Here is a 56,786-nt window from a genome sequence, read left to right on the forward strand (position 1 = left end):
CATTACAAACGATCGATCAATCGATGCCCTTCATCTTAGCGACATCAATTAATTTAATTTCCCCATTCTTATCCACAGCTGTCGCTTTATCAGATCCTGTTTTTGGTCCGGATATGGTTGGAAATATGATGGCTTCCATGTTATCCACTGCTTTATCCACATTACCCTCTAAATCTGCGCATATTCCGACTGTGGATAACTATTTTTTTATTAATTATCCACAGTGCTTAACCTTGGCAAGTATAGGGTGTCCACCAAGTTCTTTAATAGTTAGAGCTTGTTCTTATTTCCGGATCATGCCATACACTGTAAGTAGTGGATTTTTTGATAATTCCTCAATAATAATGCTTTCCAGTTGTTCCGTTAATATGGGGACAATAAAAAAACCGGCTTTGATTATGCCGGTTCATGCGTTGAATAAAAAGTTTGTTAATTAAAACATAGAGGAACTGTGCATAGGCTGAACTTTTGCTTTTGGATCAATATATTGCTTAGCGTGATTAACAGCTGTTGGAGCCTCGCCAAAACCACTTGCAATTAATTTAACTTTGCCGTCATAGGTTGCAATATCTCCTGCAGCATAGATTCCGGGGATGTTTGTTTCCATTCTGGAGTTCACTAAGATGCTATTTTTCTGAATATCAAGTCCCCATTCTTTAATGGGACCCAAAGACGAAACGAAACCGTAGTTTACAATGACTGCATCTACTTCTAAAGTTTCTGTATCTTCACCATTTGTATCCTTAAGGACCACTGTATGGATTTGATTTTTAGTACCAATCAATTCTGCAGGTATGTAAGGGGTTTTTATTTCAACTTTTGAATTTTTAAGGTTTTCTACACTATGTTCGTGAGCACGGAACTTATCTCTTCTGTGAATGATACTTACCTTCTCAGCAATAGGCTCAAGCATTAGTGCCCAGTCGACTGCTGAATCCCCGCCTCCGAAGACTACCACTTTTTTGCCTTCAAAATGATTAAGGTCATCGATGAAATAGTGCAGGTTGTTACTTTCGTATTTTTTTGCATCTTCAATTTCGATGCGGCGCGGTTGAAATGCTCCATTCCCAGCTGTGATAATAATGGTTTTAGAATAATGGATTTCTTTATCAGTCGTTAACTTGAATACGCCATCGGCTTGTTTTTCTACTTCTTGTACGGATTGTTCTAAGACAACAGTTTGTTCAAACTTTGCCATTTGCTCTTTCAGATTATTGACTAATTCCTGAGCGCGGACTTTAGGGAAACCTGCGATATCATAAATGTATTTCTCAGGATAAAGGGCTGACAATTGCCCACCTAATTGTGGGAGACTCTCAATGATTTTCACGGATGCTTGTCTCATGCCACCATAAAATGCAGTAAATAGTCCGACTGGGCCTCCGCCAATGATGGTAATATCATAAACTTTTTCATTTACTTCCAACGTTATCCCTCCGATATACTAGGTTTGCTCAAATTTATTCTCTTATTTTACCATAGATAAAGTTTTAAAAAACGGAGAAAGATTCGAAATGTAAGAAAGTTTCGACAATAAGGAAGGCATGCTAAATAAATTAGAATGTGAAATTACTTCGCTATCCTATGTCAAGTAGGTTAAAGTGCTCTTTCTAGTATAAAAAGGGTAGTAAAATACCGCATAATCGCTAAGTAATTAGTACCATTTTTTATCAGTATTTTAATAAGAAAAAATTCAGATTGTTACTTGAAAAAGGTTGGGAAAAGGACTAAAATTTACATAGACATCATTTTGTAAAAATTTTATGAACTTTTTATGACAATTCTGAAGTAGTACGTGAAAGAAGGCACAAATGTATAAGAGTGCTTTTTATAATGGAAATTAATAAGATAGTGAATAGATTTTAGTTATGGGAAGCATCACAAGAAAATATCGTAAAGGTGGACGAATACTTTTGAAAAAGCCAACTATCGTTGTTTTAGGAGCAGGTTATGGTGGATTAATGACAGTTACTCGCTTACAAAAAGCATTAGGTCAAAATGAAGCAGAAATCGTATTAGTTAACAAAAATGATTACCACTATGAAACAACCTGGCTACATGAAGCATCTGCTGGAACTCTTCACCACGATCGTGTACGTTACCCAATCAAAAGTGTAATCAACAGCAGTAAAGTTAAATTCATCCAAGACTCTGTTATAGAAGTTAAAACCGAAGACAAAAAAGTTATTCTTGAAAACGGCGAAGTTTCTTATGATTTCCTAGTGGTAGGACTTGGACCAGAATCGGAAACTTTCGGAATTCAAGGGTTAAAAGAATATGCTTTCTCTATCTCTAACGTAAACACTGCACGTAAAATCCGTGATCACATTCAATTGCAATTTGCTACTTACAGCTCAGAAGTTGAGAAAAATGAAGATCGCTTGACAATCGTTGTTGGTGGAGCAGGATTTACGGGTATCGAATTCCTTGGAGAATTAGCTAACCGTGTCCCTGAACTTTGTAAAGAATACGATATCGATTTCCAAAAAGTTCGTATGTACTGTGTAGAAGCAGCACCAGCTGTACTTCCAGGTTTCGATCCAGAATTAGTGGACTATGCTGTATCTTACCTTGAGAAAAAAGGTGTGGAATTCAAAATCGGTACTCCGATTAAAGGTGCTACTCCTGAAGGTATTATCGTTGCAAAAGGCGAAGATGAAGTAGAAGAAATCAAAGCAGGAACTGTAGTATGGGCAGCTGGCGTACGTGGTAGCTCAGTTATTGAAGCTTCTGGCTTTGAAGCAATGCGCGGACGTATTAAAGTAAACCTTGATATGCGTGCACCAGGTCATGACGATATCTTCATCGTAGGTGACTGTGCATTAATCATCAACGAAGAAATTAATCGTCCATACCCTCCTACTGCACAGATTGCTATGCAGCAAGGTGAAGTTATTGCGAAAAACCTCACTAAATTAGTACGTAACCAAAGCGACCTTGAGACTTTCACGTTCGAAAACAAAGGAACTGTATGTTCACTTGGTGATAACAATGCGATTGGCGTTGTATTCGGCAAGAAAGTTACAGGTAAAACCGCTTCATTTATGAAGAAAATGGTTGATAATAGAGCATTATTAATGATTGGTGGAGCTTCCCTAGTTGCTAAAAAAGGTAAATTCAACGTCCTTTAATTCTAAAATATATTCTGAAAGCCGTTTGGGGATCTTCCCTGAATGGCTTTTTTTAGTTCTGTTAATTAATAATGAAACATCTGAATCTTTACGCAAGTATGTATCCTGGAAATAATGATACTCACTTTGTGAGAGGTGAGGAGTATATGCCTTTCAGATGGGAATACAATGAAAATCATAAGTATTGGTATTAGATTAGATTGATAAAGTTTTGTGCGTCACAGACATATTATTGATTAGGTCAAACACTTGAATATACGGATAGTATCTGTTTTACTATACGTTCTACTGTAATTCCATGGGAAAAATGGTTTACACTACAAATGGTGGAGATTAAATAGAGGGAAGTGGGATTTGGTGGAACGCTGCAAAAATGTTTGGCTAGCTGTATCTGGTCTTGTGATATCCGATACGGGTGAATGGCTGGTCGTCAACAAACGTTACGGCGGGTTGAAGGGGCAGTGGTCTCTTCCTGCCGGTTTTGTCAAAAATGATGAAACCGTTGATGAAGCTGTCATAAGAGAAGTGTTGGAGGAGACAGGCATTCATACAGAAATTGAAGGTATGGTAGGTGTAAGAAGCGGGGTAATTAAAGGGGAAATAAGTGATAATATGTTAGTGTTTTTACTTAAGCCGCTTAGTTTTGAAGTGACCGCTCAATTGGATGAATTGTATGAAGCTAAATTTTATGATCCTGATTTACTCATACAGGAAGGTAAGCAATCTTTATTATTGGAGCAACTATTAGCTTTTAAAAAGGAAAGGATGCAGACGATGCTTGACGGGCTAAACCCGGGAAATCAATTTGGGTATACATCGTATAAATTATTTATGTGATTTGGTTAATTATCGTTTGTTCGGTATTATTTGGTATTAAGTCGTTGACGTACCAATTAAGTTTTCAGTAAACTAAAAGTGTTGCTTTTAAGGAGGGTCTAGAATAACATGCCATTGCCTGTTTTAATTATCTCAATTCTCTTATTTTTTATATTATTTTTCGGTATAGGCTTTTTGCTTAATATGCTCTTTCGTTCTTCATGGATCATGGTCATCTTATTTCCAATCGTTTTCATCATCATTGTTAATGAAACTAAGTTAATCGAATATTTCAGAAATCCGGGGATATCATTTTCTCAGCTTGGGACTAACCTAACTTCCTTGCATACTGCGGATATCATAATTTTATCAAGTGGGTTACTTGGTGCGGTTTTAGCTGGAGTCGTTATTAAGATTTTAAGAAATAAAGGATATCAAATGTTTTAAATATGAAGGGCTGTCATTTATAGGCAGTCTTTTTTATTTTTTAGGATAAAATTGTTTTTATGTATTATATGAATACTTTCACTAGGAAAAGGGAACAAATATCCTTGTGAGAGGAGTGAAACAAATATACATGAAAATTTTAAAGACATTATTTTTGAGGGTTGCTATCATCATATTATTTATCTTAGCTATTGAATCAACCTTAAATCATGTTTTTGGAGCATCGCCAGAAGTTCATCCTTTAGAGGATGCTATGAGACAAAATCGAATGTTTGGTCTCGAATATAAAGCCGTACATAGAGGGAGTCATGTCGCAACACTATTGGCCTCCGCTTCAATGAGCAAAAGTCCAGCAACTATTGAAGAGGCAATTGAGCTCTCTAAATATCCTAAGCATGAGGTTTTGGCAACAGGATATACAGCAGGGTATGAGTCGACCGGAAAGTACCCGGAAAGCCCATCTTATGGGATTACATATTCAGGGGTGAAGGTGAAGAGGGATCTGTTTTCCACCATTGCCGCTGACCTTACGGTGTTTCCGCTAGGCACCATCCTTTGGATACCTGGTTATGGGTTTGGAGTGGTAGCAGATAAGGGTGGAGCGATAAAAGGGAATCACCTCGATCTATACTACGAAACGGTACAAGATGTATATGAGAACTGGGGAAAGAAAACCCTAGAAGTATATATTGTGCAAAGAGGGAATGGAAATTTATCAGAAGAGCAATTAAACAAATTGAATGAAACCAAAGTTAGGCAGGTCTTTAAGCATAGAATTGCCGAAAAAGCATTAAACAATAAAGTGTCTTCCTTTGCTTTTTAAAAGCTAAGTAGAAAAATACTTTGACTATTAAAATTCAAATTGTAGGAATTGGGAGTTTTAAAAAAGAGCTGACTCAACTTGGAGTCAGCTTTTTCTGACGTAATTTTAGTAATAGCGATGCTTCATTAACTTACCTAATACTGCTGTAGGCCTCAGGGTGAAGAGTCATGGCCAGCTTTGACAATCCATCTAGTAAACGGGGGGAAGGCCTGCAGAATAAAGGTTCCTCCATAATATGGATGTTATTATCTCGGACAGCCTTCATCTCAGCCCACCCATTCCGTTTCCTGACCAATTCAGGTTTTACTTTTCGTAAAGGGACACCGACCCAGGCTAAACAAATATGATCGGGATTCTTTGTTTGGACCTCTTCGGAAGGAACCTGAATACTTGCCATATCTATCTCTTCAAAAAGATTATATCCACCGGCCAGCCGGCTGATCTCCGTTAACCAGTTAACCCCCCCAGGACTGAATATGGGATTGGGCCACCATTCCCAATATAGGGATGGTTTTGTTTCGATTTTGTCGGCGATCGTTTTATATTGCAAAATAGTCGCCCGGAATTTGGCAGCCTGTTCTTCTGCCATATCATTAGCATGAATGGCCTTGCCAAGTGTCAGCAAATCCTGGGCGATATCTTCAAGCGATTGAGGGTTAAAAATAATATAAGGGAGATTTCTTTCTTTTAGTGCTTTAATATTTTTTTCCATGCCAGGTACACTCAGTGAAGCCAGCACCAAATCAGGCTTTAATGATTCTACGAGATCGATATTAATCGACAAATCCGGACCGACTTTTGGCAGATGCTGAATGGATTCAGGCCAATCGGAATAGTCATCAATTGCAATCAGCTGTTCTTCAATACCCAAATATGTGCAGAGCTCTGTATTACTTGGGCAAAGAGAAATTATTTTCATATTAACCACCTACCCTTGAAAGATAAAAAAGTGAAGAACAAGTGCAATGAATACTCCTGTTAAGGCACCGAAAAAGACCTCAATAGGTTTATGGCCTAGCAGTTCCTTTAATTGTTGCTGTTTCTGTTTATCCGCTTTTTTCTGCCAATTCTTTGCTTGTTCGACAAACGTATTGAAGTCTGTTACTAGTTGATTTAAGACGGCCGCCTGTTCTCCTGCCTGCCGTCTTACTCCAGTCGCATCAAACATCGTGATGACGGCAAATATAGTAGCAACGGCAAAGACCGGGGAGTTCATACCGGTTTCTATCCCCACGGCTACGGTAAGGGCGGACACAGCCGCTGAGTGAGAGCTTGGCATACCGCCAGTTGAGTTAAGAAGTGACCAGTCAACTTTACGAAAAGCGATAAAATGAATTGGTACTTTAATGAATTGAGCAAAGAAAATAGCGATTAATGCTGCGATTAAAGGGAAGTTAAAAAATATTTCCAAAAGTATCAGCCTTCTTTCTGATTATAAAATAACGTTGAAATCTATTTAAGTAAATAAGAAATCTTGCTTCTTTCATCGGGTTCTTATTATACTTTCCATCAAATCCTGTCGATTCCCTGCTTGTAAGAGTAAATAAGATCTTTCTTATACTATTTCTCTAAATGCGGGTATTCTAAACTATATCTCTTATTATTATTAACATCGGTCCTTATTCGAAAATTTCGAAAAATTTCGTTATAATAAAGTTAATTAAATGGAGGAGGTATCAGAATGTTTACAGTAAAAAATTCCTTGAATATAGATGTTACCGAAGAATGCCTGATTATAGGCGTTTTTGACCGGCCTATAAAATTCACAGGTATAGGAAAAGAAGCAGATGAGAAATTATCCGGTCAACTTACTGAATTAGTGAAGGCAGGCGAAATCTCTTTCAAGAAAAAATCAGTTGTTAAAATACATACATTAGGACAATTAGGAGTAAAGAGATTAATGTTTGTAGGGTTGGGCAAGGAAAAAGAGCTTACCCTTGAAACGTTGCGTGAAGCTCTGGGGAAATCGCGTAAAACCATTGCTGAATCAAAACTAACGACGCTTTCGATAGCTTTGGATACATTTACGACTGAAAACTTGGATGCACTAGACGCCGCCCATGCCTTTTCTGAGGCATTCGAGTTGGCTTCCTATAAGTTTGCAGGCTACAAACAAAAGTCGAATCAGGCTGAAAAAAATATTGAATCAATTACGGTCTATAGTGAATTTGATAACGAAGAAGTTGGAGCTGCCCTTCATGTTGGCCGTATTTTTGGAAGAGCAACGAATTCAGCCAGAACATTGGTTAACACACCAGGCAATTTGTTGACATCAAAGGATTTGGCTGACTATTCATCTACTTTAGGTGAACGTTATGGTTTTGAAGTAGAAATCCTTGAGAAAGAAGACATGCTCAAGTTAGGTATGGGTGCCTTTCTTGCAGTTAATCAAGGATCGGTCGAACCTCCGAAAATGATTGTCCTTAAGTATCAAGGCAAAGAAGAATGGACAGATGTTATTGGGTTGGTGGGAAAAGGAATCACTTTTGATACTGGTGGTTATTCATTGAAAACAAAGGCTGGAATCGTCGGAATGAAGACGGATATGGGCGGAGCGGCAGCAGTTTTAGGTGCAATGGAAATTATAGGTGAATTAGGACCGGATCAAAATGTCGTAGCTGTCATTCCTTCTACTGATAACATGATCAGCGGCGATGCCTTTAAGCCGGATGATGTGATTACTGCCATGAGCGGCAAAACGATTGAGGTATTGAATACTGATGCGGAAGGACGACTTGTATTGGCGGATGCCCTAACGTACGCTAAACATCATGGTGCAGAATATCTTGTTGACGTTGCAACCTTAACTGGTGGTGTTATAACAGCCCTAGGTATGGATATGACAGGTGCAATGACCAATAACGTGGAATTCTATGAGCAAGTCCTTAAAGCCTCAGAGGAAGCGGGAGAGCCGATGTGGCGTCTGCCTATTACTGAAAAAGACAAAGAACGGGTGCGCAACAGCAAAATAGCGGACTTGAATAATTCACCAGGTGGAGCTGGACATGCGATCATGGGCGGCGCCTTTATTGGTGAATTTGCCGAAGCAACTCCATGGGTGCATCTCGATATTGCCGGAACATCCACGACCTCGAGTAGCTCCGAATTATGCACAGCCGGGGCTACTGGAGTCATGGCACGTACGCTCGCCCTGTTGGTTGAAACTTTCGAATCGTAAACAAAAGAACCGAAGCCGAAAAAAGGGGCTTCGGTTTTTTGAACAGATTTGCATTACCTACATATTCCTCCATTTCAAGCTGACGATGATATGACTATTCTCATCCCCTATTGAATGGAAATGAAAGCGTATTCCATCAGGGTTATACATGATGTCAGGTACGGTTTTGACGCCTGTCTTTCGGATCATATCCATCACGACAGTCTTTTTTGATTCTTGAGCAGCAGTCATTAACCTAGTAGAGAAGGGCATGGATGTGGCTATAGTATCCACGACTTTTTTTACATCTAGTAGTAAAGATTGCGATGTCTTTGCTGATTTAACTAACAGATCTGGATTAGTGGCCGTGAGGGGGCGGAACATTGGTCTTGCTGATTTTCGATACATATTCTCTGGCTTGTCACAAATCGGAAAAAGGTCAGGGTCGTATAAAAAATAAGGGAAATCATCCAATATGTTGCCTTCCTTTCCTTAGTCTATCTATAGACACGTTTTCTTTATACGTTAAAATATGTATTATAGATAGCCGATATGATAATGGTTTGTGAATATCCATTTTTCTAAGTAAAACCTTCTTTTAAAATTAGAAACATGCACACACTATTATTTGTAAACTCCTTCATTTACAGGTATAGTGTATAGTAATATACTTACTTACCTAAAGTAAGGGCTAGGCTCACTAAAAATTATAAAATAGGTGATGGTATTATGAAAATAACTAAGCAAACAAAAGACCTTTTAATAGATAAAATGAATATCCTTAAAACTCCAGGAAAAGATGATTTGTGCCTAGTGGGACCAGTGAATCTTCCAGTTGAACAAGGTGAATTCTCTACTGTTTTTCAATGGTATACATGGCTCCAGTTAGATGGTACTGAGAACGACAAGGAAACAGTGCTTGAGTCGCTTTCAGATGCAAACTTGGCTTTTGGTCAGCAATCTTCTGTATTGGTGTACGGTGATTTCCAGAAGTCGGAGGATGCACTGGTTCGTATGCATAGCATCTGTCATACAGGCGATATTTTTGGCAGTAAACGCTGTGATTGTGGATACCAGCTTCACCAATCGATGAAGATGATAGCTGACCATGGTTGCGGTGCTATTTTTTACCTTGCAGACCATGAAGGAAGAGGGATTGGCTTATTCTCGAAATCCTTGGCATATTTGCTTCAGCAAGAGGGTTATGACACTGTTGAAGCGAATCAGGCTTTAGGATTTGAAGATGACACGCGGTCCTATGAGGGTGCCATTAGAGTGTTGAGTGAACTACGTGAGAATCCAGTGACTTTGATTACGAATAACCCGAAAAAGTTGAATGCTCTTAAAAAGCATGGACTTGCGGCTAAAGACCATATCCCACTTTGGGGAGGTTTGACGGACGATAATAGTTTCTATCTGGATACAAAGGTTAAGAAGTCTGGGCATATTCCGCAAAAGAAGCCTACTTTGATTGTGTAAGGAGAGTTGTGCTATGAATAATGATCAATATTACATGAAATTGGCGCTTGATTTAGCGTCCAGTGCTAAAGGAAAGACGAATCCGAATCCAGTAGTTGGGGCAGTTTTAGTAAAAGACGGTGTCATTGCCGGAACCGGGATACATCGTAAAGCGGGTGAGCCGCATGCGGAGGTTCATGCGTTTAAAATGGCGGGGGATTATGCGAAAGATGCGACTCTTTACGTCACCCTTGAGCCATGTTCCCATTATGGAAAGACACCTCCGTGTGCTAATTTAGTAAAAGAATCAGGTGTACGTCGGGTTGTAGTGGCTACACAAGACCCAAACCCTGAAGTTGCAGGAAGAGGAATTTCAATTCTTCGGAATGCAGGAATTGAAGTGGAAGTCGGCGTTTTGGAAAAGGAAGCCCAAAGACTGAATGAGCGTTTTATTCACAATATGATTACAAATCGTCCATTTGTCCTTTCTAAATATGCGATGACGCTCGATGGCAAGCTTGCGACCCATACAGGCCATTCTAAGTGGATTACAGGAGAAGAGTCTCGCCACTCTGTTCATCTCCTTCGTGATGAAGTTGATGCTATCCTCATTGGCATTGGGACTGTATTGGCTGATAACCCATCCTTAACGACTCGGCTTCCAGAAGGCGGAGGGAAGAATCCAATACGAATCATTTTAGACAGTGAACTCCGGGTTCCATTAGATGCCAATGTTGTTCAGGTATCGGAAGCGAAAACCGTGATAGTGACGCAGGAAAATGCATCTGTAGATAAAATTGCTGCCTTAAGTGAAAAGGGAATTGAATTCATTATTGTTCCAAAAACAGATGCAGGTTTGGATTTGAGGATTCTGATGGAAGAACTATATAAAAAAGGGATAACGGATGTCTTACTTGAGGGCGGAAGCGAAGTAAACGCATCATTCCTAAGAGCAGGACTCATCGACAAGTACTTGATTTATGTCGCACCTAAACTATTAGGCGGGAGAAACTCGCTTACACCATTTAGCGGAATCGATGTAGATACAATGGATGAAGCAATGGATGTTTCCATCTCTAGTGTGGACATGTCTGGAGAGGATATCTGTATCGTTGCTTATCCCAAATAAAAAATAGACAACAGGTGAAAAAGCACATGGTGGTTAAATCAGATGTATGCATTGTCGGATCAGGACCTGGTGGAGCGCTATTAGCCTACCTATTGGCCAAACAAGACATATCAGTCATCTTACTTGAGAGGCATTCAGAAGTAGCAAGAGAGTTTCGGGGTGAGTACTTAAACGATGAAGGAGAAAGCATTCTTAAAAAGCACGGCTTATTCGAGGATGTGGAAGAGCTTGGCTTGCTAAGAATGGAGCAAATTGAATATTGGCAGGACGGCCAAGTGTTTAAGATGGTTTTTCCTGAAGTTACTAAAGATAATCTTGGCATCCATGTCCCTCAAAATCACCTGCTTACGGCTATATTGAATGAAGCAAAAAAGCTCGATTCTTTTCAATTGATGATGAACACGAGGGTGACTGACCTAATTCAGAACGAAGTGGGCCAATATACTGGTGTGGAAGCTCGAAAAGAAGGAAACAACATTAGAGTGGAAAGCTCATTGATTATCGGGGCGGACGGCAGATTTTCTACGGTTAGAAAGAAAGCGGAAATTCCTGTGGTTATTAAAAACCATGGCTATGATTTGCTTTGGGCTAAGATCCCTGCTCCACAGGGATGGAAACCTTCCATCAAGATGGCGTTGGTCAATGATTCCCAGCTTGCCCTCTTCACTCAGGCAGGAGGTTTCATACAAATCGGGTGGAATATTGAACATGGTTCTTATCCTCATCTGCGAAAACAACCATTTGAGCCATTTATTGAAAAATTGATTTTAGCCTTCCCGGAGTTAAAGAGTGTGGTGCGAGAAAATATCCACTCCTGGCAGGATTTTATTTTATTGGATGTTTACAGTAGCTATTGTGAAACGTGGACAAAAGATGGGGTTGCTTTATTGGGCGATGCGGCACATACGATGACACCTACAGGTGCGTTTGGCCTTAATTGTGCAATGAAGGATGCAGATATATTAGCTGATCTTATTCAAGAATGCATCATGCAGCAGGATACCAGCTTTTTTGGTCTGAAAATGGCTGAGCCGAAAAGAAAAGCCGAGATTGAAAAATTACAGGCCGTTCAAGTGGACAAGGAAATTTCCTTCGCATCACAGTTTGCCGTTTATGTTTGAATGAGGAGTGAAGGATATGAAATTTGGTTTTGATATAGACGATACTCTTATTAATTTGAGGGAGTTTGCGTTCCATCTATATAATAAAAAGCTTAATAAGAATGTAGAGTTAACGGAATTCAGGGCATTAAAAACGCTAGAGATCCATGAAGCTTTCGGGTTGGATAAAGAGGCTGGAGGAAAGATGTGGAACAGCCTTGCCGAAGAAGTCTATTATTCATCCTGTCCAGCCTTTGAGGGCGCAGTAGAGACGTTACAGGAGCTTGAACGCGAAGGACACGAGGTATTTTACATTACCGCCAGAAAGTCGGAGCATGGTGAACGGACGAAAAAATGGTTAATCGAAAACGGCTTTCCTGTTAAGGACGAACATTTTTATTGCGGTATGAAGGATCATGAAAAAATTGATACGATTCGCGAATTGGAATTGGATTATTACTTTGATGATAAACCGGCAGTCTTAGAAACATTATTAGATATTCCTACGAAAGTATATGCTATGGATAACTCTTATAATAGGGAAATGAATATTCCAAGATTGACAAGTTGGTTGGAACTGAAAGAGATTCTTTCAAAGTAACGCACTATCATAATAGGATGAAGGATGACTTGATTAGACGTGAGTCATCCTTTTTATATATAATAATAAAAATATTTATGCCTTTTTATTTCTTAATAAAAAGGTAAAATTATCTAGATGATGAAAAATCAAAATGAGTTGGGGGTATAGAGATGGAGATTAATATCGAAAAGTCACTGATCGGTACGCTAGGAATTGAAATGAAGGAAATAAGGGATGGGAAAGTCGTTGCGACGATGCCAGTTGATGAACGAACAAGGCAGCCACTTGGTTTATTACATGGAGGAGCATCCGTAGCCCTTGCAGAAACAGTCGCAAGCGTAGGTGGAATGCAGCTTGTTGATAGCACGAAACAGGCAGTCGTTGGTCTTGAAATCAATGCTAATCATGTAAGAGGCGTGCGTTCTGGTCATGTTATCGCAGAAGGGAACATAATCCATCGCGGGAAGTCAACGATGGTATGGGATGTGAAAATCCGTGATAAAGAAGATCAACTTATCTGTATCTCACGCTGTACATTAGCTATTATTGATTTACCAAAAAAGTGAGTAAAAAATGACAATGAATAAAATTGATCAGTTATGTAAAAATAACTCAGTGTTTTTGTAATCTAGTTCCCTTTTCTTGATTCTACATATCTTGGGTTAATATAGTAATGGTGTATGCCCTTATTGTTTGGAAAGGAGTTTTCTCTTATGCTGGTTGGACATGTACAAGAGATAACGCGTCACCCGGTAAAATCGTTTACTGGTGAGCAGGTACCAAAAACTAAGGTGATGGGATATGGATTATATGGAGATCGCAGCCATGCCTTTAAAGACATGAATGGAAAGTTTTTAACGATTACACAAGTTCCTGAAATGGTCCGTTATCAAGCCGTGTTTTCTGGAGAGGAATCTCTGGACCATTATCCGGAAATTCAAGTGAAGACTCCTTCAGGAAACGTGTTAACCTGGGGAGAAGCAGCCTTTCAAGAAGAAATGGAACGGCTGTTAAAACAGGAGGCATCATTCGTTGTTTATCCACCTGCACATATTCCATTAGGAGCGATTGAAGAAGAGAACATCTTACTTGTGAGCGACGCCTCGATTGCCGAATTGACAGAGCTTTGGGGAAATAAAGTAGATAGCAGGAGATTTAGGCACAATCTGGTGCTGTCACTAGTGAACAAACAACCCTTTCTAGAAGAGCAGTGGCTAGGAAAAAGGCTACAAATCGGAGATCATGTTCAATTGGAAATTAAAAGGCATTGTGAACGTTGTATGATTATAACAGTCGATCCAACGGATTCCAAAAGAGACCCATCTCTATTAAAAACAGTAGTCAAGGAAAGAAATAATCATTTTGGCTTGTATGCCTCTGTAATTCGAACTGGTGAAATCTGTTTGGGAGATCAAGTATTTTTAAAGGATTAAGACAGACAAAAGAGCTGCCCTCTATCAAAAGGGCAGCTCTTTTGGTATGGATATAATGAATCATCGGCTCTTCTTCAAATCATCCTGGACACTTTGATCCCACATTTTAACGCCGGAATGGTAAGCGGAGCGATTGATTAAATGTCCAGCTACCGGGTTGGTCATGAAGATAAAGAAAATCGCAAGCACGACACGGAAATCGAAATGACTATGCTTATAATAAAAATATAACAATGTGCCAATCAGGATGAACATGATTCCAAGTGTTGAACTTTTGGATGCAGCATGATTTCTTGTATAAACATCAGGCAGTCGTATGACACCGAAGGCTGAAACTAAAAAGAGAAATACCCCTATCAAGATGAAACCGGCCGAAAGGATTTCAACGATTTCTATCATTTTCGATAATCTCTCCTTTCTCAAGGAATTTAGCGAAAGCGACCGTCCCGATAAATGATAGGATTCCAAGCAGCAGAATGGCTTCCAGATAAGCGCTTGTATCCATAACGATGGAGGAGAGCGCTACGATGGCAATTAGGTTTATCCCCATTGCATCAAGTGCAATGACCCGGTCCGGCACGGATGGTCCTTTAATTAAGCGATATAAAAAACCAATCATGGAAAGGGAGGCACCGAGCAACGCGATTTTTAGTAAAAGATCAAACATTATTTGCTCACCTCCATAATCGCTTTTTCAAATGTATTTTTAATGCTGTCTACGGCTTCTTCTTTGTCCGCGATATCCATCGCATGAATATAAAGAATTCGATTATCTTCCGAAACTTCAACGACCAGTGTTCCGGGGGTCAGTGTAATTAAATTTGATAGTATTGTAATTTCCCAATCTTTTGTAAGCACGGTCTCGAATGCAAATATGCCAGGCCTCATATCCAGTTTGGGCTTAAGCACGACCTTAAGGACGCTAACATTTGATAATATGAGCTCCTTGGCAAAAATCAAGGTTAATTGAATGACAGCATTCACCCGATTCAGGTAAAAACGCTCAGTGAAAAAATGACGGAAGACTAACATGATACCGAGCCCTAATACATACCCGATGATAAAGGTGCTCCCGTTAAATTCATTTTTTAAAAACATCCAGATAACCGCCAGGAACACATTCAGTAAAATTTGAAAGGACATCAGGCACTACTCCTTTAAAACCGCATCGATATAAATATCGGGATTCATTAATGTGTCAACAGCTTGTGAAATAAAAGGATAAACTGATTCTGTTCCAACTCCGTATAAAACTGAAAGGACAACAAGTAGAACGGCAGGAACAAGCATCTTATTAACCGTATTTTTAGCTAGGGTATAATCAGCCTTTGGAGTACCCCAGAAGCCATTTATGAAAATCTTCATCGCTGAGTATAAAACCATTAAGCTTGATAATAAGACTGCAGCCACTCCAAAGTAGGCCTCTTTTTCTGCAGCTCCCTGAAGAATCAGCAGCTTGCCAGCAAATCCGCTGAAGGGAGGAATCCCGGCCAATGATATGGCAGCAATAAAAAAGGTCCAGGCAAGGGCTGGGTATTGTTTAATCAGTCCGCCCATATCCCGTAAATTATCTGATCCGCTGATTTTAATCATGATGCCAACCAACAGAAAGAGTGCTGCCTTAATCAGCATGTCATGAATGATGTAAAGAATGGAGCCAGATAAGGCGTGTTCATTCATCAAGGAGATTCCGAAAATGATAACCCCAACTGCAATGATGATATTGTAAATGATAATTTTTTTTACATCCCAATAGGCTATCGCTCCAATGACACCGATGATGATGGTTAAGATACCAAGTACCGCCAAAAAAGTATGAGTGAAATTTTGGTCATGATAAAACATCAGTGTATAGGTCCTGAAAATAGCGTAAATCCCGACTTTTGTCAGCAACGCTCCAAATAGAGCCATCACTGGGATAGGTGGGGCATAATAGGACCCAGGAAGCCATTGAAATAACGGAAAAATAGCTCCCTTCAAACCGAATACGATTAAGAAACCAATGGCAATCACCGAGATGATCCCAGGCTGGTTAACCTCTGATATCCGCTGGCTGAGGTGTGCCATGTTCAAGGTGCCGAGAACTGAATACAGGTATGCGACCATGATGACGAAAAAGGCAGATGATAGTACATTGACGATAATATACTTCAATGATTCTCTCAGCTGGATTTTCGTTCCTCCAAGAACGAGAAGGACGTAAGAAGCCATCAGCATGACTTCAAAGAAGACGAATAAATTAAAGAGATCTCCCGTGAGGAATGCTCCGTTAACACCAATCAGTAAAAATTGAAATACAGGATAATAATAATGTGTTTCACGTTCTTTACCAATAGAGTAAAACGAGTAAATCAATATAGCTAATCCAATGATATTCGTCGTTAGAACTAGCAGCGAGGAAAGCATGTCAGCGACAATCACAATCCCAAATGGAGCATCCCAGCTACCGACCCCGAGTGTCAAAATCCCTTGATTACTAACGGAAAGCACTAAATAAAGGGATATTACGATTCCAATAATGGAGGAAAATAGAGAAATCCCTCGTTGGAGCTTGATTTTTTTTGCAAAGAAGATGAGGATAATGCCTGTAAAAAGCGGCCATAAAACAGGCATAAAAGTTAGATTATTCATTTGCTTCCGTACCTCTCATTTCTTCCATATCATCAGTTCCAAGCTCCTGATAGGTTCGGTAAGCAAGCACCAGTAAAAATGAGGTGACACCGAAACTGATGACAATCGCAGTTAAGATAAGTGCTTGCGGAAGCGGGTCAACATAGGATGCCACTTTATCGCTAAGCAATGGAACCGAGCCGCCTTTTAAACCGCCCATCGTCAAAATTAAAAGATGGGCACCGTGACTGAGCAAACCAGTTCCTATTATGATTCGTAAAATGCTTTTTGAAAGCATTAAATAGGTCGCACTCATAAATAAAATTCCAATGACAATGGCCATTAAAAGTTCCATTATTCACTCTCCCCAATCGTTTGAATAATGGTCATCGTTACACCAACAACCACAAGATAAACACCTAAATCAAAAAGTACTGCCGTATGAAGCGAGATGTGCCCAAGAATAGGTAGGTCGATATATCGGTACACATGGGTCATGAGCGGAATCCCGAACACTAACCCACCAGCAACAGTCAGGCTTGAGATGAACAAGCCTGAACCAATCATTAATTTATAGTCAATCGGCAAGATCTTGGTGACGGTTTTAATGTCATAAGCGAGCAGAAGCAGGACAATTGCTGCTGAAGTCATCAAACCTCCGACAAACCCGCCCCCTGGCGAATAATGGCCGCCTAAAAAGATTGCTACCGCAAAAAGCAAAATAACAAAGGCGGCTACCTTCGTCACCGTTTGAAGAATCAGGTCATTTTGTTTCATGATTTATCTTTCCTCCCTGTCAGCCGCAACTTAATCATCGCGAAGATTCCGAGCGCAGCAATAGAAAGAACACTGATTTCGAACATCGTATCAAGTCCGCGGAAGTCAACTAGAATGACATTTACGACGTTTTTCCCGCCTGCTTCCTTGTAAGCATTTTCAAGATAATAACTTGATATAGAGTCAAATAGTTTATTGCTGTGAGCTGATAAGGCAATCAATGTGACAATGGCACCTACACCAATAGAAATCAATGCGTTATTCAATCTGAAGGTCATTCGCTCTTCCTTTCGGCTTGCTAGTAAGGGTAAGTGGAAGAAACAGAGCAAAAATAGAGCGACTGAAATCGTTTCGATGACTAGTTGCGTTAATGCTAAATCCGGTGCCCGGAACAAGACGAAAAATAGTGAAATCGTATAACCGACAGCTCCTAAGATGATAATGGATGTTAAACGGGATTTTGCAAACAGAATGGCAATTGAGCCAATCACGATAATCGCCGCTAAAACCATTTCATATAAACCAATCGGGGCAAAATTCCCTGTATCTAATTTAAATGCATCCTTCCAATAGAGGGAAAAGCCTAATGATAGAATAAAGAAAAGGAAAATCGATAGTAAATAGGTCCGAATAGAGCCTGTCATTAGAAATTTCATGACAGAGGAAGCTGAGCGTTCGAGCACTTTTAGCCCATTATCATACAGATTGTTCAAGGAAAAACGTTCAGGCAACCACTGATAAATCCTTTTCCATTTCGGAAACGTTTTGTATAAAATAATCCCTATTACAATGATGCCAATCGTCATCCATAATTCTGGTGTGAATCCATGCCAGAAAGCGATATGAACTTGGAAATCCGAATCTACTAAGTTTGGCTGTATACCGGCAACCGCAGGTTTAATGATTGACGAAGACAGCAGATTTGGAAAAATTCCAAAAACAATGACCAAGGTAGCAAGGATAATCGGAGAAATTAACATGCCGATTGGTGCCTCGTGCGGCTTCTTTTCCAATAGATGGAGCTGGATCTTTCCAGTGAATGGTTTAAGTACGACGATCATGCTATAAATAAATGTAAATACGCTGGCAACCCATGCTAGAACAGGGAACAATACCCCCCATGTCTCCATATTAAAAATATCTAGTTCTAATACATTTACCATACTGGCCAAGAACATTTCTTTACTTAAAAAACCATTAAAGGGTGGAAGGCCGGCCATTGAAAAGGCACCGATAACGGCCACGGTAAAAGTGATTGGCATCAGCTGCATCAAGCCGCCAAGCTTCCGGATATCCCGTGTACCGGTTTCGTGATCAATAATACCAGCAACCATGAATAGACTGCCCTTAAAGGTCGCATGATTGATTAAGTGGAAAACAGCTGCCACCGTGGCTGCCAAGTATATATTTTCACCCAATGTATCATAGTGGAGTGCTGCTGCTCCAAGTCCTAATAGAGACATGATCAATCCGAGCTGACTGATGGTGGAGAAAGCCAGAATACCCTTTAAATCGGTTTGCTTAACTGCAGAGAACGAACCCCAGAACAGAGTAATCAAGCCTGCAATCGAAACAAACCAGAACCAAACGCCAGATTCCGCGAAAACTGGGCTTAATCGCGCAACCAAATAAATTCCCGCTTTGACCATTGTGGCCGAATGAAGATAAGCACTGACCGGTGTCGGAGCTTCCATCGCATCAGGAAGCCAGATATGAAATGGAAACTGGGCGGATTTAGTGAACGCACCAAGTAACACGAGCAAAAGAGCGGGAGTGAAGAGTGGGTGATCCATCAGCTCTCCGCTTTGTGAAATCAATTCACGTATGCTGAATGTGTTCCCCATAATGGAAAGGAGGATGATTCCTCCAAGCAGGCTTAAACCGCCGAGCACAGTGATAAGCAGGGATTTTTGTGCTCCATAACGTGAGCGCTCCCTTTCGTTCCAATATCCAATCAGTAAAAAGGAGGATAAACTCGTAAATTCCCAAAAGGAATAAAGGACGATTAAGTTATCAGAAAGTACAACACCAAGCATCGCGCCCATGAAAAGCAAGAGGAAGACGTAAAACTGATTCAGCTTTTCTTTTACTTTTGATAAGTAAAAAATCGAATACAAAATTACGAGTGAACCAATTCCTGTAATGAGCAGTACAAATAGTAGTCCTAGTCCATCTACATAGAAATCAATATGAATTCCGAGAGAAGGAATCCATGAAACTCTTTCCGTAATTATTTCCCCTTGTTTGGTCAATGAAATGAACCGTGAAAAATAGGTGAAAAGTAGAATAGGTAAAATTAATACAAACCATCCTGTATGTATTTGTCGAAATAGCTTGTATAAGAACGGTACTATAATTGCTAATAGAAACGGTGATAGTACCGCCCAATGAAGCATAGACATAAACTCCCCCCTTTTTAAACGAAGTTATTCGTCTTATTATGCATTTTTTCACGCAATCCTAGACGGTTAGGATATCTTCGTTGGATTTTTTTTATTAATAAATGTTTGTCTTGCTTAAAAGTATAACGCAATTTTTGAGGGTTTGCATGGCTTTAGGAGCAGGGCGGCTTACTAAAAAAAAGATCTATATATAGGTAGAAAAGGAGAGAAAAACTACCTGAAAAAATTATTTATAAGAGATTTTAAAGGTATAATAAATGTCATCCATTGTCGAATTGAATAATATCTTGCATAATAATAGGATAAAAGATACATGGATGGAGAAAAAATGAAAAACACTTATTTACTTAGTTATTTCCCAATCATTGCAATACTGTTATTCAGCCTTTCCTTTGCGGTTTATGGGGAAATGCAAATACTTATGTTGTTTGGGAATTTGGGAATCTACCAAGGGATGCTTGAGTTTTTCTCTGAAACTGGCATTAAACTTGCGCTGTTAATTGTATTGTTACTATTATTCTTTATGGTTTTTGCTGCGTTGAAGTTAATCTCTGATACAGTATTGGAGCTTTCATTATTATTCTTTTCCAAGGATTCGGAAGGGAAAGCTTTAACCAGTATCAGAAAGGGTTCAGTTATCTACGTCATAGGCGGTGCCTGCTCACTGTTCAGTATTCAATTTATCTTGGGTCTTGGATCTATATTTATCGCTACGAACTTTGTGGCCTTAATTTATTTTGTTTATAAGTTGAGTCCTAGCTTGAATATATCTAGGCTTGTCGGATTGGTTTTCTTTCCTATCTTTGTTTGGACTGCCTTAATATCAATAGTTGCTTATTCGGGATTAAAACTTTATAACAGTGTTATTGCAAGTTTGCCAATATAGTAAGAAAAAGAAGGTGTCCAATGAGGGCACCTTCAGATTGTAGACAAAAAGGTTTCGGAATGGGCTCATTCCGAAACCTTTTTGATTTTTTATTGGATTTGAAGCAGTTATAGAATAGTTGACCTCGCCGAGGTCATTATTTAGGACATTTCTGGCCCTCGCCATGTCCAGTTGGCCATCTTCTTTAAATTCATGGCAGCGAAAGTGAGCATCGCCTGCATCGACAATTTTTTAAGTCCTCTTAACGCTTGTCCAACGCATGCCATGCTTTTCTTTTGCATCTGCGAATACTCGCTCAATTGTTTCTTTGCGTTTCGCATAAATTGGTTTTATATCTTCGTGATGGCGAAGATGAACTGCTTCTTCCACGTATTCTTGCCAAATGGTTCGCTGGCACCAGTTGATCTAAAGTAATCATTTCAAGTTGTTCTCTCGCTGAATAGAATCATGTTTAGAAAGCATCCTTATCACCTCAAGTTTTTATACTTCTATTTTAAAACAAAAAAAACTGTTGGCAAAAGGGGTTCTATCTAAATGTTAAAACAAAGTTGATTGGAACGAAAGGTGCGAGACTCCTGCGGGAAAAGCGCGTCCAAGGGAGACCCCACAGGCGCAAAGGCCGCCGAGGAGGCTCCCGGACCGCCCGCGGAAAGCGAGTGCCCTACGTTCCAATCAACGTTCAAATTTTACAAATCCTCAAAAAAACTGTAGACAAACTCAATTATTATCGAGTTTGTCTACAGTCTGAAGGTGTCCAATGAGGGCACCTTCTTTTATTGAAATATGTTTATTTATTCTGCAGTTTGGTTGATATCTTTCCAAATCAACACATGCGGAGAACGTGAATAAATTGATTGAAGATTGGCTGGTGTGTCTTTTCCAATCCAAATTCCTGTTGTGTAGTTTGCTGTCAGTCCGACAAACCAAATGTCTTTCACATCATTGGTCGTACCGGTTTTTCCACCGATATAATCCGTAGGAAAGTAGGCTTTACGCGCTGTCCCGTTTACGGTTACTTCATGGAGGAGTTGCCGCATCTTGCTCACTGTGTCCCTGTTCCATATCTTCTTTGGATTGTCCTTCCAGCTATAAAGAACATTTCCTTTTTGATCAGTGACTTCAATAATTGCCCGCGCTGGCTGATATTTTCCATCATTGAATGATGTATAAGCATTTGTCAGTTCGAGGGGACTCATTCCAAATTCAAAGCCGCCAATAGCCGAGCTGATATGATGATCTTTGATAGACACCTTTTTAAAGTTGAATGAATCGAGATACTTGAAGCTCTTTTCAATGCCCGTTTTTTCAAAAATCCTTATAGCAGGAGTGTTATAGGACTGTGCAAAGGCACTTTTTAAAGTGACCATTCCGTAGCTGCCACCGCTGTAATTTTTTGGACAATAGCTATTGCTGCAATAGCTGGCTCCGCTTATAAGTTGAGTAATTTCCGCATTTGTTTCTTCTATATAGGGTGCATAAACAAGAAGTGGTTTAATAGCTGAACCTGGTTGCCTATAGCTTTGGTAAGCACGATTGAAAGAATTTTTTTTATAATCTTTTCCCCCAATCAAAGAGACAAGCTGGTGCGTATGATGCTGTATAACCACTGCAGCTCCCTCGATATCATTGACGCCGATTTTGGATTGCAAAGCAGTCTTAGACTGGGTTTGTAGCTTCGTATCGAGTGCAGTATGGATGGTTACACCGGAATTCAAAAGCTTTACGACCCTTTTATTCAACTCAGCCTCTGCTTGCCGACGAGTGGCTTCATCCGGGCTTTTCAACGTTTTTGTAAGACCTTCAACGGACGCGACTAGATTTTTCAACTCCTGATGAACATATGTCACATAGTCGGGATATAAGTCGATCGTGGTGGACAAGTCTAATTTAATCGTTTCTTTGATAAGCCTTTCATACTCGTTCTGTTTTAATTTACCTTCTGCGACCATTTGCTTTAGAATCCGTTCCTGCCGCTTTTTCGTTTTATCAAAATGTTTAAGAGGATTATAGAGTTCGGGATTATTAGGAATCGCTGCAAGGAATGACAATTCCGCTTTTGATAACTCCGCAGTATGTTTACTGAAATAAAACTGGGAAGCAGCTTCAATTCCATAAGCTCCATTATGGAAATAAATAGTGTTCATATATAGTTCAATGATTTCTGACTTTGATTTTTTCCGTTCTAACTGATAGGCATAAAAGAGTTCACTAAGCTTTCGATTATACGTTCTGTCATGGGTAAGATAAACATTTCGAGCTAGTTGCTGGGTGATGGTACTGCCGCCTTGTTCTAAATTATTGTTTTGTGAATTGACTAGAAGCGCCCTGCTAATACCGGATATGTCAACACCTGAATGTTCGTAAAAATTTTGATCTTCTGTAACAATGAACAAGTCTTCTAGGAATAAAGGTATATCTTCAAGTTTCAGGTAAGTCCGTTTTTCACCATTGGAAATTTCAGTTATTACTTTTCCATTTGCAGCCGTCATATAACTTGTCTGAGCCAGTTCGATTGTTTCAATAGGTATTCTCTCGTCGAGAACCTGATAGGGAGATTGGGTTATAGTCCACTCTTTATAGGAAAGAAAAATGAATATAGATAAAACAGGAAACAGGAAGAAAATCGTGATATAACCAAGATACGTGCGCATAGTTCAACTTCCTAACTAATATATTTTAGTATGTTTCAGGAAAAGTATAGGTAATAAGGGATGGTACTTTCGATTTATGAATCCATCATAATCCAATTAAGGAAGACAATAAAGAGTTTTAAAAGAAATTAGAAATAAGCAGACGCAGTGGCACTGAATATCTAGGGTAGTAAAATCCAATAAAAACTTTCTAAATCTTCTGTTATAATATTCTCATGAGAATATTGAAAACCAAATTTTGGTTGATAGGAAGATGTCAGGAATAAGAAGGGGGTCATAAAAATGGAGGAACAACAGCAATATATATTCATTGATTTTGAATTTACGATGCCTGAAGGAAAAGCGAATCCAGTAGGGTTTTATCCGGAAATTATTGAGGTAGGTTTAGTCTCAGTTATAAATGAGACAATCCAAGAACAGTTCTCGTCCTTTGTTAACCCGTTGAAATTTCCAGTCTTAACGGGAAGATGCAAGAAATTCTTGAATATCACCCAAAATCAGGTGGACCGGGGGATTTCATTTGAAGAGTTGGTTTCTTTATTGAAGAAAATAGATGAGCAACATCCATCGACAATTGTGACTTGGGGAAATATGGACATGAAGGTACTTCGGCAGAACTGTCAGAAATCAGGGTTGAATTTCCCTTTTTCTGGTAAACAAGTGGATCTTTGCTTGGAATACAAACGCTTTTTCGGAGATCAAAATCAAACAGGATTATGGAAGGCTGTACAGGCCTATGGAAAAGAAGGGACAGGCAAGCACCACAGGGCCCTTGATGATGCAATTACGACATATAATATCTTTAAGTTAGTCGAGAAAGATAAGAGTTATATGCAAAATCATGAACCAACGACAATTGGCGATCGCATTGATTTATCGAAGGTATTGAATCATTTAGCGTTATAAAAGCCAAATCAATTACTACTGATTTGGCTTTAATCATACTTTATTTAAAATAATCCGCTGCTAACTCTTCAAGCAACTGTAAGCTTTTATTATTCCACTCTGTGTGGACTTCACTTAAAGTTCGTGCCATTTTCTCAACAGCTTCTCTTAATGATTCCTTATACTCGGGAATTTCCTCATCAAAAGCCCTGACCATATTCTTCGGTACATTGGTTTGCTCCCGGAATGCAAGAGCACGGCGTTGATGAAACATTGAAACTTCTGTTTGCTTCGGATTATGGAGATCCCCCTGCATAGGATGCTTCACAACTGCCAACACTTTCACAAGATATGCAGCAGGCCGGATAGCGGTGACTTCGCCGATGTATTTCCCTGTTTTATAAATAGCAGTAACCTTGTCGCCAATGTTAAATTCCTGTTCGGACATTTTTTATCCACCTTTCTTTTAGCTTCCTTCATGATACATAAGTACAACGATTTTTCACAGCGAATTTGTTTAATTTCGCAAAGGTGCTTTTTTTATAAAAATCGTGTAAAGTGTACAAATGAAGGTTGAAAATGGAGATGTAAGCCATTTTATTTAAAAAAGAAAGAGGTTATGAACAGTGACAAACTTTCCACAATTAACAAACGAAGTATTGGAAAATGAAAAAGCGGTCATTATGCACACAACACAAGGTGATATTAAAATTAAACTGTTTCCAGAACTAGCTCCAAAAACAGTAGAAAACTTCTTAACACATGCTGAAAACGGTTACTATGAAGGGATTATATTCCATCGCGTCATCAAAGATTTCATGCTACAAGGTGGAGATCCTACAGGAACTGGAATGGGTGGTGAAAGTATTTGGGGCGCTCCATTTGAAGACGAGTTCTCTATGCAATTATTCAATCTACGGGGAGCTCTTTCTATGGCGAATGCAGGACCGGGAACAAACGGCAGCCAATTCTTCGTTGTTCAAGCACAACACGTAGACAGCAGAATGGGTGAACAAATGAAGCAAGCCGGTTATCCGGAAGAAATCATTAACGCTTATATGGAACAAGGCGGCACACCATGGCTTGACCATAAACACTCTGTCTTTGGACAAGTTATCGAAGGCATGGATGTTGTTGATACGATTGCTAACGTAGAGACAGTTGCCGGAGACAAACCAGCTGTTGACGTAGTCATTAAGGGTATTACCATTTTATAATCGTAAAAATAAAGCGAGGGGCTTGATGCCTCTCGTTTTTACTAGCGTTCCAATCTTGGCATTGGCCACACCTGCATATTTTGCGTAACCGGACCAGGCATTTGAACGCAACTAGTTATCCTTTGGTGAAGTCTTTTTTATGTTCTGCCAGGAACATTTCAATGGTGTAGATTTGTCTTTTTTTCATAGCACACGATGCATTTAAATTGTCTCTTCCTGAATACAAGTCCATCCCTATAATAGCTCATTAAGTTGTTGAAAAATGAATTTCTTTAGTTAAACAATATTATTTTATCATCATCGATGCATAATTTTTTTTATCTTGATAAGCATGTAATTTTACCATTGCAAATCTTGCAATTGGTTGAATCACTAAACTCTCAGCTATAAGTACGATTAAGAAATTTCTTGGCCAATTCATTAAAAATCTACTAAATATTTCTGAGCTAATACCGTTTCCTACGATATCCCCAATAAGTGTCATGCACGCTGACATTTCCAATACAGTGAATAAGATCCTGAATAAAATCTTTGCATTAAAGCTATCTTCTGGTTCTGTAAATTTCCTAACTAATTTTTCTGCAATAGGACCTACAATTACCGGTTCCATAATCATCGCAATAATCCACATAATCGGTAACGTTTTAAGTATCAGTAATACAATATCCCCATCTAATTTTTCTGAAATTAGAATGATACTTAGTGTCGTCATCAACAAAACAGTCAGCGTACAAATGATACCGCCGTACAACGCTCCTTCTTTACCGTTTCTAGGTAATCTGGTTTCTAGTTTCATGTTTTTCCTCCTTTCAAAAAAAGTATTTCAGATAGTATCGCTACACGATTTGACGCTTTAAAAGCATTTACATCATAAATGCTAAGGCAATATTTAATACGAATTTAATAAATTTGGTAATACCTGTGAAATCATTTTTAGTGGATCACTTGTATTTTTTGTTAAACAAAGCATAATACCACCTTCAATAGAAGCTGTCATCATTAGAGAAATTGAATCAGTTATTTCTTTCGAAAAACCATCAGCTACTAACTTGTTCGAATAAATCTCTTGAATATTTGTGAAAGATTGATCACAGGCATTTCTGACTGGTTCACTTAGTGATCCCATTTCGCTAACGATGCTGCTAAATGTATAACCAGTAATCATCCCATCTCGATCATATTTAACTACCAATTCCTCAATCATCGCTTGTGTAGCTGCTTGAGTAGATGGATAATTTTGAAAAATTTCTTTCATATGCGTTGTAATTGCTTCATTCAATGAATGAAGACAAGCGATGAGTAATTCTTCTTTTCCGTTTGGAAAGTGGTGATAAAGCGAACCTTTTGAAATGTTACATGCTTTTAAAATTTCGGTTAATCCTACACCTAAATATCCTTTTTGCTGGAAAAGACTTGTCGCGATGTCGATTATCCGCGATTTTGTATCTGTTCCCATAGTAAACAACCTCCATACCAACCAGTCTGTTTAAACTATATCAAAATAAAATTTTATAAGTCAAGACTTTTTTAACTCTCTTACAGTATTGGTTTTCATGATTTAGACATAATCATAGGTGTATCCCTCTAATAAAACATTTTCCTTCTACCCTTCCTCAATCCATTTCAAAATATCCTTCTATTTCACCTTACTTTTGTATTGTTTAAGAGCGTTAAATTTTGGACAAGTTATTGATTGGATCGATGTTGTCGACATGATTTTCTAACGTTGAGACAGTGGCTGGAGATAAACCAGCTTTAGACGTAGTCAAATCGTCAAAGGGAAGCGAGGGGCCGATTGCCTGTCGCTATTTTAGTGGCTTGGACCCACTAGTGGATTGTTCTGGTAATTGTTATAATGAGTAAAAGAAGTTATTTTCTATCAGGAAGGATGTATCGGATGGACTTTCTTAATCATACTTTATTAGGTTTGTTTCTTTACTTTCCAGAAGACAAGACTGAATATATCTCGGCAGGTATAACATGTTTCATCTTTTTAATTGCAGCTGTTTTTACGATGCGGGCCATTATTAAATATTCAAAAAAAGAGGAAATGAAAACAAAGCAATTTGAAGAGGAAGTCACTAAAAGAAACCAACATATAAAAAATGATACACTTTCTTAATCCAAAAAACTGTGAGCTCTTTTACAAGGGTCACAGTTTTTTACTATATTCGATTGGAAAATTAAATATGGATTATCGTGGTAGGGAAAGGAAACGGTTTTAATAGAAGGTTGTAAAGGCACTGTATATAGAATAAACTGTTCATATCAAATAAGCATTTAATACCATAAGCATAGAGAGAGAGAAATTTTGGGGGCGTAAATTGTTATGCAAATCGTAGCAAAAAGAATGATTGCGACAGATACGGTTAAGAGTTTTTTCGTGCAGCATTGGGAGACGACTCAAGTTGTTTTTTCAAGAGGCTTGTTTCATTATGCGGAACTTGAGGGTTTTGGAGTGATGGATGAGAATGATAAAATCACGGGATTAGGGACATACAATATAGCCAATCAAGTATGTCAGATCATTTCTTTGAATAGTGAGCATGAGAAGCAAGGTGTTGGCTCATCGTTGCTTTATGTGATAGAAAATATTGCAAAAGAAAAAAAATGCCATACTATTAAAGCGATTACAACCAATGATAATTTACAGGCATTGAAGTTTTTCCAAAAGCGTGGCTATGCCATTTCAGAAATCGTGAAAAATGCAGTCGAAGAATCAAGGAAAATCAAGCCTGAAATCCCATTTTACAGCTTTGATGGAATTCCGGTACGAGATGAGATTATTCTAGAGAAATATTTATAATATGGTAGAATTTAACTGAGTATTAATAGAGGAGGAATGGAATTTGTTTAAGAAAATTGCGGCTGATGCCCTTGGTCTCAGCGATATAGGAAGTGTAATTAAACCTGTCGACTATGACAAGGTGGATGCAGATGATTACATCATGCATGAAGATGAGGAAAAAATTTATTTCCTGATTAAATCGAAAACTGATGAGTACTGTTTCACGAATCAGGCTTTTATCCATTTGGATGGTACAAGTGCCATTAGTAAAAAGCGTACACTTACGAGGTATAGCTATAGCCAGCATAATATTTCCAACGTGACCCTTGAAACGGCAGGCACCGTGGATTTGGATGCAGAAATTAAATTTTCGATTGGGGCAAAAACTTTCTCCATTGATGTTCATAAAAAATTCATCGAAGAATTAAAGGACTTGTTCAAATCACTTGTTAAAATATCGGAAATTTGTCATGAAAATGAGTATGCCCTTCAATATGCTCAACAAAGTGTAAACCTTGCTTCTTCCACTTTGAACCAAGTGCGGACTGAAGGAAGTCAAATGGCCGCGAGTTTTAAGGATATTAATTCCGCTGCTTTTGAATGGCTGATGGAAAGCCGGAAAAAATATCATATTAAAGATTTCGGTTATGTTTTTGAAAAATATATCAATAATTAAAAATAAGGCGAACACAGAATGATGTGTTCGCCTTATTTTATTTAAATCGTACAAGCGGGCGCTCACTCCTTTAAGAATACTTCATGAACAAATACTCTATTGTTTAGGCTTACACGAAATTTACGCTTTGAAATGAATATTGCAGCATCGTCCTCATCTCTCTGAATTGTCCTGAACAATCATGTTGATTAATCGAAAAAGCCCATCTTTTGGAACTTCATTTATTAGTCTTTGTTCTCTCTTCCGATTTATTCTTGAGGTAAAAAGTACCTTTATGGAATGAAGTAAAGATAGAAATACTAGAGGGAAGAACGATTATGAAAGGATTGTTGCACATGCTATCTAAACAGCAGCTAAAAAGCTTTCAACAGCAATTGCAGCACACAAAGCAGGAGTTGGAAAAGCAATTAAATGACTCGGGTGACTTTGGTTTAAGAAGAAGTCAAGATGATTCGACTGGTGAGTTATCGAGCTATGATAATCATCCTGGTGATCAAGGAACAGAATTATATGAGCGTGAAAAAGATTTGGCGCTGGGTGAGCATGTCCGAGATGAAATTAGGGATATTAATCGAGCACTTCAAGCAATTGATGCAGGAAAGTATGGGAAATGTGAAGTTTGTTCAAAAGAAATTCCTCTTGAGCGTTTGAGCATTATCCCGACGACTACCTTTTGTGTCGAACATTCGCCATCTCAAGAAACTTCTGACAATCGGCCGGTAGAAGAGGAAGTGTTGGGACCTCCATTTGGAAGGTTTGATTATGATGGGCGGGACGAATCGGTTGGGTTCGATGCGGAAGATTCATGGCAGGAAGTTGCTAGCTATGGAACATCTGAAACGCCTTCTGATTTTGCTTATCCTCCTAACGATTATGAAGATATGTATGTCGAGTCTGAAGAAAATATTGGGTATGTTGAAGATTATGAAAATTTTGTAGGCGTGGATATATACGGTAAGGAGATAACGGTCTATCCTAACTCCCAGTATGAAGAATTGAAGGAAACACTTATTGAAGAAAATATACAAACATCGATTGGGGATCTGCCTCGTTATGAGCATGATCCATATGTAGAAGAAGAGAAGGACTAATAGAAAAAAGCAAAGAACCAGGCTTCAAACCTGGTTCTTTGTTATTTCTTATGAAAAAGCCAATTTTAATCGATTAAGCCCATCCAACAGCACACTGCGTGAACAACCAATATTCATCCGGACGAAACCTTCTCCACCAGGGCCATATTTTGAACCAGGCTCTAATGCGAGCTTCCCTTGATGGATCAGTCGTTCCTTAATTTCCTTGTCGTTCAATCCTAGATCACGGCAGTCAATCCATAAAAGGTAAGAGGCATCCGGATGCATGACATGCAGTGCAGGAATTTCAGCAGCAATGAATTCCTCTGCCACTTTTATATTCTCCTCGATGTAACCAATCATGTCTTTCAGCCAGTGTAAGCCCTCTCGATACGCGGCTTCCATAGCTGTTAAAGCTAGGATGTTCAGTCCATGAAATGCCAGTTTCGTTTGAGCCTTTTGCAATTGCTTCTGAAGTTTTTCATTACTGGTGATCAGGAATGAAGCCTGAAGGCCTGCTATATTGAATGTTTTACTTGGTGCCATTAACGTAACTGTTGTGTCCGATAATTTTTCTGAAAGTGAGGCGATTGGATAATGTCTGGATGTTGAATGGAATAAGTCAGCGTGAATCTCATCACTGACTATGATTACATCATATTTTACACAGAGCTCGCCAATCCGCAGGAGTTCGTCTTTTGTCCAGACGCGTCCGCCTGGGTTATGTGGACTGCAAAACAGGAATAGTTTCACTCCACTTTTCAGCTTGTCTTCAAAATCCGTAAAATCAATCTTAAAGCGGTCGTCTTCTATGACAAGCGGACTATTGACCACTTCCCGGTCATTATTTTTGACCATATCAAAAAATGGTGTATAGACGGGTGATTGTACCAATATTTTATCACCCGGGTTCGTGAATGCTTGGATCGTTGTACCAATGGCTGAAACGACGCCAGAGCTAAATGAGATCCATTCTTTTGTGATGGGCCAGGAGTGCAGGTCTCTAAGCCAGCTTTGAATTTCGGTGAAAACCGTTTCGGAAGGGATGGTATAACCGAAAACCGGATGATTCAGGCGTTCAATCAACGCTTTTTGAATGCCCTCAGGAGAAGGGAAGTCCATATCCGCGACCCACATTGGAAGTACATCTTCTCTTCCATACAATGATTTAAGCGAGTTTTTATCCCATTTTACTGATCCTGTATTTTCCCTGTTAATGTGTTCTTCAAAAATTGACTCTTTCAAAATATCCACCACCGAATTAAAAATTTGTCGTCTTCGCGAAAAGCGTGTTGTTATGATACTATGATATCATGTTCTCTGAATATATTGAGCAGGTGATGATTATATGGATACACAACAAATGAATTTAGCGTTGGTTGCCGTTTTGCAAGAATGGGACCCTTTTCAGATTGGCGGGGAACTATATGAGCCGGAAATTGCGGATACAGTTGTTGCAATCCGAGATATAGATAACCCACAGGAACTGGCGAAAAAAATAAAATCTATCTATGATTTCGCATTTGATGCGCCCGTTATGATGGAAAAATGTCTGGATGTTTCGAAGAAGCTGCTAATCATAAAGAATGATGCCAGCTGCTCGATCTAAAGACAGTGAAGGATGACCCGAAATAAGGGTCATCCTCTTTTATGTTTGGATAGTCGGCGTCCTTAAAAATTCCTTAATCAAGTGATACACTTCTTCAGGATTCTCCTCTGGAAGCAGATGTCCTGAATTTTCTAAAACGGCAAGATTTGAATTCGGAAGGTCTCTATGTAACCTTTCACCAATCTTCAGGGGTACTACTTTATCATGCCTACCCCAAACAAGCAGACAAGGCGTTTGAATCGAATAAAGATCCTCCTCTAATAAATCGACTTCCTTATCGCGTAGCATCCTTCCTAGCGCACGAAAAATATCATGCTTCTTAATGAATGGTTCTAGATAGCCTTGCCGCATTTCATCGTCAATCATGGCTTGATTATGAACAACGTTTTTTAAGTTTTTTTCTATCCCCGATTTTTGAAGATACCGTTTTATTCCGAAAGAAAAGAAAGGCAGATAGCTAATCATCTTCATTTTTTCTGAATAGCTAGGCTGATAGCCTGAACCGGCAAGGAGAATGGCATGTTCAACCAGGTCCGGATGTGATTTAATGAGTTGCAAGGAAACCTGGCCACCCATAGAGTGCCCGATGATGCTAAATTTCCTGATGTTTTTGCCTTCTAAAAACTGGACAATGGATTTGGCGATATTCTGGAAAGAATATGTATATCGATAAGATTTCCCGCTTTGACCGAATGGAGGAAGATCAATCGAGATTACATTGAAATCTTGGATTAAATAAGGTACTAATTTACGGAAGCTGAAGCTGGATGATAAAAACCCATGCAGTAATACAAGGGTCGGAAAGGAATCATTAATTTGATCATATTCAAAATAGATATCAATATTTCCCACCTGTTCGATGCCTTTAATTGTATGACCTTCCATATGAAGCCCCTTCTCTATTATTATTTCTCATCTAAATAAAGAGATATTGTCTCAATCACAGATTTTCCCTGAAAACCCAAAAATTCTGTTCTTTAACACTGTTGCATAACAGTAATTGTATTAATAACCATGAAAAAAGACAATTACTATAACAGGTTTTCAATCAATTTTGATATAATAGTGTAAGTTTATCCTGACAGAATAGGACTTATTAATTTATATTGTCGTACATGATTCTATAAAAGTCTAATAAGGTAAATCATCAGACTATCTGCCAGCCAAACATCACGTCTAAATTAGTGAATTCCAAAAAGGGGGTTTTCCAATGCACTTGAATGAAGAGGAATTGGAAGTCTTGAGAATCATTGAAAATAACAGCCGGATTGATCTGAAGGATTTGGCGAAAATGACCGAGTTATCAGAAGCGGACATTGAAGTAACATTGAAGAAATTAGAAGACATGCGTGTGATTGTCCGTTATTTAACAGTTATTAACTGGGCAAAAGTGGATGAATACCATGGTGTCACTGCGATGATTGATGTAAATGTAACACCAAAACGCGGTGTGGGTTTCGATGAAGTCGCAAAACGAATTTACAAATTTAAAGAAGTGGAGTCCGTCTATTTAATGTCTGGCGCCTATGATCTTTCCGTCATTGTCGAGGGACGTTCGATGAATGAAGTGGCAAGCTTTGTATCAGAAAAACTTTCGACACTTGATTCTGTTATATCTACTACGACTCACTTTATTATGAAAAAATACAAGCATGACGGCACTATATTTGATCAAACTGAAGAAGATAAGCGGATCGTGGTGTCACCATGATTAAAACGAGTTATGTTTCAAGGACGATCGCAGAGCTAAAACCATCAGGTATTCGCCGCTTCTTCGACCTGGCTGCCAATTTGGAAGGTGTCGTTTCACTTGGTGTTGGTGAACCAGATTTCGTTACATCATGGGCAGTAAGGGAAGCAGCGATCAACTCATTGGAGGAAGGATATACCTCATATACAGCTAATGCCGGATTATTTGAATTAAGGTCAGAAATCAGCAAATATATGGAGAAGCAGTTCCATGTTCCGTATAGACCTGAGGATCAAATTATTGTAACGGTTGGCGCAAGCCAGGCACTCGATATTACGCTGAGAACTATTTTGAATCCTGGTGAAGAAGTTATCGTCGTCGAACCTTGTTTTGTCGCCTATGCACCATTAGTCACCATGGCAGGGGGGATCCCAGTCACGGTTCAAACCTCTAAGGATGATGACTTTAAGTTAACGCCTGAACAACTCGAAGCGGCGATTACGCCTAAAACGAAGGCCGTTTTAATCTGTTCGCCGAATAACCCTACAGGTACTCAACTAGAGCAGGCAGAATTAGTGATGCTTGCTGATATCGTTAAAAAACATGATTTACTGGTTATTTCCGATGAAATCTATGCAGAGCTTGCTTATGATGAGGTATTTACTTCTTTTGCAGCCATTGATGGCATGTTGGAACGTACAATTGTAATCAATGGATTTTCTAAAGGTTTTGCGATGACTGGATGGCGTCTAGGATTTGTATGTGCGCCTAAAGAAATTTCCGAAGCAATGCTGAAGCTTCACCAATATGCGATGATGTGTGCCCCAACTATGGCGCAGCATGCAGCATTGGAAGCATTAAAGCACGGGATGCAAGATGTGGAAGAGATGCGAAGGAGTTATCGGAGAAGAAGAAATTATATCGTGAAATCATTTAATGACATCGGTCTGGACTGCCATAAACCAGGAGGGGCCTTTTATGCTTTTCCATCTATCGAAAGAACAGGGATGACTTCGTTGGAATTTGCAGAAAAACTTCTGACGGAGGAATTAGTTGCTGTTGTACCGGGAGATGTATTTGGTGAAAGTGGTGAAGGGCATATCCGATGTTCCTATGCTTCTTCCATGGAGCAACTTCAAGAAGCACTGAAAAGAATGGAACGTTTCATGAAGAATCATTGTTGAATAAATGCAAAAAAATAGGGATCCTGTCGTTACTTGCGACGGATCCCTTTTCCATAGGGGGAATTAGAAAAAAGAGTTAATCTAATGGATTAACATAGAAAGTGTTAATTCTATTATATCCCGCGATTTGGAAAAAAATACATGTACAACCAGCATTTTTTTAATTAAGTTTGCGTTTTATATAAATTATGCATAACATTCAGAATTTTTTCTTCACTAAAATCTTTAGCTGTTCTTAGGATAAGTTTTGCCTTTTTGGTTCCTATCTCCTTAATTAGCTTTTCGATTTCCTCGTCAACACCAGCAGCATTCACTGTTGGACTAACTTTTAAAAATTCTGAAGCTGGAATATCAAGAACGGTAGAAAGCCGTAAAATGGTTTGTGTATCAGGGACTGACTCACCTGATTCATACATTTCAATTTTCTTGGTGCCAATACGTAATTTTAAAGCCAGTTCCTGTTGAGTGAGGTGATTATCTTCTCGGTACTGACGGATGTTCTTCGCGATATTTGACATGGTAAGCACTCCTTTATCAGGAAATATTCTTCATGTAATTATTTTACCATATTATAGTATAAGTGAAGTGAATGAATATGTATGTTTTGTGAAAAAACGCCACCTCGAGAAAATATCGAGGCGGCGTTTTTTTGGATGTTAAATTAGATTTATCGACTTGAGAAACACGAGCATAATCATGATTGGTACGATGTAGCGAATCAAGAAATACCAAACTCTAAATAGGGATGAGCCAGGAGTTGCACCTGATTCGAACTCTTTTTGAACTTGGATTCTTTTCATTTGGTAACCAATGAAAAGGGAAATGAACAATGCACCAACGGGAAGGGCGATATTGCTTGTAAGATAATCAGCAAAATCAAATATGGATAATTCAAAAATTTTCACATCGGAAAGAACTCCGAATGATAATGCGCTTGGAATCCCAATTAAGAAAACGAGAATTCCAGCTATCCAGGACGATTTCTTCCGCTTAGTAACATCGCCTTTTATCATGGCCGCAACGACGATTTCAAGAATTGAGAAAGACGTGGTAAGAGTGGCGAATAATAATAAAAATAAGAAAATCACCATGAATACGCCGCCAAAGGCCATTTCATTAAAAACAGCAGGCAAAACGACAAATACTAGTCCAGGACCACTTGAGGGACTGAATCCAAGTGCAAATACTGCCGGGAAGATGACCAAACCGGCTAACAAAGAAATGAAGATATTCAATCCAACGACTGAAAAGGCCGATTTTGCAATATCTTCTTCCTTACTTAAATAGGAAGCGTAGGTGACCATCACTGATACTCCGACACTTAATGCAAAGAAAGATTGGCCAAGTGCTAATAAAATCGTTTGCCCTGTTAAAGCAGAGAAATCAGGCATCAAGAAGAATTTGACGCCCTCCATTGCTCCATCAAGTGTCACGGAACGGATCAGAAGTACAATAAAAAGAATGAACAGCGAAGGCATCATATATTTATTCGCTTTTTCAATCCCTTTGGAGACGCCGCCTTGTACAACCCAAATCGTCAAGACCATGAAGAAAAATTGAGCTATAACCGTTTCATATGGATTGCTGATTATTGTATTAAAGAAGTTTGCGTATTCCGCTTGCGTCAAGTTTGAGAGAGAGCCAGTAAAGCCTCTTGCTAAATAGGAGAGAATCCAGCCTCCAACGACGCTGAAGAAGGAAAGTAAAATAATGGACGCAATGACTCCGCCATACCCTATTAGGACCCAGGGCTTACCTGGGGCAATATGTCTATATGCACTAATTGCATCTTTCTGTGCATTTCGACCTATGGTAAATTCCGCTATTAAAATAGGGGTACCGATAAGTAGGGTGAACAAAATGAAGAGAAGGAAAAAGACTCCGCCGCCATTCGCCCCGGTCATATATGGGAGCTTCCAAATGGCACCTAACCCAATTGCAGAACCAGCCGCTGCCAAGATAAAGCCAAGCTTTGAAGTCCATTGTTCTTGTTTTGACATGATGAAAAAAACTCCTTTAGATGTAAAGAATATTTAGCATGAAAATTGCTTTCTTTAGACATTTTTTCATCTTACTATGATTATTCAGAATTGGGTAGTGTTTTAATGTTACAATTTTTAGAAAAATAAGTGAATATGTTAAAGGAAATCATGTTTAATTGCAAATTTTTAGGATAAGTTATAAATAGCAATCTTATATTAATAAGTATTTCCAAAAAACAAACATTTTTTATGAGTAAAAACCCAAAAAGTATGATATACTTAACTTTGATTATTTTCCAATTATGTGATATAATTTTTTATTGCGTGAAAAGACGAAAAAATATATATAAAATAGGAGTGTTACCATGTCTGAAAAATTCGAAATTGGTGCTGTAGTTACTGGCAAAGTAACTGGTATTCAACCATACGGTGCATTTGTTGCTCTAGATGATTCAACTCAAGGTTTAGTTCATATTTCTGAAATTACTCACGGGTTCGTAAAAGATATTAACGAACATTTAAAAGTGGGCGATGAAGTAAAAGTTAAAGTGCTTTCTATCGATTCAGCTGCTGGAAAAATTGGCTTATCGATCCGCGCAACAGAAGAAGCTCCTGAGCGTACTGAAGCTCCGAAAAAGGCTCCTAAAAAACGCCAAGCATCTGTTAAAGCAACATCTCACATTGAATCTACTGAAGGCTTCAACTCTTTGAAAGACAAACTTCAAGCTTGGATTGAGCAATCTCAACGCGAAGACCTAATCAAAAAATAATTTTTTTAACCGACAGATCATTTGATCAGTCGGTTTTTTTATGCTCATTTTACTTGGTTTATATAGCATTATAATTCATATAGAATTTTCAACCCTTTATAGTACGGGGTTTCTCTGTTTAAAAAAGTATGCGTGACGGTAACCGCCATGTCTCTGGTCTCTAAAGCGGAGTATAGGGATGAATTCCCCTGGTTTTTATTGCTGATAAACTCTTTCAGGTGGAAAATTTTTGCTTGTGATTGAGGAGAATTGAAGCCGGAAGTAAAACTGCAATGAAATACGAAAATGCCATTCGCTTTGTACCTCCGATGTAATTGATCAGTCGGTAAATGATTAGGACTTTGAACGCATTGAAAAAAAGTATTAAAGCCGGGGCATGAGTTTATTCATGGACCGGCTTTATTATATAAGCAAAATATCTATATGACTTTCAACGAGTCGGTTTAGCTTCAGGCTCTCTTGAAACTTCAGGACTTGCTTTGAAGAGAAGACCAAGGTTGATGAGTCCGGCAATTCCGACTATTCCATAAACGATACGAGCCAATGCAGCATCTTGCCCACCGAAGGTTGCAGCAACTATATCGAATTGGAAAAACCCGATCAATCCCCAATTTACGGCACCAATAATTGTAAAAACAAGTGCAGTTTTTTGTATTCCACTCATTGTACAGCCTCCTTTGTAAAAAAGTTAGTTCTTTACTTATCATGCTTTTTCACCATGTAAATATACATCCGGACAAAACTTCCGAACGGATACTTTGTATTTATATGGAACTTTCGGCATAATAAGAAATGAAAAAATCCCCATTGCCCAAGGAGTCTGTAGTGGCCCCGAAAAGAGGGTGAAGTGTCATAAAAGGAGAGACTGCATTGGAGAATTTTACTTATAAAAATCCTACTAAATTAATTTTTGGGAAGAATCAGCTTGAAAATCTAAAAACTGAAATTCCAGCCTTTGGTGATAAAGTGTTACTTGTTTACGGCGGTGGAAGTATAAAGAAAAATGGTCTTTATGATAAAGTAAATGCAGCATTAGGGGAGATTAATGCGGAGATACACGAACTTTCCGGAGTTGAACCGAATCCACGCATCTCTACAGTCCGTAAAGGTGTGGAGCTTTGTAAAAAGCATCAAATCGACTTTGTGCTTGCAGTTGGCGGGGGAAGCGTTATTGACGCTACAAAGGCCATTGTTGCCGGTGCAAAATATAATGGAGACCCATGGGATCTCGTAATTAAAAAGGCACCAGTGAATGAAGCCCTTCCGTTTGGAACAGTGCTGACTTTAGCCGCAACTGGTTCTGAAGCAAATCCAGGTTCTGTCATAACAAACTGGGATACGAAAGAGAAATACGGATGGGGAAGCCCTTTAGTTTATCCGCAATTCTCCATTTTAGATCCTGAAAATACCTTTTCAGTTCCAAAAAATCAAACGGTTTACGGAATGGTTGATATGATGTCACATGTGCTTGAATCATATTTCCATCCTGAAACCCATGCACCTCTTCAGGACCGTTTTTGTGAATCACTCTTGTTGACCGTCATTGAAACGGCTCCAAAACTATTAGAAGACCTGGAGGATTATGAGCACAGGGCTACGGTTTTATATGCGGGAACCCTTGCCTTAAATGGATCTCTTGGGGTTGGTTACAACGGTGATTGGGCTACACATAATATTGAACATGCAGTTTCTGCTGTTTATGATATCCCCCATGCTGGAGGATTGGCTATCTTATTTCCAAATTGGATGAAACATGTTCTCCATGAAAATGTCAACCGTTTCAAGCAGGTCGCTGTTCGCGTATTTCAGGTAGATCCGAAAGGTAAAACGGATGAGGAAGCAGCGCTTGAGGGAATTGACCGACTTCGTACATTTTGGAGCAGTTTAGGAGCGCCGACACGTCTTGCGGATTATGGCATCGACGACTCGCAGTTAGAGATCATGGCCGATAAAGCGATGAGCAGAGGTGATTTTGGCCATTTTAAAGTGTTGAATCGTGAAGATGTTCTTGCCATTTTACGGGCTTCGTTATAATTCGTGTTATAAAGTTGTAGTACTCCCACCTCAAAAGGGTGGAGAGTATCTGAACAAGGGCATAATTAATCTGATGTTTACTTTATCGATTTCTTGATTATGATTAATACATCAGATAAAGTGAAAGAGAAACATAAAATTAGAGGAGGAATTGGCATGGCCCATTTACGTTTCGATTATTCAAAGGCTCTACCTTTTTTTGGGGAACATGAAATGACTTATTTACAGGATGCTGTAAAAGTGGCACACCATTCTCTGCATGAACAGACAGGGGCGGGCAATGAATATCTTGGCTGGCTTGATTTACCTGCCAATTTTGATAAGGAAGAATTCTTAAGGATTAAAAAAGCAGCCGCTAAAATAAAAGATGATTCAGATGTGTTATTGGTTATCGGAATTGGCGGATCCTACTTAGGGGCACGTGCGGCCATTGAGATGCTTCAACATAGTTTTTATAACCTTTTGCCTTCGGACAAAAGAAATACACCACAAATAATATTTGTCGGTAACAATATCAGCTCTACATATATGCAAGATGTTATGGATTTGTTGGCGGATAAGGATTTCTCCATCAATGTCATTTCAAAATCGGGCACGACAACTGAACCTGCTCTTGCGTTCCGAATTTTCCGGAAACTGCTCGAACAAAAATATGGTGTCGAAGAAGCAAAAGGCCGCATTTATGCGACCACTGATAAAGAAAAGGGAGCATTAAAAACGGTGGCAACAGAAGAGGGGTTCCAAACCTTCGTTATTCCTGATGATGTTGGTGGTCGTTATTCAGTATTAACAGCAGTAGGGTTGCTTCCAATTGCAGTGAGCGGTGCAGATATCGATCAAATCATGGAGGGTGCCGAACATGCTAGAGTGGAATTCAGTTCTTCTGAGCTAGCTGATAATCAGGCATACCAATATGCAGTAGTCCGGAACGTCCTATACAATAAAGGTAAGACTATTGAAATGCTGATAAACTATGAGCCTGGACTTCAGTACTTCTCCGAGTGGTGGAAGCAGTTATTCGGAGAGAGTGAAGGGAAAGACCAAAAAGGAATTTTCCCTGCATCCGCCAACTTTTCAACTGATCTGCATTCATTAGGACAGTATGTTCAGGAAGGACGCCGCGATCTTTTTGAAACGGTCATCAAAGTGGAAAAAGCCCGCCATAAAATTTCAATTGAAGAAGCGGACAATGACTTGGATGGTTTGAATTATTTGGCAGGAGAAACGGTGCAATTCGTCAATAATAAAGCTTTCGAAGGTACGCTGTTAGCCCATACAGACGGCGGTGTTCCAAATCTAATTTTATCGGTGCCGCAGCTAGATGCGTATACTTTCGGCTATCTCGTATATTTCTTCGAGAAAGCTTGTGCGATGAGCGGTTACCTACTAGGAGTCAATCCATTTGATCAGCCTGGAGTGGAAGCGTATAAGGTGAATATGTTCGCCCTTTTAGGCAAACCAGGTTATGAAAAGAAAAAAGCGGAGCTCGAACAGCGCCTATAATCATTATTTAAAAAAAGGTATCAAGCGGGATAACACTGTCCAAGCTTGATACCTTTTTTGTTTTTATCTAAGGGAAAGTTAATATGCATCTTTGATAACGGTAATTGCAATTTAAAAATAGAAGGGAGGGATTTGATGCAAGTGCAATCAAGTTGCTTGAAAAACAGAGGAGTGAGCTCCAGGCTGATATTCAGGAAGCTTACCAATCGGATGATGCGGCGGAAGCAATGCAACAGAAGGTTCGGCAGAAAGAAATGGAGCGACGAAGCTAATCTTCTTTATGCTTAATCGAGGGAGGAATAGTAGTAATCCCAGGTTTTTTTAAAGCCGTTTTGGTTATGCTAATAAAAAATTAGCGAAAGAGGTTTTTACAATGATTAAAATATCTTCTGAGTTGGAAGGGAAAACATTCGGTTTATTTGATCTTGAGACGAAGTTAAAACCAGAAGGCTATGTGATAGGCGGAGGCTGGGACTATGACCATGGATCTTTTGATTATAAAATGGATGACAGTGATGGTTATCAATTTTTAAGAATTCCTTTCAAGGCTGTTGATGGGTCACTTGATACGGATGGGGTGATGGTAGAACTTTTACAACCGTTTTTGTTATCTCATAAGTACGAGGATGGTACTGACGATGAAGGAAATATTGGGAACCTCTCAGCCTCCTTAAATCAGTTTGCTGAACCGGAAAATCCAGATGCGGAATTCCCGGAGAACTATATCTCATACGGAAAATCACTAGTCCATGATTTAGAGAAGCTTTTAATACATTAATCTTCAATGATGAGTAGAGTGTCATTACGATGAATGATTACATCTGCAGGGGGCTTGATTATCGTCTCGCCTCCTGAAATGATACCGACTAATAAAATGTTTTTATCAAATAACTTAACGCTCAATTGTTTGAATGACAAACCTGTCCATTCGAAATGAGTGGGCAGCTGTTTAATGTTCAAACTCCACTTTTCTATTTTCTCTTCAAACTCCCAGGCCATCCCTTTCCATAAGCAATCCTGCATATATTCACTAGCCAACTTATTTGTTTCAAAGATACCATCTGCTCCAGCTCGTAAAGCATTGTCCTTTTGTTCCTGCGTTAAAATTTCTACTAGACAATACACATTCGGATTTAGTCCTTTGACGGCCAATAACGTTAAAATTGAGAACATGTCCGTTTGAAGTTCATTTTGCTTAAGATCAGCAGTGATAAGAACTCGTATGGCTTGTTTTATATTAGCTTGTTGCAAGACGGAATCTAAGGTTGCCTTTCCTTGTACAAAGTGGATATTTGTTCTGGGCAGCGGATGCTTTTGTAACGTATCATCTATCAGGACTATTGCTTGATGATGCTTACTATCATGAATGTTACTGATAATTCTTTTAGAACGGTCATTCCAGCCTACGATGATAATATGACCTTTGCTAGAGAATTCCTTTTTCCCTGTTAGATATTGCTGTTCATTGGAGATAGACATTTTAGCAATATAAGCAAAATAAGAAGTGATTAGGCCTGCACCTGACAAAATGAGGAATATTCCAATGATCTTTCCAAGATCCGTCTTTGGAGTGTAATCTCCATAACCTACCGTTGCCATAGTGACGATTGCCCACCAGATACCATCAAGTAAGGTAGGGAAATTCTGTGGTTCAACTAGATGAATTATAATACCAAATGATATTAAAAATAGAGAGATGATAGAAAGCAATCTAATAAAACGCGGAATTCTTGGAAAGACGGGAAAGACGATATTAAATGGTTTGATTCGAAACATGTTTTTCCCCCCCCCCTAGCTATTCCTTTTTAGTATGGACAAAAAAGTCTTTGCTCATAAGGATTGAATGGACAAATTTTGAATGAATCCCCCTCATGAAAAAACCTCTTTTTGTCTTAAAGTAAAAAGGCGTAGTGAAGAATCCGAGGGGGTGAAAACCGGGTATTCTAAAGAATTTTGATAATAGGGAGAACGTGATAGTTAACTTAACCTGCTGGATGATTCGATTGTTATAGGAACACCTATTCAATTAATTATATAGGACGACATTGGATCCAAGTACCATCTATATCAAAGGTTCATAATGCAAACTGAAAAATTTCTTGATGGATTCCTTGATTTTGTCGAGACTGATATCAAAAAGGCTGAAAAACTAAGTATCAGTAGACGATTAAGGTGGAAAAATGATAAAAGCCTTCCGTTAAACGACGGAAGGCTTTTATAGATGAGTCACATATCCTGGAACTGGACTTTATGCTCGATGTTAGATTATATGCTCGCACTCTCCGCGGTATTCCTGAAAGTTTTACGATTTGCGATTTGCGATTCAAACCCTTCTTCGTACGTTAAAGTTATCGCTTAAAAGAAGCCAGTTTTGAGGAAAGGCTAGACCGAGCTTCCAATAACTCATACCTCTTAAATTCAATTCTTTGATTAAATCAAACTTTGCCTGAATAGATCGGGCATCTTCAAACCAGACCTCATGCTGTTTATCCTCAGCGTCTGTATATCTAAAATGAGGAGCCTGCGCTTTTTCATCATACTCGATTGATACTTTATTGGTTGCCGCAATCTGGATGGCCTGCTGCGGACTGATGGCCTTGGCAATGGAACCCTGCACAAAGGGCAATGTCCAATCATAGCCATATAGATTTTGCCCCATCAGGATTTTGTTGGCTGGAATATCCGTGATGGCATATTCGAGCACATCGCGGACAGGGCCTATTGGTGATACAGCCATTGGGGGCCCGCCGCTATATCCCCATTCATATGTCATGATGATAACAAAGTCGACAATTTCACCATGTGCTTTATAGTCATGCGCTTCATACCAGCGTCCTTTTTGCTCTGCACTTGTTTTCGGTGCCAGTGCAGTTGATATAAACCATCCTTCTTTTTTGAAACGTTCCTTGGCTTTTCGGAGAAATTGATTATACGCTTCTTTATCAGACGGCCGTAAAAACTCAAAGTCAAAGTGGATATCCCGGAAACCATATTTCTTCGCGGTTGCAACGATATTGTTCAGGAACTTATTCTGAACAGAAGTATTCGTTAAGATAATTTGCCCGAGCTCATCGCTGAATTGGTCATTTTCCTGATTCGTAATTACCATCATTAATACATTTTTATTTTCTTTGGCGATGGCAGGAAAGTCGTCGAGCAATGGCTCCTTTAAGGAGCCGTCACGAAGCGCCTGAAAGCTAAATGGAGCTAAATAGGTCAAATAGGGCGCAGCTTCCCTTGCAGCTGTCTCAAGGGCCGGTGCAACGGTCGTGCCCCTCGGCTCGACATAGCCATTAAATTCAGCCGTCCTTTTCTTTCGTGCAGGAATGTAGAGACGGTATCCAACGGATAAAGATTGATTTTCAGAAATACCATTTATATTTGCCAATTCTTGAACAGGGACACCAACTTTTTGAGATATCGAATATAAATTATCTCCGGATTGCACGAAATAATAACTGCCGACAATTGGAATGACAAGGGCCTGCCCCGTAACAAGATTATTTGGGTTAGGGATCTTATTTGTTTCCACGAGCCGGTCAACGCTTACGCTATACGTCTGGGCGATGCCAAATAACGTCTGGCCTGGCCTAACCACATGAATTTGCAATTCTTTTCCCTCCTACTGAAAGTTTCCTAACAGTTTATGAGCATAAAAAGAAATTCATGATAAAGAGCTTTGGAATGCAGGAAATCATAAAGAAAAATAATTCAATAAATTGGTAATAATAATTTAAGTCTAAAATGCAAATTAATATTAGTAGGAGGTGAAAACACATGGCAAACAACAATAGTAGCAATCAATTAGTAGTAGCTGGTGCAGAGCAAGCTCTACAACAAATGAAGAATGAAATCGCTAGTGAATTTGGCGTAAACTTAGGTGCCGACACTACTGCTCGCGCTAACGGATCTGTTGGTGGAGAAATTACGAAACGTTTAGTTCAAATGGCTGAACAACAACTAGGCGGATCAAACTATTCTCGTTAATTAACTGAATAAAAATGGATTAGAAAGAGAAGGAGCATCGTCCTCCTTCTCTTTCGCATTTATGTTAGTCGCTTGTTTGCCAAGCTTTTAAGGTTTTGATTGCCTTTTCAGGGAAATCCGTCATGATAACGTCGACATCCATCTCTGCGAGCTTGATAATATCAGCTTTATTATTGGCGACCCATGGCCGGACTTTGTATCCAAGTTTCTTCGCATAGTGATTAATAGTTTCAGTCAGGCTATTTCTATCAGGGTGGAACCCAGCTTCTTTTTTTGCGCTAAGGATTTCTTCGATGTTCTCAGGTAGTCCCTCAAACAATAATGCTCGCTCGATTTCAGGAGCAAGCTTCTTCACCTTTTCAATTGATTGATGATTGAATGAGGACAGAATTACCCGATTTTCCAATCGATACTGCCGAATTAAATCAACAATCTTCTGTTCAATTCCTTCATATGGGAGCTTATCAGTTTTGATTTCGATATTCATCAACAATGTATTATCTATAGCCCAGTCGAAAATTTCTTTTAAGAAAGGAATTGGCTCTCCAAGGAATTCCTCAGAAAATTTGCTCCCAGCATCTGCAGTTTTCAATTTTTGTGCTGAACAATCTTTTACATAACCTAAAAGAGAAGTAGTTCGGTCAAGTGTTTCATCATGGATAACGATCATTTCTCCATCTGAACTAAGATGGACGTCAAACTCAATTCCCTCAGCTCCGATTCGTGCTGCCTCTTTAAATGCGGCCATAGTATTTTCAGGATGTGTTCCTTTGGACCCTCTATGGGCAAAAATTTGGATGTTTTTCAAGTTCATCACTCCTTTTAGAATTTATCTTAGTACCTATCATACATGTACCTCAAATTTCTTTCAGCAAAGTTTAATAGACAATATATTAAACAACGAGTAAAATACTAATGGTATTTCCATAAATAGGTCCGCAAATTTTGAGGTGAAAATAATGAATATGTGGGAAATTTTTGTAGCGGTTATCCTTGGACTAGTAGAAGGATTAACTGAATTTGCTCCTGTATCGTCTACAGGGCATATGATTATCGTTGATGATTTATGGCTGAATTCGAACGAACTTTTCGGCAGTGAAGTGGCCAATGCATTTAAGGTAGTAATTCAGCTTGGGTCGATTCTTGCTGTTGTCGTTCTCTTCTGGGGACGGTTCATGGACTTGCTCGGCTTAAGGAAAATGAAAGACACATCTGCTGTGCAGGGCCAAAAGCTTAACTTATTGCAGATCATCGTTGGATTGTTACCAGCTACCGTATTAGGACTAGTGTTTGAAGATTATATTGATGAACATTTATTTACGATGAAGACGGTTATCGTTGGCTTAATCTTGGGCGCATTGTTGATGATTGCGGCTGATAAATTCCGTCCAAAGCTGACTGCAGAAACGGTTGACCAAATCACTTATAAACAAGCTCTGGGTGTAGGGTTAATTCAATGTTTGGCTCTATGGCCGGGATTCTCACGCTCGGGTTCAACAATATCAGGCGGTGTGCTATTAGGTATGAGCTACCGGGCGGCTTCTGATTTCACTTTTATCATGGCAGTTCCAATCATGGCTGGTGCCAGTTTGTTGAAAATAGTGAAATATTGGCAATTCTTCACACCTGAAGTTCTGCCATTCTTTATCGCAGGTTTCATCAGCGCATTTATCTTTGCGTTATTCTGTATCCGCTTTTTCTTGAAATTAATCAATAAAGTTAAATTGACTCCTTTTGCCATCTACCGGATTGTCTTGGCAGTTGTGCTTTTGTTTATTATTTGGTAATACGAACGAAAGCCTTAAGGAACGTCACATCCACTCCTTTTATAAGGGGTGGTTTTTTTTGTGTTTTCAAAGTTTTCTCCAAAATAGCGAACAATTTAATCGTTGGATAATTTTTAATTCGTAATTAGTAGATAAATAATCGGTATATTCATAAATGGATAAAAAATATTCGGTTTTTAGAGGTTCAATTCAGAATTCGAAAAAATAATAAAATTTTAATAAAACCCTCTCAGTTCAGGAATGCCAACAGTTTCAGGTAATGATGTAATATTCTAACTATTACATAAACTATTTCTGTATAATTTTTATGATATAATTTTAGTATAAAATAAGTACATGTGTACACGTCGGGAGGACATCATGGGAAATGACCAATTGAAGAAAACGATTGGCTTTTGGGTTGGAACATCTATTGTAGTTGGTACAGTTATCGGCTCTGGTATTTTCATGAAGCCTGGTGACGTGCTTGAGTTAAGCGGTAATTCAACAATGGCCTTATTAGCTTGGTTGATTGGTGGTTTAATTACACTAGCTAGCGGATTGACAATTGCTGAAATAAGTACACGCATTCCTAAAACGGGCGGTTTATATGTCTATTTAGAAGAAGTGTACGGAAAAGTATGGGGATTTCTGTGCGGCTGGGTTCAAACATTAGTATATGGGCCTGCAGTTATGGGCGCACTCAGTTTATATTTTGGGTTGTTAGTGGCAGGGATATTTAATATCTCTACGGATTATACATTGTTTATAGGAATTCTAACGATTGTATTTTTAGCCGGTATGAATCTGCTAGGGACTAAATACGGCGGTATGATACAAGCATTATCGACGGTTGGTAAATTGATTCCGATTATTTTCATTGCAGTATTCGGAATTGCACAAGGTGAGATGCCTGTATTCAATATAGATAGTGAAAGTTCAATGAAAATCAGTATGGCCGGTGCCATTTTGGCTACACTTTGGGCGTATGACGGCTGGATGAATGTCGGCTTCATGGCAGGCGAAATGAAAAATCCACAGAAAACTTTGCCACGAGCGATTATTACGGGAATTCTTGTTGTCATGGTTGCTTACTTAGCTGTAAACCTTGCTATGCTTCATGTATTGGGTGCAGAGGGAATTATAGCTAATGGAACAAATGCAGCAAACGTTGCGGCGACACTTCTTTTTGGAGAATTGGGTGGAAAATTAATAGCCATAGGAATATTGGTTTCGATTTTCGGTTGTTTGAACGGGAAACTTCTAACCTTTCCGCGCATAACACTAGCAATGGCGGATAATAAAATGATGCCTGGTCATAAACAAATCAGTAAAATATCTCCCAAGTTTAAAACACCTATAAATGCAACCATTTTACAAGTGGTCATCGCGATTATCATGATGGTTATAACAAATCCCGACAATCTTACCAATATGGCAATATTCTCTGTCTTTAGTTTTTATGGGCTAGCATTCTTTGCGGTCTTCATCTTACGCAAAAAAGACCCGGATGCAAAAACGTATAAAGTGCCTTTTTATCCCTTAGTTCCTATTATAGCGATTGCTGGTGCAGTTTATATTGTTGTAAGCACATTAATTGATACACCGTTAGATGCTCTTTACTCAGTAATTATTGTGATCGTGGGTATGCCGGTATACTGGTTGCTTACAAAAAGTGAGCGGAATGAAAAACAATCAAATTAATGATTAAAGAACCCTTCACTGGTGCGGTGAAGGGTTCTTTTTATTGAATCTAAAATCTTTCCGATTAACAACTTATGGCGTAATAGACAACTCAGGCAGATAGTATTAACATAAGAGAAAGTTTAATATTGAAAGGTTTGAACGACAGTGAATTATATTGAGCCTGCTGGTAAATCATTCAGGAAGACAATCTTGGCTTTATTTCTTGGAAGCTTTGTAACATTTGCCGATTTATATAGTACTCAACCAGTTATTCCGGTATTCGCAAAACAATTCGGGGTCTCTCCAGCGGTGGCAAGCCTGACACTATCTTTCGCTACAGGGACGCTTGCTATTTGTTTATTGCTGGTTTCCTTTTTCTCTGAAAATATCGATAGGAAAAAGATAATGGGTACAGCGCTCACGTTGTCTGCATTATTATCTATATGTGTCAGCTTTATTCAAGACGACCTATACATCTTGATTGCAATCAGAGCAGTTCAAGGAGCGGTGCTTGCAGGTTTCCCCGCGATTGCAATGGCCTATATCAGTGAAGAATTTCATCCGAAAAGTTTGGGCTATGTGATGGGGATTTACGTGAGCGGTTCGAGTATCGGCGGACTGGCGGGCAGGCTCATTGTAGGAGTGCTGACTGATCACTTCTCATGGAATATAGCGATTGGTAGTCTTGGGGCTTTGAGTTTGATTATTAGTCTGGCCTTTTGGTGGATGCTTCCACCTTCACAGCATGCTGTTCGGAATAAAGTATCGTTGTCGAGAATTAAAAATTCACTTATTAACAACTTAAAGAATACTAGGCTAGTACTCTTATTCAGCATGGCATTCTTATTAATGGGCTCGTTTGTGACCGTTTATAACTTTGTAGGCATACCATTAATGGGACCGCCGTATCATTTATCACAGACATTGATTGGTTTCATTTTTATTATCTATCTCGTTGGGACATTTAGTTCAACGTGGATGGGTAAGCTAGCGGATCAATTTAGTCGAAGGGTCGTTCTTCTTTCCGGAATAGCCATCATGCTAATGGGTGCCCTTTTAACCTTATTAAGCCCGCTTTTATTAAAAATAATGGGTCTGGCACTTTTTACATTTGGTTTTTTTGGAGCTCATTCAATTGCGAGCAGTTGGGTCGGAAGGTTAGCTAAAAAAAGTGAAAAGGCACAAGCCTCCTCTTTATACCTTTTGTTTTACTATGCAGGGTCTAGTGTCGTAGGGGCATCGGGTGGACTATTTCTGATGAAGTTCGGCTGGGGCGGGGTCATTTCAGCTGTATCCATCCTAATCATTCTTGCTGCTGTGTGTGCTATGATGGTTGAAAAGGTGAAAAAAAGCTAAATAAAAGTATCTTTTCTATCATATTTGCTGGATTTCTGAATATAATCTAGTGAAAACGGATATTGAATAATAGATTGAAAAGAGAAGAGGGTAATAGATAAAGTGAAACAAAAAGCAGTAATTCTCATTGGCTTAGTCGCCGTTTTAATTGTATTATTCGTTGTATACTTAACAAGTCCAAGCCGTTTAGAAAAGGTAGAGATTGTAGAAAAATACTATCCGCATTTTTCCGATGGCAAGGCAGTTGGTTTTAAGACGAACGAAGTCATTGATGTGACGGAAACCGAAGAGGGATCCAATTGCGCAATGAAATTCAACAATGGGAAAACGTTGGAAATTGATTGTGACCGTTATTTAAAATACAAAATTGATGAAACAGTCTATATTACTTCCGAAGGAAATCATGTTAAGGAAATTCGAAGAAAAAGATAGTGGCATTCTTCACATGTAAAGCTGATTTTGTTGAAAGGAAACAAAATCAGCCTTTTCACATTAATTAATTGGAACTATGTTAGGAAACCTTTCTACAATAAGTTTGTCAGGTTGTGAACGGTGTAAAAAATGAAGGGCAAGAAGAGCACATTTGCCGTCGGTAAAAGGGAGTAATCAACCATTCATTAAAAAACCCAGACCATAATTGGACTGGGTTTTTCATTTTTTATCTTTATTTTTAGTTTTGTCTTTTTTATTACGCCTCAGTACATCCAAGATTCTTCGGCTGTTGTTTTTACTATTTATGAGTTCAACTAAATCGCTCATGTTTTCAGATTCGAAGTCTTGTTGTTCTTTTTTCATAGAAATCCCTCCAAGTCTTATTTTTTAATACCCTTTTTATTACGAGGGTAAACGTCTTTTATCATATTGATAATATTTGGTTTTTATATCAGTTTTCATTAAAATTTTGAACAAAGTTGCTTAACATTTAAATGAACGACTTTTTGGGAAAAACGAAGAATGGAAAGGAATTGTTCAGATAGAACATATTGAACGGACATGTGATTTTCTTTTTTAAAGACTATACTTACCATTCCAGTTGACTCATCATATCCCTCGCTCTTTTTATCTCCACTCTTTAATATGGGTTATTTTACCTATATTGGTTATTGTAAAAATAGATAAAATTTATCATTATGACAAAGTTTTACCATGATATAGTTAAAATGATTGTTATATTAGTACCTAATAATTTACAATTCAATTCCGATAATCGCCGAAGAAAGAGGTGAAGAGACCTATGTCATTGGCATATTATTATAGTCTTTTAAGTGAAAAACAGACTCAGCTTCAAAGGCTTAAAACCTGTACTGTTCAGCTGCAAGGGAAACAGGAGGAATTTACAGCTTATCGACGGAATGTCACAGAGCCGGAGCTTTCTTCTGATACTTGGCAAGGAACACTGGCAATGAGCTTCGATGATAACCGGACCGGAGGCATGCTACAGGCCTATACAGAGATAGAATCGAATCAGTTTGGTGATGTATTTACAGCTTTGAATGATAAAGTGCAACAACTTCAAAGTGAAATTATTTCAATTAAACAGACTATCGCTAGACTCGAGGCAGAGCTTGCTGAGGAGCGGGCTAAAAAAACGCAATCATAATGTATATATAATTATCTGCATTGGTATTTTCTTTAAAAGGCCCAGAAGACCTGCCAAGTGGTGGGTAAATCTAAAGAGGAGGCGTTATCAGGTGGGAGCTGAAATAAAGGTTAAACAAGAAGAAATAGAACAGGCGCTGACTACATTAAAATCGTCTACTAACGCTCTTCAAACTTCAATTCCCTCTAATATCGATGGCAATAATGTGCTGGATGTCGTGAATAAATTGAATAGACTGAATCAAACGATGCAGCAAGTGACAGAAGCCTATAAATCTTTGCTTCTACAGAATGAAGAAGCAACCCGTCGTTCCGTCGAATTTATGGTGGAAACCGACCAGCAGCTATCCTCAAATATAAAGCTAAAATAAGGGGGAAGTGAAAGTGAAAACGTTAGAGGTGCAATCGCTGCAGGCAGGATTGGATCGAATTTTGGATAAATTGCTGCAGCAGGAAGAATTGATCAAACAAGTAGATAAATCCGTGAATGGGGTTGTATCGCTGGAGGATTCCCTCAAAGGAAATGGCGGGCAGTCGATTCGGTCTTTTTACCAGGACTGTCATCAGCCTTTTTTGACGTTTTTTCAACAGGTCATCCAGCAATATGAAACAACTCTGAAGAGCATAAAAAATGATCTTCAATCAGTCGAACCTGCTTCGAATGGAGTTATTCGTGAAAGCTTTTTACAACATGAGCTGGAAACAGGGCTCAATCAGGCAAAAGATATAACGGCAGAACTTACGAATGAAACAAACAATACGATGCAAAGCGTTTCGGATATTGTTGCATTACCAAAACTACAGGATCAATCGTTTATCCAGCAGGTTGGAGAAGCGAAGCGAAATAAGGAACAGACCATAGAAAAGCTGCATACCTTTGACCGTGAGCAGGTAAACGCACTTGATATATTCGAACAAGACCTTCATAGTATGAACCAGTATGTTCAGAGAATCCAGACATTGTTTATTAATGGGACTCTCTCGGTAGATACGTATTCCCCAAACAAATCCTATGATTCTGACAACCCGGATGTAGGAAGTTTAGATCGGTATTCTTCTTTTTGCCTAAATCCTCGCATCAATAATAACGGGGTGGAAGCAGGTGCTACGGCTGAAGCGGGAATGGACTGGGACCCCACTCCGACATTTGGTTTGAATTTTGATCAGTGGAAGAGTCAGCCCATTAATGCCGCGGCAAATCTAGCGGTCATGACAGGAACAGCTTATGGTGCTTCTAAGGATGTAAGACTGGCAGGCAAGGGCTTTGGGGCGACTAAATCAGTCAAAGTCACTGCTCAAGGCAAAGAGAGAGTAGTAGTTAAATTGGATCGACCTGAGTTAATGAACTATAACAAAAAAACTTATACCGGCACGAATGCAACGAATTTTCCGAGGCTATACAAGCTTGTTGACCCGATGACGAAGATGAAAGATTCATTTAAATGGGCAAGCAATCGGATTGGCTATATTGGTGTAGGTACAACCGTCGCGGGAGATATCGTTCACGGAGTTCAAAATAAACAAACCGCCAGCGAAATTGCGGGAAATGTAACCGGTGATGTTGCCGTAGCCGGTGCATCCATTGCAGCTTCGGCACTTGTCGGAGCAAAAATAGGAGCAACGGCCGGGGCATTGGGAGGACCAGTAGGTTTTGCTGTTGGTACAGTTGTCGGTGCTGTAGTTGGAATAGCCGTAACTACATTGCTTAGTGACTTTAAATTTATGGATGTAGATCATGATGGGAAATCTGATTCGGTAGGCGACGCGATAAAAAAAGGAACAACAGGCTTGATCAATAAGATTGGTTCCTGGTTTGATTAATGCTAAGAGGTGTCATTAATGAATAAACAACAAGAGTATGATCCAATAATAAAATCTTATCTGAAATTTCAGACCCCTAAAGAAAATAGGGGGAATGTCATCGTGTATTTTTTAATTTTTTTAGATGCTTTAGGATTATTACCAATCGTGGCGGTTCCTTTTTCCCATGATTTTTTTATCGCTGCACTTATCCCCATCGTAGTCATCCATTTATGGGCGCTACTGTATGTCATCGCGCCTTATAAGTTTGAACAGTCTTATTATTTATTCTTTGGTTTTTATGGACTCGTCAATACATATGTGTTCTTTCTTACCACACAGAAGCTTTTATATAGAAACATTGGAGCAGAGGGACCCTGGCCATTTATCATGGGTGCCATCTTTTTTATCGGGCTGATTATCGGAGCGAATGGGCTCAATATTAAAGCCCTCTATTCGGGCACATATGCAAGACTTCAGAAAAAGGGGACAAAGGCGAATCTTTCTCCGGTAGTAGCGGCATCTGGACTAGGATATGTCATTGCTCAATTGATATTGACTTATATTTACAGTGAATCGGTCCGAATGATGATATTCGTGTTGTTGATATCCATTTTATCGATTTTAACAGCGTTTTTCTCCATTTATATTCACCGATATTTTTTTATTTTGAAAAATCATGATATGGTCAAACAGATGTATCCGCAATTTGGATTGCCAAAGAAAATAAGAAACTAAGAATCGATAAAATTGTTTTAATACAAAGGGGGCGGAACCCCCTTTAGGAAGGGGAGACGCTTTAGATGAAAGTGACATTAACGAGCAAGGATTTGTTTATTTTGATGAATTTTCTTGGAGCAAAGGCGTTAATTGGCATTTCCAGCCCATTCCAGCAAGTCGGGAAAGAGGAAATGGAGCACGAGTGGGAAAGCTGTTTCAAGAAGCTTCATCAAATGGGACTCGTCGATTATATCGATAACGAATTGAAATTTGACGATACATTCATTGGGGCCATGTGGGTGTTGGCGCGAACGAATGTGATCGTGGAAATTCTTATGGATGAACAAGAAAAGAGCTTGTTTTATTTTAGCGATGACTCTGTTGTTGAATGTTCAAGGATTCGAGATGAAGAATACTCGTTGAAGCTGCACGGCACTCCTGACTGGACATGGAATTCTATCATTCTTCCAAGAATGCTGATGAATCAAGAGAATTTACCAACTCGATTGAGCGACAGCTTGCTCGTTACTCCTCAGGATTATACGGTATATCGTGAAAATCGAGGCATCCATAACTCTGAATCACTTATTAAATTCAATGAATTAAAATCTGCTCCTTTAATCGTGAAGCAGCTAGACCGCTCGTTCCAAAGGATGTTACATACGAAACGATTAATGATGTTCTATCATATGAACCATCAATGGAATGTCGAAGGATTACATGTGCTTGCCTCTCCTTCATATAATTGGACATTCAAGATGGTCAATAGAGAGGGAATGGAAATGCTCGAAGCGGAGCAGGGCACAAGTGAGAAAATTTTAGATGAGGTGCTGGATGTCATTAAGAGAGTAAAACAAGAACAGCCTGTGAATTAGGGATGGTGAATCTAGCATGGTCTTTAAGAAGAAGAAGGATTTAGAAATAAATAAAACATGGTACTGTATAGGAATTTTGACGGATCAAGGAATGCAAGATGAAGAATATGATGCTCTTTCAAACCGTATTCTTGATTCGGTGGAAAATGTAGTGGTCATATCGGATTTGATCAGGGTAAATTGGGAGAAAGGAAAATTGGAAACCTTGAACGAACGATTCAAGAATCCGACACTTTCTGATCCTTGTTTTATTATTAATGAATTCATAGAAGAGGATATCAAACGGGAAACGAAACTTCTTGAGAAAAACCATAAATGGAAGAGGTTTTTTGGAGCCCTATCACAGATTGACTACCTGGAGGCAGAGAATAAGGCAACCCACGATTTTGATAAGTCCCTTTTGTATACGGATGATTTAGACAAAGTGATTGAATATCTGAATAAATAAGAAAAGCACACCGATTATTTGTTTCGGTGTGTTTTCTATATTCTTAAGTGATGAAAGACAAAAACAGAAAAAAATATGGGGGAAGTAGGAAAGATGGATAGAAACGCGAATAACTAAAGTAGAAAGAAAGAGAGCTTTAAAGGGAAAGGGAGATGTAGCAATGGAAGCTGTCGTACCTCAGCAAAAACCAAAACGGAAGTGGAGAAAACGCGTCCTATGGAGTTTAGGAATTCTGATTTTACTTTTGCTGTCTGTCTTGATTGTAGCAAACGTATTTCTATTGCGCTCACTGCCCGAAACCAAGGGAGAAATATTGCTATCCGGTCTTTTGAAACCGGTTACAGTGGTGAGGGATTCCAGTGGGGTACCACATATCAAGGCGGAAAATGATCATGATTTGTATTTAGCACAAGGGTATATTCAGGCCCAAGATCGTTTATTTCAAATGGATTTAAGCAGGCGCCAGGCTTCAGGTAGATTAAGTGAAGTAATTGGTGAGAAGACAGTTGAAAATGATAAATATTTCCGAACGCTGGGGTTGAGGCGGGCGGCTGAAGCTTCCTATGCAGAGTATACAAGTGAAGGAAAAGAAGCCTTGGATGTGTTTGCCGAAGGGGTAAATCTCTATATCGATGAATTGAAGGAGAACGGAAAATGGCCGGTAGAGTTCACTTTACTTGGCTATGAGCCAGAACCCTGGACACCTGTTGATTCTCTCACTATAGGCAAATATATGGCCTTTGATTTGGGCGGGAACTGGGAAGACCAAGCGTTTAGACAGTATTTACTGCAAACATTTCCAAAGGAAAAAGCATATGATTTATTCCCTAATTATCCAAAGAATGCACCTTATATTATTAGTAAGCAAGAGTTGGATATTGAAAAAAGCTTTGCTGGGGCCGTTATTCCTTATGAATTCAATGGCAGCAATAACTGGGTCGTTTCGGGGAAGAAAACAGATTCAGGTCAGCCGCTTTTGGCGGATGACCCCCATCTAGGCTTAGCCACCCCGTCTGTTTGGTACCAAATGCATCTGGAGGCTCCGACTGTCAATGTGAGCGGTGTCATTTTTGCCGGGATTCCGGGAATCATCCTCGGTCATAATGAAAAGGTAGCCTGGGGTGTGACCAATACGGGACCGGATGTTCAGGACCTGTATATCGAAAAGAGAAACCCGGCAAACGAGAAAGAATTTGCTTACAAAGATAAATGGGAAAAAGCAAATATCATAGATGAACCGATCAAGGTAAAAGACGGTAAGACGCTCGATTATAAGGTGACGGTTACCCGACATGGTCCGGTTGTCTCCGAGTTTGCTGGTAAAAGTGGAAAAGATATGGTCCTTGCGTTAAGGTGGACAGCGCTTGACCCATCTGCTGAGCTTGAAGCGGTATTGAATATGAATAAAGCGAGAGACTGGAAAGAATTCGAAAAAGCCCTCTTGAAATTTGAAACGCCGGCACAGAATTTTGTCTTTGCTTCGGCGGATGGGACTATTGCTTATAAGGCGAACGGGAAAATCCCAATTCGGAAAAAAGGGGACAGTATGTTACCTGTACCTGGCTGGACCGATGAATATGAATGGAAAGGCTATATCCCGTTTGATGAACTTCCGAAAACGATCAATCCAAAAGAAGGGTTCATTTCAACGGCGAATAATAAGGTCATTTCCGATGATTATCCTTACCATATCAGTAATAACTGGGCACAGCCTTTCCGTCAGATGAGGATTCAGGAA

Annotated in this window: 63 protein-coding genes and 1 pseudogene (1 of these 64 only partly in view); 38 read left to right on the forward strand and 26 right to left on the reverse strand. The window is 39.1% G+C overall.

Annotated features, from left to right (window positions below):
• Positions 1-16: 16 nt before the first annotated feature.
• Both ACQKMR_RS01565 and ACQKMR_RS01570 read right to left on the reverse strand, forming a co-directional pair.
• Positions 17-160, reverse strand: coding sequence for a hypothetical protein (locus ACQKMR_RS01565; protein WP_427695689.1), 144 nt, complete (start codon positions 158-160; stop codon positions 17-19).
• Positions 161-433: 273 nt separating this feature from the next.
• Positions 434-1,426 carry an NAD(P)/FAD-dependent oxidoreductase gene (locus tag ACQKMR_RS01570; protein WP_427695690.1) on the reverse strand — a complete coding sequence of 331 codons (993 nt, stop codon included), beginning with the start codon at positions 1,424-1,426 and terminating at the stop codon, positions 434-436.
• Positions 1,427-1,913: 487 nt separating this feature from the next.
• Between ACQKMR_RS01570 and ACQKMR_RS01575 the strand changes: the two genes are divergently transcribed.
• From ACQKMR_RS01575 to ACQKMR_RS01590, 4 genes are all read left to right on the forward strand, one after another.
• The gene (locus tag ACQKMR_RS01575; protein ID WP_427695691.1) at positions 1,914-3,131 is read left to right on the forward strand and encodes an NAD(P)/FAD-dependent oxidoreductase; all 1,218 of its coding nucleotides are present in this window, start codon (positions 1,914-1,916) and stop codon (positions 3,129-3,131) included.
• Positions 3,132-3,488: 357 nt separating this feature from the next.
• Positions 3,489-3,968, forward strand: coding sequence for an NUDIX domain-containing protein (locus ACQKMR_RS01580; RefSeq protein WP_176527503.1), 480 nt, complete (start codon positions 3,489-3,491; stop codon positions 3,966-3,968).
• Positions 3,969-4,076: 108 nt separating this feature from the next.
• Positions 4,077-4,394, forward strand: a complete 318-nt coding sequence (locus tag ACQKMR_RS01585; RefSeq protein ID WP_427695692.1) for a YuiB family protein — start codon at positions 4,077-4,079, stop codon at positions 4,392-4,394.
• Positions 4,395-4,524: 130 nt separating this feature from the next.
• Positions 4,525-5,217: a 3D domain-containing protein gene (locus tag ACQKMR_RS01590; RefSeq protein ID WP_427695693.1), complete on the forward strand. Its 693-nt coding sequence runs from the start codon at positions 4,525-4,527 to the stop codon at positions 5,215-5,217.
• Positions 5,218-5,347: 130 nt separating this feature from the next.
• On the opposite strand, the gene ACQKMR_RS01595 is transcribed toward ACQKMR_RS01590, so the two are convergent.
• The gene (locus ACQKMR_RS01595; protein ID WP_427695694.1) at positions 5,348-6,136 is read right to left on the reverse strand and encodes a cobalamin-binding protein; all 789 of its coding nucleotides are present in this window, start codon (positions 6,134-6,136) and stop codon (positions 5,348-5,350) included.
• A gap of 9 nt (positions 6,137-6,145) precedes the next feature.
• On the reverse strand, positions 6,146-6,628 hold the full coding sequence (locus ACQKMR_RS01600; RefSeq protein ID WP_427695695.1) for a divergent PAP2 family protein: 483 nt from the start codon (positions 6,626-6,628) through the stop codon (positions 6,146-6,148).
• A 270-nt stretch (positions 6,629-6,898) separates the two neighbouring features.
• Here ACQKMR_RS01600 and ACQKMR_RS01605 point away from each other — a divergent pair, with 270 nt between their 5' ends.
• On the forward strand, positions 6,899-8,395 hold the full coding sequence (locus ACQKMR_RS01605) for a leucyl aminopeptidase (protein WP_427695696.1): 1,497 nt from the start codon (positions 6,899-6,901) through the stop codon (positions 8,393-8,395).
• Between the two features lie 57 nt (positions 8,396-8,452).
• On the opposite strand, the gene ACQKMR_RS01610 is transcribed toward ACQKMR_RS01605, so the two are convergent.
• Positions 8,453-8,848, reverse strand: coding sequence for a hypothetical protein (locus tag ACQKMR_RS01610; protein WP_427695697.1), 396 nt, complete (start codon positions 8,846-8,848; stop codon positions 8,453-8,455).
• 255 nt (positions 8,849-9,103) lie between these two features.
• Between ACQKMR_RS01610 and ACQKMR_RS01615 the strand changes: the two genes are divergently transcribed.
• The 6 genes from ACQKMR_RS01615 to ACQKMR_RS01640 all read left to right on the forward strand — a co-directional run bounded on the left by ACQKMR_RS01615 (position 9,104) and on the right by ACQKMR_RS01640 (position 14,077).
• Positions 9,104-9,853: a GTP cyclohydrolase II gene (locus ACQKMR_RS01615; protein WP_427695698.1), complete on the forward strand. Its 750-nt coding sequence runs from the start codon at positions 9,104-9,106 to the stop codon at positions 9,851-9,853.
• A gap of 13 nt (positions 9,854-9,866) precedes the next feature.
• Positions 9,867-10,961, forward strand: coding sequence for a bifunctional diaminohydroxyphosphoribosylaminopyrimidine deaminase/5-amino-6-(5-phosphoribosylamino)uracil reductase RibD (gene ribD / locus ACQKMR_RS01620; protein WP_427695699.1), 1,095 nt, complete (start codon positions 9,867-9,869; stop codon positions 10,959-10,961).
• Between the two features lie 26 nt (positions 10,962-10,987).
• Positions 10,988-12,082: an FAD-dependent monooxygenase gene (locus ACQKMR_RS01625; RefSeq protein ID WP_427695700.1), complete on the forward strand. Its 1,095-nt coding sequence runs from the start codon at positions 10,988-10,990 to the stop codon at positions 12,080-12,082.
• A 16-nt stretch (positions 12,083-12,098) separates the two neighbouring features.
• Entirely contained in the window at positions 12,099-12,662 is a 564-nt protein-coding gene (locus tag ACQKMR_RS01630; RefSeq protein WP_427695701.1) for a 5' nucleotidase, NT5C type, read from the forward strand.
• A gap of 152 nt (positions 12,663-12,814) precedes the next feature.
• Complete coding sequence (locus ACQKMR_RS01635) at positions 12,815-13,210, forward strand: hotdog fold thioesterase (RefSeq protein WP_427695702.1); 396 nt, start codon at positions 12,815-12,817, stop codon at positions 13,208-13,210.
• A 147-nt stretch (positions 13,211-13,357) separates the two neighbouring features.
• Positions 13,358-14,077, forward strand: coding sequence for an MOSC domain-containing protein (locus ACQKMR_RS01640; protein ID WP_427695703.1), 720 nt, complete (start codon positions 13,358-13,360; stop codon positions 14,075-14,077).
• Between the two features lie 60 nt (positions 14,078-14,137).
• Here ACQKMR_RS01640 and mnhG read toward each other — a convergent pair whose 3' ends face one another.
• Genes mnhG through ACQKMR_RS01675 form a run of 7 tightly spaced genes read right to left on the reverse strand, consistent with a single transcriptional unit; the run spans position 14,138 to position 19,866 of the window.
• Positions 14,138-14,476 carry a monovalent cation/H(+) antiporter subunit G gene (gene mnhG / locus ACQKMR_RS01645; protein ID WP_427695704.1) on the reverse strand — a complete coding sequence of 113 codons (339 nt, stop codon included), beginning with the start codon at positions 14,474-14,476 and terminating at the stop codon, positions 14,138-14,140.
• Positions 14,460-14,696 carry a Na(+)/H(+) antiporter subunit F1 gene (locus tag ACQKMR_RS01650; protein ID WP_427695786.1) on the reverse strand — a complete coding sequence of 79 codons (237 nt, stop codon included), beginning with the start codon at positions 14,694-14,696 and terminating at the stop codon, positions 14,460-14,462. The genes mnhG and ACQKMR_RS01650 overlap by 17 nt, the downstream gene beginning before the upstream one ends.
• Positions 14,697-14,743: 47 nt before the next feature.
• Positions 14,744-15,220: a Na+/H+ antiporter subunit E gene (locus ACQKMR_RS01655; RefSeq protein ID WP_427695705.1), complete on the reverse strand. Its 477-nt coding sequence runs from the start codon at positions 15,218-15,220 to the stop codon at positions 14,744-14,746.
• 6 nt (positions 15,221-15,226) lie between these two features.
• Positions 15,227-16,708 carry a Na+/H+ antiporter subunit D gene (locus tag ACQKMR_RS01660; protein ID WP_427695706.1) on the reverse strand — a complete coding sequence of 494 codons (1,482 nt, stop codon included), beginning with the start codon at positions 16,706-16,708 and terminating at the stop codon, positions 15,227-15,229.
• Complete coding sequence (locus ACQKMR_RS01665) at positions 16,701-17,042, reverse strand: Na(+)/H(+) antiporter subunit C (protein WP_056525719.1); 342 nt, start codon at positions 17,040-17,042, stop codon at positions 16,701-16,703. Before ACQKMR_RS01665 ends, ACQKMR_RS01660 begins: the two co-directional genes overlap by 8 nt.
• Positions 17,042-17,464, reverse strand: a complete 423-nt coding sequence (locus ACQKMR_RS01670; RefSeq protein WP_427695707.1) for a Na(+)/H(+) antiporter subunit B — start codon at positions 17,462-17,464, stop codon at positions 17,042-17,044. Before ACQKMR_RS01670 ends, ACQKMR_RS01665 begins: the two co-directional genes overlap by 1 nt.
• Positions 17,461-19,866, reverse strand: a complete 2,406-nt coding sequence (locus ACQKMR_RS01675) for a Na+/H+ antiporter subunit A (RefSeq protein WP_427695708.1) — start codon at positions 19,864-19,866, stop codon at positions 17,461-17,463. The genes ACQKMR_RS01670 and ACQKMR_RS01675 overlap by 4 nt, the downstream gene beginning before the upstream one ends.
• A 313-nt stretch (positions 19,867-20,179) precedes the next feature.
• Here ACQKMR_RS01675 and ACQKMR_RS01680 point away from each other — a divergent pair, with 313 nt between their 5' ends.
• Positions 20,180-20,752, forward strand: coding sequence for a DUF5366 family protein (locus tag ACQKMR_RS01680; protein ID WP_427695709.1), 573 nt, complete (start codon positions 20,180-20,182; stop codon positions 20,750-20,752).
• Between the two features lie 140 nt (positions 20,753-20,892).
• Here the strand turns inward: ACQKMR_RS01680 and ACQKMR_RS01685 are convergent.
• Together ACQKMR_RS01685 and ACQKMR_RS01690 are read right to left on the reverse strand one after the other, a co-directional pair.
• A pseudogene (locus tag ACQKMR_RS01685) lies at positions 20,893-21,142 on the reverse strand (transposase); the annotation flags it as partial.
• Positions 21,143-21,543: 401 nt separating this feature from the next.
• Positions 21,544-23,403 carry a transglycosylase domain-containing protein gene (locus tag ACQKMR_RS01690; RefSeq protein ID WP_427695710.1) on the reverse strand — a complete coding sequence of 620 codons (1,860 nt, stop codon included), beginning with the start codon at positions 23,401-23,403 and terminating at the stop codon, positions 21,544-21,546.
• A 282-nt stretch (positions 23,404-23,685) separates the two neighbouring features.
• Here ACQKMR_RS01690 and kapD point away from each other — a divergent pair, with 282 nt between their 5' ends.
• Complete coding sequence (gene kapD, locus ACQKMR_RS01695; RefSeq protein WP_427695711.1) at positions 23,686-24,309, forward strand: 3'-5' exonuclease KapD; 624 nt, start codon at positions 23,686-23,688, stop codon at positions 24,307-24,309.
• Between the two features lie 40 nt (positions 24,310-24,349).
• On the opposite strand, the gene ACQKMR_RS01700 is transcribed toward kapD, so the two are convergent.
• Positions 24,350-24,736 carry a kinase-associated lipoprotein B gene (locus ACQKMR_RS01700; protein ID WP_427695712.1) on the reverse strand — a complete coding sequence of 129 codons (387 nt, stop codon included), beginning with the start codon at positions 24,734-24,736 and terminating at the stop codon, positions 24,350-24,352.
• A gap of 235 nt (positions 24,737-24,971) precedes the next feature.
• Between ACQKMR_RS01700 and ACQKMR_RS01705 the strand changes: the two genes are divergently transcribed.
• Positions 24,972-25,505 carry a peptidylprolyl isomerase gene (locus ACQKMR_RS01705; RefSeq protein ID WP_427695787.1) on the forward strand — a complete coding sequence of 178 codons (534 nt, stop codon included), beginning with the start codon at positions 24,972-24,974 and terminating at the stop codon, positions 25,503-25,505.
• Between the two features lie 286 nt (positions 25,506-25,791).
• Here ACQKMR_RS01705 and ACQKMR_RS01710 read toward each other — a convergent pair whose 3' ends face one another.
• Complete coding sequence (locus ACQKMR_RS01710) at positions 25,792-26,301, reverse strand: DUF2798 domain-containing protein (protein ID WP_427695713.1); 510 nt, start codon at positions 26,299-26,301, stop codon at positions 25,792-25,794.
• A 93-nt stretch (positions 26,302-26,394) separates the two neighbouring features.
• Complete coding sequence (locus ACQKMR_RS01715) at positions 26,395-26,961, reverse strand: TetR/AcrR family transcriptional regulator (RefSeq protein WP_427695714.1); 567 nt, start codon at positions 26,959-26,961, stop codon at positions 26,395-26,397.
• Between the two features lie 441 nt (positions 26,962-27,402).
• Between ACQKMR_RS01715 and ACQKMR_RS01720 the strand changes: the two genes are divergently transcribed.
• The 4 genes from ACQKMR_RS01720 (at position 27,403) to ACQKMR_RS01735 (ending at position 30,060) form a co-directional block, all read left to right on the forward strand.
• Positions 27,403-27,627 carry a hypothetical protein gene (locus tag ACQKMR_RS01720; protein ID WP_427695715.1) on the forward strand — a complete coding sequence of 75 codons (225 nt, stop codon included), beginning with the start codon at positions 27,403-27,405 and terminating at the stop codon, positions 27,625-27,627.
• A gap of 207 nt (positions 27,628-27,834) precedes the next feature.
• On the forward strand, positions 27,835-28,311 hold the full coding sequence (locus ACQKMR_RS01725; RefSeq protein WP_427695716.1) for a GNAT family N-acetyltransferase: 477 nt from the start codon (positions 27,835-27,837) through the stop codon (positions 28,309-28,311).
• Positions 28,312-28,354: 43 nt separating this feature from the next.
• Complete coding sequence (locus ACQKMR_RS01730) at positions 28,355-28,969, forward strand: PH domain-containing protein (protein ID WP_427695717.1); 615 nt, start codon at positions 28,355-28,357, stop codon at positions 28,967-28,969.
• Positions 28,970-29,286: 317 nt separating this feature from the next.
• Positions 29,287-30,060, forward strand: a complete 774-nt coding sequence (locus tag ACQKMR_RS01735) for a TraR/DksA C4-type zinc finger protein (protein ID WP_427695718.1) — start codon at positions 29,287-29,289, stop codon at positions 30,058-30,060.
• A 48-nt stretch (positions 30,061-30,108) separates the two neighbouring features.
• On the opposite strand, the gene ACQKMR_RS01740 is transcribed toward ACQKMR_RS01735, so the two are convergent.
• Positions 30,109-31,284 (reverse strand): MalY/PatB family protein, encoded by a 1,176-nt coding sequence (locus ACQKMR_RS01740; protein WP_427695719.1) that lies wholly within the window; start codon positions 31,282-31,284, stop codon positions 30,109-30,111.
• A 103-nt stretch (positions 31,285-31,387) separates the two neighbouring features.
• Between ACQKMR_RS01740 and ACQKMR_RS01745 the strand changes: the two genes are divergently transcribed.
• Positions 31,388-31,648 carry a DUF1871 family protein gene (locus ACQKMR_RS01745; RefSeq protein WP_427695720.1) on the forward strand — a complete coding sequence of 87 codons (261 nt, stop codon included), beginning with the start codon at positions 31,388-31,390 and terminating at the stop codon, positions 31,646-31,648.
• A gap of 39 nt (positions 31,649-31,687) precedes the next feature.
• Here the strand turns inward: ACQKMR_RS01745 and ACQKMR_RS01750 are convergent, their stop codons facing one another.
• Positions 31,688-32,533, reverse strand: coding sequence for an alpha/beta fold hydrolase (locus tag ACQKMR_RS01750; RefSeq protein WP_427695721.1), 846 nt, complete (start codon positions 32,531-32,533; stop codon positions 31,688-31,690).
• A gap of 325 nt (positions 32,534-32,858) precedes the next feature.
• On the opposite strand from ACQKMR_RS01750, the gene ACQKMR_RS01755 reads away from it, so the two are divergent.
• Both ACQKMR_RS01755 and ACQKMR_RS01760 read left to right on the forward strand, forming a co-directional pair.
• Positions 32,859-33,359, forward strand: coding sequence for an Lrp/AsnC family transcriptional regulator (locus tag ACQKMR_RS01755; RefSeq protein ID WP_427695722.1), 501 nt, complete (start codon positions 32,859-32,861; stop codon positions 33,357-33,359).
• Positions 33,356-34,522 (forward strand): aminotransferase, encoded by a 1,167-nt coding sequence (locus ACQKMR_RS01760; RefSeq protein WP_427695723.1) that lies wholly within the window; start codon positions 33,356-33,358, stop codon positions 34,520-34,522. The genes ACQKMR_RS01755 and ACQKMR_RS01760 overlap by 4 nt, the downstream gene beginning before the upstream one ends.
• A gap of 164 nt (positions 34,523-34,686) precedes the next feature.
• On the opposite strand, the gene ACQKMR_RS01765 is transcribed toward ACQKMR_RS01760, so the two are convergent.
• Together ACQKMR_RS01765 and ACQKMR_RS01770 are read right to left on the reverse strand one after the other, a co-directional pair.
• Positions 34,687-35,040 carry a helix-turn-helix domain-containing protein gene (locus tag ACQKMR_RS01765; protein ID WP_427695724.1) on the reverse strand — a complete coding sequence of 118 codons (354 nt, stop codon included), beginning with the start codon at positions 35,038-35,040 and terminating at the stop codon, positions 34,687-34,689.
• 138 nt (positions 35,041-35,178) lie between these two features.
• Positions 35,179-36,522, reverse strand: coding sequence for a sodium-dependent transporter (locus ACQKMR_RS01770; RefSeq protein WP_427695725.1), 1,344 nt, complete (start codon positions 36,520-36,522; stop codon positions 35,179-35,181).
• A gap of 347 nt (positions 36,523-36,869) precedes the next feature.
• Here ACQKMR_RS01770 and yugI point away from each other — a divergent pair, with 347 nt between their 5' ends.
• Positions 36,870-37,274: a S1 domain-containing post-transcriptional regulator GSP13 gene (yugI, locus tag ACQKMR_RS01775; RefSeq protein ID WP_201187152.1), complete on the forward strand. Its 405-nt coding sequence runs from the start codon at positions 36,870-36,872 to the stop codon at positions 37,272-37,274.
• A 430-nt stretch (positions 37,275-37,704) separates the two neighbouring features.
• On the opposite strand, the gene ACQKMR_RS01780 is transcribed toward yugI, so the two are convergent.
• Positions 37,705-37,938, reverse strand: coding sequence for a DUF378 domain-containing protein (locus tag ACQKMR_RS01780; RefSeq protein WP_427695726.1), 234 nt, complete (start codon positions 37,936-37,938; stop codon positions 37,705-37,707).
• A gap of 206 nt (positions 37,939-38,144) precedes the next feature.
• On the opposite strand from ACQKMR_RS01780, the gene ACQKMR_RS01785 reads away from it, so the two are divergent.
• The 4 genes from ACQKMR_RS01785 (at position 38,145) to ACQKMR_RS01800 (ending at position 41,589) form a co-directional block, all read left to right on the forward strand.
• Positions 38,145-39,308, forward strand: coding sequence for an iron-containing alcohol dehydrogenase (locus ACQKMR_RS01785; RefSeq protein ID WP_427695727.1), 1,164 nt, complete (start codon positions 38,145-38,147; stop codon positions 39,306-39,308).
• A 156-nt stretch (positions 39,309-39,464) separates the two neighbouring features.
• Positions 39,465-40,811, forward strand: a complete 1,347-nt coding sequence (locus ACQKMR_RS01790) for a glucose-6-phosphate isomerase (protein WP_427695728.1) — start codon at positions 39,465-39,467, stop codon at positions 40,809-40,811.
• Positions 40,812-40,915: 104 nt separating this feature from the next.
• Complete coding sequence (locus ACQKMR_RS01795) at positions 40,916-41,083, forward strand: hypothetical protein (RefSeq protein ID WP_427695729.1); 168 nt, start codon at positions 40,916-40,918, stop codon at positions 41,081-41,083.
• A gap of 101 nt (positions 41,084-41,184) precedes the next feature.
• Positions 41,185-41,589, forward strand: a complete 405-nt coding sequence (locus tag ACQKMR_RS01800) for a YugN-like family protein (protein ID WP_427695730.1) — start codon at positions 41,185-41,187, stop codon at positions 41,587-41,589.
• Here ACQKMR_RS01800 and ACQKMR_RS01805 read toward each other — a convergent pair.
• A complete protein-coding gene (locus tag ACQKMR_RS01805) occupies positions 41,586-42,587 on the reverse strand; it encodes a potassium channel family protein (RefSeq protein ID WP_427695731.1) in 1,002 nt (333 codons plus the stop codon). The two genes, ACQKMR_RS01800 and ACQKMR_RS01805, sit on opposite strands and share 4 nt — an antisense overlap.
• Before the next feature lie 547 nt (positions 42,588-43,134).
• Positions 43,135-44,421: a glycosyl hydrolase family 18 protein gene (locus ACQKMR_RS01810; RefSeq protein ID WP_427695732.1), complete on the reverse strand. Its 1,287-nt coding sequence runs from the start codon at positions 44,419-44,421 to the stop codon at positions 43,135-43,137.
• Between the two features lie 167 nt (positions 44,422-44,588).
• Here ACQKMR_RS01810 and ACQKMR_RS01815 point away from each other — a divergent pair, with 167 nt between their 5' ends.
• The gene (locus tag ACQKMR_RS01815) at positions 44,589-44,798 is read left to right on the forward strand and encodes a small, acid-soluble spore protein, alpha/beta type (protein ID WP_376103033.1); all 210 of its coding nucleotides are present in this window, start codon (positions 44,589-44,591) and stop codon (positions 44,796-44,798) included.
• A gap of 64 nt (positions 44,799-44,862) precedes the next feature.
• Here the strand turns inward: ACQKMR_RS01815 and ACQKMR_RS01820 are convergent, their stop codons facing one another.
• A complete protein-coding gene (locus tag ACQKMR_RS01820) occupies positions 44,863-45,606 on the reverse strand; it encodes a glycerophosphodiester phosphodiesterase (protein ID WP_427695733.1) in 744 nt (247 codons plus the stop codon).
• A gap of 151 nt (positions 45,607-45,757) precedes the next feature.
• Here ACQKMR_RS01820 and ACQKMR_RS01825 point away from each other — a divergent pair, with 151 nt between their 5' ends.
• The 4 genes from ACQKMR_RS01825 to ACQKMR_RS01840 all read left to right on the forward strand — a co-directional run bounded on the left by ACQKMR_RS01825 (position 45,758) and on the right by ACQKMR_RS01840 (position 50,038).
• Positions 45,758-46,585, forward strand: coding sequence for an undecaprenyl-diphosphate phosphatase (locus tag ACQKMR_RS01825; protein ID WP_427695734.1), 828 nt, complete (start codon positions 45,758-45,760; stop codon positions 46,583-46,585).
• Positions 46,586-46,945: 360 nt separating this feature from the next.
• Positions 46,946-48,268 (forward strand): APC family permease, encoded by a 1,323-nt coding sequence (locus ACQKMR_RS01830; RefSeq protein WP_427695735.1) that lies wholly within the window; start codon positions 46,946-46,948, stop codon positions 48,266-48,268.
• A 192-nt stretch (positions 48,269-48,460) separates the two neighbouring features.
• On the forward strand, positions 48,461-49,606 hold the full coding sequence (locus ACQKMR_RS01835; RefSeq protein ID WP_427695736.1) for an MFS transporter: 1,146 nt from the start codon (positions 48,461-48,463) through the stop codon (positions 49,604-49,606).
• A 102-nt stretch (positions 49,607-49,708) separates the two neighbouring features.
• Positions 49,709-50,038: a hypothetical protein gene (locus ACQKMR_RS01840; RefSeq protein WP_427695737.1), complete on the forward strand. Its 330-nt coding sequence runs from the start codon at positions 49,709-49,711 to the stop codon at positions 50,036-50,038.
• Between the two features lie 219 nt (positions 50,039-50,257).
• Here ACQKMR_RS01840 and ACQKMR_RS01845 read toward each other — a convergent pair whose 3' ends face one another.
• The gene (locus ACQKMR_RS01845) at positions 50,258-50,401 is read right to left on the reverse strand and encodes a hypothetical protein (RefSeq protein ID WP_427695738.1); all 144 of its coding nucleotides are present in this window, start codon (positions 50,399-50,401) and stop codon (positions 50,258-50,260) included.
• Between the two features lie 439 nt (positions 50,402-50,840).
• Between ACQKMR_RS01845 and ACQKMR_RS01850 the strand changes: the two genes are divergently transcribed.
• From ACQKMR_RS01850 to ACQKMR_RS01880, 7 genes are all read left to right on the forward strand, one after another.
• Complete coding sequence (locus tag ACQKMR_RS01850; protein ID WP_427695739.1) at positions 50,841-51,206, forward strand: YwqH-like family protein; 366 nt, start codon at positions 50,841-50,843, stop codon at positions 51,204-51,206.
• A 91-nt stretch (positions 51,207-51,297) separates the two neighbouring features.
• A complete protein-coding gene (locus ACQKMR_RS01855) occupies positions 51,298-51,576 on the forward strand; it encodes a YwqI/YxiC family protein (RefSeq protein WP_427695740.1) in 279 nt (92 codons plus the stop codon).
• Positions 51,577-51,589: 13 nt separating this feature from the next.
• Positions 51,590-53,026, forward strand: a complete 1,437-nt coding sequence (locus ACQKMR_RS01860) for a ribonuclease YeeF family protein (RefSeq protein WP_427695741.1) — start codon at positions 51,590-51,592, stop codon at positions 53,024-53,026.
• Between the two features lie 18 nt (positions 53,027-53,044).
• Positions 53,045-53,743, forward strand: a complete 699-nt coding sequence (locus tag ACQKMR_RS01865) for a hypothetical protein (protein WP_427695742.1) — start codon at positions 53,045-53,047, stop codon at positions 53,741-53,743.
• A 65-nt stretch (positions 53,744-53,808) separates the two neighbouring features.
• Positions 53,809-54,600 carry a hypothetical protein gene (locus ACQKMR_RS01870; RefSeq protein WP_427695743.1) on the forward strand — a complete coding sequence of 264 codons (792 nt, stop codon included), beginning with the start codon at positions 53,809-53,811 and terminating at the stop codon, positions 54,598-54,600.
• A 16-nt stretch (positions 54,601-54,616) separates the two neighbouring features.
• A complete protein-coding gene (locus tag ACQKMR_RS01875) occupies positions 54,617-55,048 on the forward strand; it encodes a hypothetical protein (protein ID WP_427695744.1) in 432 nt (143 codons plus the stop codon).
• 160 nt (positions 55,049-55,208) lie between these two features.
• On the forward strand, positions 55,209-56,786 hold the 5' portion of the coding sequence (locus tag ACQKMR_RS01880; RefSeq protein ID WP_427695745.1) for a penicillin acylase family protein. 789 nt of this gene lie beyond the right edge of the window; the window shows 1,578 of its 2,367 coding nt (coding positions 1-1,578); the start codon lies at positions 55,209-55,211; the stop codon falls past the right edge of the window.

This window comes from Peribacillus sp. NPDC096540, from assembly GCF_050278525.1.
GTDB lineage: Bacteria > Bacillota > Bacilli > Bacillales > DSM-1321 > Peribacillus.

Bases quoted from the DNA above. Each gene is read 5' to 3' on its own strand.
- ACQKMR_RS01715 (WP_427695714.1), bottom strand. From the start codon at position 26,961: ATGGGAACAGATACAAAATCGCGGATAATCGACATCGCGACAAGTCTT.
- ACQKMR_RS01830 (WP_427695735.1), top strand. From the start codon at position 46,946: ATGGGAAATGACCAATTGAAGAAAACGATTGGCTTTTGGGTTGGAACA.
- ACQKMR_RS01760 (WP_427695723.1), top strand. From the start codon at position 33,356: ATGATTAAAACGAGTTATGTTTCAAGGACGATCGCAGAGCTAAAACCA.
- ACQKMR_RS01750 (WP_427695721.1), bottom strand. From the start codon at position 32,533: ATGGAAGGTCATACAATTAAAGGCATCGAACAGGTGGGAAATATTGAT.
- ACQKMR_RS01700 (WP_427695712.1), bottom strand. From the start codon at position 24,736: ATGTCCGAACAGGAATTTAACATTGGCGACAAGGTTACTGCTATTTAT.
- mnhG (WP_427695704.1), bottom strand. From the start codon at position 14,476: ATGATAGAAATCGTTGAAATCCTTTCGGCCGGTTTCATCTTGATAGGG.
- ACQKMR_RS01765 (WP_427695724.1), bottom strand. From the start codon at position 35,040: ATGTCAAATATCGCGAAGAACATCCGTCAGTACCGAGAAGATAATCAC.
- ACQKMR_RS01705 (WP_427695787.1), top strand. From the start codon at position 24,972: ATGCACACAACACAAGGTGATATTAAAATTAAACTGTTTCCAGAACTA.
- ACQKMR_RS01690 (WP_427695710.1), bottom strand. From the start codon at position 23,403: ATGCGCACGTATCTTGGTTATATCACGATTTTCTTCCTGTTTCCTGTT.
- ACQKMR_RS01650 (WP_427695786.1), bottom strand. From the start codon at position 14,696: ATGATTGGTTTTTTATATCGCTTAATTAAAGGACCATCCGTGCCGGAC.
- ACQKMR_RS01635 (WP_427695702.1), top strand. From the start codon at position 12,815: ATGGAGATTAATATCGAAAAGTCACTGATCGGTACGCTAGGAATTGAA.
- ACQKMR_RS01710 (WP_427695713.1), bottom strand. From the start codon at position 26,301: ATGAAACTAGAAACCAGATTACCTAGAAACGGTAAAGAAGGAGCGTTG.
- kapD (WP_427695711.1), top strand. From the start codon at position 23,686: ATGGAGGAACAACAGCAATATATATTCATTGATTTTGAATTTACGATG.
- ACQKMR_RS01870 (WP_427695743.1), top strand. From the start codon at position 53,809: ATGAAAGTGACATTAACGAGCAAGGATTTGTTTATTTTGATGAATTTT.
- ACQKMR_RS01780 (WP_427695726.1), bottom strand. From the start codon at position 37,938: ATGAGTGGAATACAAAAAACTGCACTTGTTTTTACAATTATTGGTGCC.
- ACQKMR_RS01790 (WP_427695728.1), top strand. From the start codon at position 39,465: ATGGCCCATTTACGTTTCGATTATTCAAAGGCTCTACCTTTTTTTGGG.
- ACQKMR_RS01805 (WP_427695731.1), bottom strand. From the start codon at position 42,587: ATGTTTCGAATCAAACCATTTAATATCGTCTTTCCCGTCTTTCCAAGA.
- ACQKMR_RS01725 (WP_427695716.1), top strand. From the start codon at position 27,835: ATGCAAATCGTAGCAAAAAGAATGATTGCGACAGATACGGTTAAGAGT.
- ACQKMR_RS01825 (WP_427695734.1), top strand. From the start codon at position 45,758: ATGAATATGTGGGAAATTTTTGTAGCGGTTATCCTTGGACTAGTAGAA.
- ACQKMR_RS01590 (WP_427695693.1), top strand. From the start codon at position 4,525: ATGAAAATTTTAAAGACATTATTTTTGAGGGTTGCTATCATCATATTA.
- ACQKMR_RS01675 (WP_427695708.1), bottom strand. From the start codon at position 19,866: ATGTCTATGCTTCATTGGGCGGTACTATCACCGTTTCTATTAGCAATT.
- ACQKMR_RS01875 (WP_427695744.1), top strand. From the start codon at position 54,617: ATGGTCTTTAAGAAGAAGAAGGATTTAGAAATAAATAAAACATGGTAC.
- ACQKMR_RS01615 (WP_427695698.1), top strand. From the start codon at position 9,104: ATGAAAATAACTAAGCAAACAAAAGACCTTTTAATAGATAAAATGAAT.
- ribD (WP_427695699.1), top strand. From the start codon at position 9,867: ATGAATAATGATCAATATTACATGAAATTGGCGCTTGATTTAGCGTCC.
- ACQKMR_RS01595 (WP_427695694.1), bottom strand. From the start codon at position 6,136: ATGAAAATAATTTCTCTTTGCCCAAGTAATACAGAGCTCTGCACATAT.
- ACQKMR_RS01735 (WP_427695718.1), top strand. From the start codon at position 29,287: ATGAAAGGATTGTTGCACATGCTATCTAAACAGCAGCTAAAAAGCTTT.
- ACQKMR_RS01865 (WP_427695742.1), top strand. From the start codon at position 53,045: ATGAATAAACAACAAGAGTATGATCCAATAATAAAATCTTATCTGAAA.
- ACQKMR_RS01745 (WP_427695720.1), top strand. From the start codon at position 31,388: ATGGATACACAACAAATGAATTTAGCGTTGGTTGCCGTTTTGCAAGAA.
- ACQKMR_RS01770 (WP_427695725.1), bottom strand. From the start codon at position 36,522: ATGTCAAAACAAGAACAATGGACTTCAAAGCTTGGCTTTATCTTGGCA.
- ACQKMR_RS01625 (WP_427695700.1), top strand. From the start codon at position 10,988: ATGGTGGTTAAATCAGATGTATGCATTGTCGGATCAGGACCTGGTGGA.
- ACQKMR_RS01850 (WP_427695739.1), top strand. From the start codon at position 50,841: ATGTCATTGGCATATTATTATAGTCTTTTAAGTGAAAAACAGACTCAG.
- ACQKMR_RS01655 (WP_427695705.1), bottom strand. From the start codon at position 15,220: ATGTCCTTTCAAATTTTACTGAATGTGTTCCTGGCGGTTATCTGGATG.
- ACQKMR_RS01670 (WP_427695707.1), bottom strand. From the start codon at position 17,464: ATGAAACAAAATGACCTGATTCTTCAAACGGTGACGAAGGTAGCCGCC.
- ACQKMR_RS01630 (WP_427695701.1), top strand. From the start codon at position 12,099: ATGAAATTTGGTTTTGATATAGACGATACTCTTATTAATTTGAGGGAG.
- ACQKMR_RS01665 (WP_056525719.1), bottom strand. From the start codon at position 17,042: ATGGAACTTTTAATGGCCATTGTCATTGGAATTTTATTTATGAGTGCG.
- ACQKMR_RS01605 (WP_427695696.1), top strand. From the start codon at position 6,899: ATGTTTACAGTAAAAAATTCCTTGAATATAGATGTTACCGAAGAATGC.
- ACQKMR_RS01800 (WP_427695730.1), top strand. From the start codon at position 41,185: ATGATTAAAATATCTTCTGAGTTGGAAGGGAAAACATTCGGTTTATTT.
- yugI (WP_201187152.1), top strand. From the start codon at position 36,870: ATGTCTGAAAAATTCGAAATTGGTGCTGTAGTTACTGGCAAAGTAACT.
- ACQKMR_RS01815 (WP_376103033.1), top strand. From the start codon at position 44,589: ATGGCAAACAACAATAGTAGCAATCAATTAGTAGTAGCTGGTGCAGAG.
- ACQKMR_RS01640 (WP_427695703.1), top strand. From the start codon at position 13,358: ATGCTGGTTGGACATGTACAAGAGATAACGCGTCACCCGGTAAAATCG.
- ACQKMR_RS01585 (WP_427695692.1), top strand. From the start codon at position 4,077: ATGCCATTGCCTGTTTTAATTATCTCAATTCTCTTATTTTTTATATTA.
- ACQKMR_RS01660 (WP_427695706.1), bottom strand. From the start codon at position 16,708: ATGAATAATCTAACTTTTATGCCTGTTTTATGGCCGCTTTTTACAGGC.
- ACQKMR_RS01755 (WP_427695722.1), top strand. From the start codon at position 32,859: ATGCACTTGAATGAAGAGGAATTGGAAGTCTTGAGAATCATTGAAAAT.
- ACQKMR_RS01720 (WP_427695715.1), top strand. From the start codon at position 27,403: ATGGACTTTCTTAATCATACTTTATTAGGTTTGTTTCTTTACTTTCCA.
- ACQKMR_RS01680 (WP_427695709.1), top strand. From the start codon at position 20,180: ATGGATGGAGAAAAAATGAAAAACACTTATTTACTTAGTTATTTCCCA.
- ACQKMR_RS01845 (WP_427695738.1), bottom strand. From the start codon at position 50,401: ATGAAAAAAGAACAACAAGACTTCGAATCTGAAAACATGAGCGATTTA.